Origin of the sequence: Dyella sp. (assembly GCF_036746095.1) — a bacterium.
Lineage (GTDB): Bacteria > Pseudomonadota > Gammaproteobacteria > Xanthomonadales > Rhodanobacteraceae > Dyella_B.
This window is the reverse complement of the sequence record NZ_DAIOEU010000042.1, coordinates 1-41,442: the sequence shown is the minus strand read 5'-3', so window position 1 is coordinate 41,442 and position 41,442 is coordinate 1. Positions and strand designations below refer to the sequence as shown.

Annotated in this window: 46 protein-coding genes; 12 read left to right on the top strand and 34 right to left on the bottom strand. The window is 61.5% G+C overall.

Translation table 11 applies throughout. The features are described from left to right. The coding region (locus V7M64_RS15920; RefSeq protein WP_333680396.1) for a class I tRNA ligase family protein at nucleotides 1–149 on the bottom strand (149 nt) is incomplete at its 3' end. A 233-nt stretch (nucleotides 150–382) separates the two neighbouring features. Here V7M64_RS15920 and tsaB point away from each other — a divergent pair. Beyond that, nucleotides 383–1,069: a tRNA (adenosine(37)-N6)-threonylcarbamoyltransferase complex dimerization subunit type 1 TsaB gene (tsaB, locus tag V7M64_RS15915; protein WP_333680390.1), complete on the top strand. Its 687-nt coding sequence runs from the start codon at nucleotides 383–385 to the stop codon at nucleotides 1,067–1,069. A 99-nt stretch (nucleotides 1,070–1,168) separates the two neighbouring features. Here tsaB and V7M64_RS15910 read toward each other — a convergent pair whose 3' ends face one another. Continuing rightward, nucleotides 1,169–2,203 (bottom strand): YeiH family protein, encoded by a 1,035-nt coding sequence (locus tag V7M64_RS15910; protein ID WP_333680389.1) that lies wholly within the window; start codon nucleotides 2,201–2,203, stop codon nucleotides 1,169–1,171. Between the two features lie 222 nt (nucleotides 2,204–2,425). Here V7M64_RS15910 and V7M64_RS15905 point away from each other — a divergent pair, with 222 nt between their 5' ends. Then, the gene (locus tag V7M64_RS15905) at nucleotides 2,426–3,304 is read left to right on the top strand and encodes a LysR family transcriptional regulator (protein ID WP_333680388.1); all 879 of its coding nucleotides are present in this window, start codon (nucleotides 2,426–2,428) and stop codon (nucleotides 3,302–3,304) included. Nucleotides 3,305–4,036: 732 nt separating this feature from the next. Here the strand turns inward: V7M64_RS15905 and ptsP are convergent. From ptsP to V7M64_RS15845, 12 genes are all read right to left on the bottom strand, one after another. Then, a complete protein-coding gene (ptsP, locus tag V7M64_RS15900) occupies nucleotides 4,037–5,794 on the bottom strand; it encodes a phosphoenolpyruvate--protein phosphotransferase (protein WP_333680387.1) in 1,758 nt (585 codons plus the stop codon). A 122-nt stretch (nucleotides 5,795–5,916) separates the two neighbouring features. After that, nucleotides 5,917–6,186 (bottom strand): HPr family phosphocarrier protein, encoded by a 270-nt coding sequence (locus V7M64_RS15895; RefSeq protein ID WP_333680385.1) that lies wholly within the window; start codon nucleotides 6,184–6,186, stop codon nucleotides 5,917–5,919. Further along, nucleotides 6,179–6,571: a PTS fructose IIA subunit family protein gene (locus V7M64_RS15890; RefSeq protein WP_333680383.1), complete on the bottom strand. Its 393-nt coding sequence runs from the start codon at nucleotides 6,569–6,571 to the stop codon at nucleotides 6,179–6,181. The genes V7M64_RS15895 and V7M64_RS15890 overlap by 8 nt, the downstream gene beginning before the upstream one ends. A 43-nt stretch (nucleotides 6,572–6,614) precedes the next feature. Then, complete coding sequence (gene rapZ, locus V7M64_RS15885; RefSeq protein ID WP_333680382.1) at nucleotides 6,615–7,508, bottom strand: RNase adapter RapZ; 894 nt, start codon at nucleotides 7,506–7,508, stop codon at nucleotides 6,615–6,617. A 4-nt stretch (nucleotides 7,509–7,512) separates the two neighbouring features. Then, nucleotides 7,513–8,463 carry an HPr(Ser) kinase/phosphatase gene (gene hprK / locus V7M64_RS15880; RefSeq protein WP_333680380.1) on the bottom strand — a complete coding sequence of 317 codons (951 nt, stop codon included), beginning with the start codon at nucleotides 8,461–8,463 and terminating at the stop codon, nucleotides 7,513–7,515. A 320-nt stretch (nucleotides 8,464–8,783) separates the two neighbouring features. Further along, entirely contained in the window at nucleotides 8,784–9,107 is a 324-nt protein-coding gene (gene raiA / locus V7M64_RS15875; protein ID WP_333680394.1) for a ribosome-associated translation inhibitor RaiA, read from the bottom strand. A gap of 166 nt (nucleotides 9,108–9,273) precedes the next feature. Continuing rightward, nucleotides 9,274–10,752: an RNA polymerase factor sigma-54 gene (locus tag V7M64_RS15870; RefSeq protein WP_333680379.1), complete on the bottom strand. Its 1,479-nt coding sequence runs from the start codon at nucleotides 10,750–10,752 to the stop codon at nucleotides 9,274–9,276. 238 nt (nucleotides 10,753–10,990) lie between these two features. Continuing rightward, on the bottom strand, nucleotides 10,991–11,710 hold the full coding sequence (gene lptB / locus V7M64_RS15865) for an LPS export ABC transporter ATP-binding protein (protein ID WP_333680378.1): 720 nt from the start codon (nucleotides 11,708–11,710) through the stop codon (nucleotides 10,991–10,993). 7 nt (nucleotides 11,711–11,717) lie between these two features. Then, a complete protein-coding gene (gene lptA / locus V7M64_RS15860) occupies nucleotides 11,718–12,329 on the bottom strand; it encodes a lipopolysaccharide transport periplasmic protein LptA (protein ID WP_333680377.1) in 612 nt (203 codons plus the stop codon). Continuing rightward, nucleotides 12,295–12,957, bottom strand: coding sequence for an LPS export ABC transporter periplasmic protein LptC (lptC, locus tag V7M64_RS15855; RefSeq protein ID WP_333680376.1), 663 nt, complete (start codon nucleotides 12,955–12,957; stop codon nucleotides 12,295–12,297). The genes lptA and lptC overlap by 35 nt, the downstream gene beginning before the upstream one ends. After that, on the bottom strand, nucleotides 12,954–13,496 hold the full coding sequence (locus V7M64_RS15850) for an HAD-IIIA family hydrolase (RefSeq protein WP_333680374.1): 543 nt from the start codon (nucleotides 13,494–13,496) through the stop codon (nucleotides 12,954–12,956). Before V7M64_RS15850 ends, lptC begins: the two co-directional genes overlap by 4 nt. Nucleotides 13,497–13,514: 18 nt before the next feature. Further along, nucleotides 13,515–14,525: a KpsF/GutQ family sugar-phosphate isomerase gene (locus V7M64_RS15845; RefSeq protein ID WP_333680372.1), complete on the bottom strand. Its 1,011-nt coding sequence runs from the start codon at nucleotides 14,523–14,525 to the stop codon at nucleotides 13,515–13,517. Between the two features lie 169 nt (nucleotides 14,526–14,694). Between V7M64_RS15845 and V7M64_RS15840 the strand changes: the two genes are divergently transcribed. Together V7M64_RS15840 and murA are read left to right on the top strand one after the other, a co-directional pair. Continuing rightward, nucleotides 14,695–14,934 (top strand): BolA/IbaG family iron-sulfur metabolism protein, encoded by a 240-nt coding sequence (locus V7M64_RS15840; RefSeq protein WP_333680370.1) that lies wholly within the window; start codon nucleotides 14,695–14,697, stop codon nucleotides 14,932–14,934. A 40-nt stretch (nucleotides 14,935–14,974) separates the two neighbouring features. Continuing rightward, nucleotides 14,975–16,234, top strand: coding sequence for a UDP-N-acetylglucosamine 1-carboxyvinyltransferase (murA, locus tag V7M64_RS15835; RefSeq protein WP_333680368.1), 1,260 nt, complete (start codon nucleotides 14,975–14,977; stop codon nucleotides 16,232–16,234). Between the two features lie 86 nt (nucleotides 16,235–16,320). On the opposite strand, the gene V7M64_RS15830 is transcribed toward murA, so the two are convergent. The 3 genes from V7M64_RS15830 to purM all read right to left on the bottom strand — a co-directional run bounded on the left by V7M64_RS15830 (nucleotide 16,321) and on the right by purM (nucleotide 18,906). After that, entirely contained in the window at nucleotides 16,321–17,025 is a 705-nt protein-coding gene (locus tag V7M64_RS15830; protein ID WP_333680367.1) for a DUF3108 domain-containing protein, read from the bottom strand. A 42-nt stretch (nucleotides 17,026–17,067) separates the two neighbouring features. Next, nucleotides 17,068–17,730, bottom strand: a complete 663-nt coding sequence (gene purN, locus V7M64_RS15825) for a phosphoribosylglycinamide formyltransferase (protein WP_333680365.1) — start codon at nucleotides 17,728–17,730, stop codon at nucleotides 17,068–17,070. 147 nt (nucleotides 17,731–17,877) lie between these two features. Next, the gene (gene purM, locus V7M64_RS15820) at nucleotides 17,878–18,906 is read right to left on the bottom strand and encodes a phosphoribosylformylglycinamidine cyclo-ligase (RefSeq protein ID WP_333680363.1); all 1,029 of its coding nucleotides are present in this window, start codon (nucleotides 18,904–18,906) and stop codon (nucleotides 17,878–17,880) included. Nucleotides 18,907–19,007: 101 nt separating this feature from the next. On the opposite strand from purM, the gene V7M64_RS15815 reads away from it, so the two are divergent. The 7 genes from V7M64_RS15815 to V7M64_RS15785 all read left to right on the top strand — a co-directional run bounded on the left by V7M64_RS15815 (nucleotide 19,008) and on the right by V7M64_RS15785 (nucleotide 23,899). Further along, on the top strand, nucleotides 19,008–20,003 hold the full coding sequence (locus tag V7M64_RS15815; RefSeq protein ID WP_333680361.1) for a DUF2066 domain-containing protein: 996 nt from the start codon (nucleotides 19,008–19,010) through the stop codon (nucleotides 20,001–20,003). Between the two features lie 15 nt (nucleotides 20,004–20,018). Next, nucleotides 20,019–20,615: a CDP-alcohol phosphatidyltransferase family protein gene (locus tag V7M64_RS15810; RefSeq protein WP_333680360.1), complete on the top strand. Its 597-nt coding sequence runs from the start codon at nucleotides 20,019–20,021 to the stop codon at nucleotides 20,613–20,615. An 89-nt stretch (nucleotides 20,616–20,704) separates the two neighbouring features. After that, a complete protein-coding gene (locus V7M64_RS15805) occupies nucleotides 20,705–21,853 on the top strand; it encodes an AI-2E family transporter (protein ID WP_333680359.1) in 1,149 nt (382 codons plus the stop codon). After that, on the top strand, nucleotides 21,850–22,557 hold the full coding sequence (gene hda, locus V7M64_RS15800) for a DnaA regulatory inactivator Hda (protein WP_333680358.1): 708 nt from the start codon (nucleotides 21,850–21,852) through the stop codon (nucleotides 22,555–22,557). Before V7M64_RS15805 ends, hda begins: the two co-directional genes overlap by 4 nt. A gap of 47 nt (nucleotides 22,558–22,604) precedes the next feature. Next, nucleotides 22,605–23,030, top strand: coding sequence for a GFA family protein (locus V7M64_RS15795; RefSeq protein ID WP_333680357.1), 426 nt, complete (start codon nucleotides 22,605–22,607; stop codon nucleotides 23,028–23,030). After that, a complete protein-coding gene (locus V7M64_RS15790; protein WP_333680356.1) occupies nucleotides 23,030–23,428 on the top strand; it encodes a VOC family protein in 399 nt (132 codons plus the stop codon). The genes V7M64_RS15795 and V7M64_RS15790 overlap by 1 nt, the downstream gene beginning before the upstream one ends. An 84-nt stretch (nucleotides 23,429–23,512) precedes the next feature. Beyond that, nucleotides 23,513–23,899 carry a VOC family protein gene (locus tag V7M64_RS15785; protein WP_333680355.1) on the top strand — a complete coding sequence of 129 codons (387 nt, stop codon included), beginning with the start codon at nucleotides 23,513–23,515 and terminating at the stop codon, nucleotides 23,897–23,899. A gap of 133 nt (nucleotides 23,900–24,032) precedes the next feature. On the opposite strand, the gene V7M64_RS15780 is transcribed toward V7M64_RS15785, so the two are convergent. From V7M64_RS15780 to V7M64_RS15700, 17 genes are all read right to left on the bottom strand, one after another. Further along, on the bottom strand, nucleotides 24,033–25,055 hold the full coding sequence (locus V7M64_RS15780; RefSeq protein ID WP_333680353.1) for a peptidoglycan-binding protein: 1,023 nt from the start codon (nucleotides 25,053–25,055) through the stop codon (nucleotides 24,033–24,035). Between the two features lie 382 nt (nucleotides 25,056–25,437). After that, nucleotides 25,438–25,983 (bottom strand): hypothetical protein, encoded by a 546-nt coding sequence (locus V7M64_RS15775; RefSeq protein WP_333680352.1) that lies wholly within the window; start codon nucleotides 25,981–25,983, stop codon nucleotides 25,438–25,440. 41 nt (nucleotides 25,984–26,024) lie between these two features. Beyond that, on the bottom strand, nucleotides 26,025–27,686 hold the full coding sequence (locus V7M64_RS15770) for a DUF6792 domain-containing protein (protein ID WP_333680351.1): 1,662 nt from the start codon (nucleotides 27,684–27,686) through the stop codon (nucleotides 26,025–26,027). After that, complete coding sequence (locus tag V7M64_RS15765) at nucleotides 27,683–28,255, bottom strand: hypothetical protein (protein ID WP_333680350.1); 573 nt, start codon at nucleotides 28,253–28,255, stop codon at nucleotides 27,683–27,685. Before V7M64_RS15765 ends, V7M64_RS15770 begins: the two co-directional genes overlap by 4 nt. A 33-nt stretch (nucleotides 28,256–28,288) precedes the next feature. Continuing rightward, complete coding sequence (locus tag V7M64_RS15760) at nucleotides 28,289–28,798, bottom strand: DUF4189 domain-containing protein (protein ID WP_333680349.1); 510 nt, start codon at nucleotides 28,796–28,798, stop codon at nucleotides 28,289–28,291. 2 nt (nucleotides 28,799–28,800) lie between these two features. Further along, nucleotides 28,801–29,823 carry a type IV secretion system protein gene (locus tag V7M64_RS15755; protein ID WP_333680347.1) on the bottom strand — a complete coding sequence of 341 codons (1,023 nt, stop codon included), beginning with the start codon at nucleotides 29,821–29,823 and terminating at the stop codon, nucleotides 28,801–28,803. Nucleotides 29,824–29,919: 96 nt separating this feature from the next. Then, the gene (locus V7M64_RS15750) at nucleotides 29,920–30,747 is read right to left on the bottom strand and encodes a hypothetical protein (RefSeq protein ID WP_333680345.1); all 828 of its coding nucleotides are present in this window, start codon (nucleotides 30,745–30,747) and stop codon (nucleotides 29,920–29,922) included. A gap of 27 nt (nucleotides 30,748–30,774) precedes the next feature. Beyond that, nucleotides 30,775–33,252 (bottom strand): VirB4 family type IV secretion/conjugal transfer ATPase, encoded by a 2,478-nt coding sequence (locus V7M64_RS15745; RefSeq protein WP_333680344.1) that lies wholly within the window; start codon nucleotides 33,250–33,252, stop codon nucleotides 30,775–30,777. Nucleotides 33,253–33,351: 99 nt separating this feature from the next. Continuing rightward, a complete protein-coding gene (locus V7M64_RS15740) occupies nucleotides 33,352–33,657 on the bottom strand; it encodes a VirB3 family type IV secretion system protein (RefSeq protein WP_333680343.1) in 306 nt (101 codons plus the stop codon). After that, on the bottom strand, nucleotides 33,650–33,985 hold the full coding sequence (locus V7M64_RS15735; RefSeq protein ID WP_333680392.1) for a TrbC/VirB2 family protein: 336 nt from the start codon (nucleotides 33,983–33,985) through the stop codon (nucleotides 33,650–33,652). The genes V7M64_RS15740 and V7M64_RS15735 overlap by 8 nt, the downstream gene beginning before the upstream one ends. Before the next feature lie 216 nt (nucleotides 33,986–34,201). Next, nucleotides 34,202–35,026, bottom strand: a complete 825-nt coding sequence (locus V7M64_RS15730) for a lytic transglycosylase domain-containing protein (protein WP_333680342.1) — start codon at nucleotides 35,024–35,026, stop codon at nucleotides 34,202–34,204. Between the two features lie 10 nt (nucleotides 35,027–35,036). Then, a complete protein-coding gene (gene virB11, locus V7M64_RS15725) occupies nucleotides 35,037–36,077 on the bottom strand; it encodes a P-type DNA transfer ATPase VirB11 (protein WP_333680340.1) in 1,041 nt (346 codons plus the stop codon). An 18-nt stretch (nucleotides 36,078–36,095) separates the two neighbouring features. Beyond that, nucleotides 36,096–37,229 (bottom strand): TrbI/VirB10 family protein, encoded by a 1,134-nt coding sequence (locus V7M64_RS15720; RefSeq protein WP_333680339.1) that lies wholly within the window; start codon nucleotides 37,227–37,229, stop codon nucleotides 36,096–36,098. Beyond that, the gene (locus V7M64_RS15715) at nucleotides 37,226–37,960 is read right to left on the bottom strand and encodes a TrbG/VirB9 family P-type conjugative transfer protein (protein ID WP_333680391.1); all 735 of its coding nucleotides are present in this window, start codon (nucleotides 37,958–37,960) and stop codon (nucleotides 37,226–37,228) included. The genes V7M64_RS15720 and V7M64_RS15715 overlap by 4 nt, the downstream gene beginning before the upstream one ends. A 32-nt stretch (nucleotides 37,961–37,992) precedes the next feature. Next, entirely contained in the window at nucleotides 37,993–38,901 is a 909-nt protein-coding gene (locus V7M64_RS15710) for a type IV secretion system protein (RefSeq protein ID WP_333680338.1), read from the bottom strand. After that, nucleotides 38,898–39,365: a hypothetical protein gene (locus V7M64_RS15705; protein ID WP_333680337.1), complete on the bottom strand. Its 468-nt coding sequence runs from the start codon at nucleotides 39,363–39,365 to the stop codon at nucleotides 38,898–38,900. Before V7M64_RS15705 ends, V7M64_RS15710 begins: the two co-directional genes overlap by 4 nt. Before the next feature lie 262 nt (nucleotides 39,366–39,627). Further along, on the bottom strand, nucleotides 39,628–40,431 hold the full coding sequence (locus tag V7M64_RS15700) for an inositol monophosphatase family protein (RefSeq protein ID WP_333680336.1): 804 nt from the start codon (nucleotides 40,429–40,431) through the stop codon (nucleotides 39,628–39,630). A gap of 157 nt (nucleotides 40,432–40,588) precedes the next feature. Here V7M64_RS15700 and V7M64_RS15695 point away from each other — a divergent pair, with 157 nt between their 5' ends. Next, on the top strand, nucleotides 40,589–41,350 hold the full coding sequence (locus V7M64_RS15695; protein ID WP_333680335.1) for an RNA methyltransferase: 762 nt from the start codon (nucleotides 40,589–40,591) through the stop codon (nucleotides 41,348–41,350). The last annotated feature ends 92 nt before the right edge of the window (nucleotides 41,351–41,442 follow it).

Sequence of the window (41,442 nt, the reverse complement as noted above, 5' to 3'; positions counted from 1 at the left end):
TGGCCCATGTGCAGGGTGCCGGTGACGTTCGGCGGCGGCAGCAGGATGCAGTACGGCTCGCCGTGGCCGGTTGGGTGGAACACACCGCTCTGTTCCCAGCGGGCATACCACTTCGACTCGATCGGACGGGGCTCGAAACTCTTTTCCATCGGGGACTCGCATTGGCGCGCCGGCTCACAAGCACGCGTGGATAGGCATAGAAGCCGGCATTGTAAGGGGCACGTGGGGGTGCGCCAAAGACGTCCCAGCCCGAGAGCCGACCGAGGTTCGCAGGCTGGGAAGGAATCCCAGCCTGCGAAGCTGGCGAGAGATGACATGTAGCGATGCCGCAAGCAGCCTGGGTTTGTCATGCCCATCCACATAGGCGTGCGAGAATGCCGCGATGAACCTGCTCGCCATCGAAACCGCCACTGAATCCTGCTCCGTCGCCCTGGTGCACGGTCAAACCATTGTCGCTCGCAGCGAACTGGCGCCACGCCGCCACGCCGAACGCGTGCTGCCGATGGCCGATGAGCTGCTGGCGGAAGCGGGCATCGGCAAGCATGCATTGGACGCCATTGCGGTGGGGCGCGGGCCTGGCGCATTCACCGGCGTGCGCTTGGCGGTGTCCTTGGCGCAAGGCATGGCGATGGCGCTGGACCGGCCGGTGATTCCGGTTTCTTCGCTGGCAGCGTTGGCGTTGGAAGCGCCGGAGGACGATGCCGCGATCTTGGCCGTCATCGATGCGCGCATGGGCGAGATCTATGCTGCTTGCTATAAGCGTGACGATGAAGGCGGCTTGCTCGCCTTGGACGAAGAGCGGGTCTCGACCGCTCAATCACTCGTACTGCCGCAAGCCCATGCATGGAACGTGGCCGGCTCCGGTTGGGCGACGTATCACGCGGCCTTGCTCGCCCGTCTAGGGGCAGAACCCCGTTCGGCCGATGGCAGCTGCTATCCGCAGGCGCGCCATGTCGCCACGCTGGCGGTGCGTGAATTCGAAGCGGGTCGTGCGGTGGCGCCCGAGCAGGCATTGCCGGTGTATTTGCGCGACAAGGTGGCGCTGACGCTGGCGGAGCAAGGGCGCTGACAGACGCCTCGACAGACGGCCAATCTGCCTTCGCCGACGGCCCTGTGGCTTGCGAACAGACAGGGCTGGTGACGACGGCGATACCTAATCAGTGTTGCCTTAAAGCTGCCCAATCACCAGCTGCACCAGCAAGCTGCTCACCGACACTGCGGCCCACACACCCAGTCCCAGCAGAATCGGCCGCACACCCGTCGACGCCATCTTGCGAAGATCCGCCGACAAACCGATCGCGGTAAGCGCGACGATGATCATGAACTCCGCTGCCAGATGGATCGCCGGCTGGACGTCGCCCGGCACAAAACCCGCAGTGCGCACGGCGGAAGCCACCAGAAACCACAGGATGAACCAAGGAAAGATGCGGCTCAGTTTGAAGTCGCTGACCACGCCGGCATGCTTCGCCGCGCGCTTCTCGCGCATCGCCACCACGATGGCGAGTATCAGGCAGATCGGGATGATCAGCGTGGCGCGCGTCAGCTTCACGATCGTCGCGTAATCGCCGGCGGCGGTGCTGTAGCTATAACCGGCGGCGACGACCGACGAAGTGTCGTTGATCGCCGTACCCGCCCACAGCCCGAAACCCAGGTCGGACAGATGCAGCGCGTGGCCCAGCAGCGGGAACAACAGCACGGCCACGATGTTGAACAGGAAAATGGTGGAGATTGCGAACGCCGTATCGTGATCGTCCGGCTTGATGATCGGCGTGACTGCCGCAATCGCCGAACCGCCGCAGATCGCCGTACCCACGCCGATCAGTATTTTTAGCTTGTCATGCACTTTCAGCACGCGGCCAAGCAGCCATGCCGACGCGAACGCCACGCTCATCGTCACCACGGTCACCGATAGCGATTCCAGCCCGGTCTTGGCGACCTGCGTAAGGCTCAGTCCAAAACCCAGCGCGATAATCGACCACTGCAGAATCTGCTTGCTGGCGAACTGGATGCCGGGATTGAAGCGCTCGCCCGGCGAGAGCAGGTTACGCACCGCAATGCCAATCACGATGCCGAACACCGGGCCGCCAATCAGCGGCAGCTGGTGCCCCAGCCACCACGCGGCCAGGGCGATGGCCATGGCCAGCAACAGGCCGGAGGCGCGAAGCTGCAGGGTAGGGGCGGCGGGGAGGGAAATGGCGTTCATGACGGCCGGTTCGATGGGGACGGCGTTATTGTCCGATTCGTCATGTATTAGGAAAATTTGAAATATCTAATCGAATCTATAAAATCGGCTGATGCCTATTCCATGCAGACTTAATCGTAATTTTTGTTCGTTGTCCCCGCGAATGGCGGCATCCGGCAACTTTCGGGCGACCCAAAGTCGCTGGATCCCAGCTTTCGCTGGGATGACGGCGGAGGAGGGCTGATGCTCAACGTCAGCCTCCGTCAGCTCGATGTATTCGTGCAGATCGCCCTGCACGGCAGCGTGCGCGCCGCCGCCGAGCGGCTGCACCTCACCCAGCCGGCCGCCAGCATGGCGCTGGCGGAAATGGAGCGTCAGCTCGACGCTCCCGTGTTCGACCGGGAGCGCGGGCGGCTGCGCCTCAACGCGCGCGGGCGCGAACTGCTGCCGCTGGCGCAGGAGCTGTTGGAGCGCCACGCCGAATTCGGGCGCCGTGCGACTGGCAAGACCGAATCGCTGGCTGGCGAACTGCGCATTGGCGCCAGCAACACGGTCGGCAATTACCGCGTGGGTGAACTGCTGGGTGACTTTGTACGCGCGCATCATCACGTGGCGATCCGCCTGCGCGTCGCCAATACCGACGACATCGCTGCTGCCGTGCTCGATCACAGCCTGGACGTCGGCTGCGTGGAAGGCCCGGTCACTCACCCGTTGTTGGAAGCGCGCCCCTGGCGCGATGACATGCTGCTGGTGTGCGCGCCGCCCGACCATCCGCTGGCCAGGAAACGTGCATTGAAATCCGAACATTTCGCCGGTGCGCGCTGGGTGCTGCGCGAACCGGGGTCCGCCACGCGCGTCACCACCGAGCGCGCACTGGCGCAACTGCCGCCCGGCGAAACCGTGATGGAACTGGATCAGATCGAAGCGATCAAGCAGGCCGTCGCGGCAGGGCTTGGCATTGCCTGCCTGCCGCAGGTGGCGGTGACCGATGCGCTGGCGACGGGGCGGCTGGTGGCGTTGAAAACGCCGTTCCTCGATTTGCGCAGGAAGCTGTCCATTCTTTTGCATCGGGAAAAATATCGTGGTGCAGCGCTGGAGGCGTTCCTGCATTCGGTGACATAGAAGAAATGCCAAACGCGCCGGACGTGGCGGTCGCGGGCATGATGGCCCGTCTCGAAGCCGAATTTTGGTGCTGAGGTATGCCACGTTTTCGCTCGTCATTCCGGCGAAGGCCGAGGCGCTTTAACAGCGAAGCTGGTCAATCCTGTCTAAGTACGCCGTGCGCCGTGCGCAGCACGCAAATCTTTATGTGGCTTCGCTCGGCCGTGTGGCATCGTCGATGGAACACGGCCCATCACGCGAAGACATGGGAGCCACGCCCCGCTTTCCCTGCATCGCCAGCGCTTCCCCCAGCTCCGCGCCATTGCCGAATTTGGCTCCTGCTATTTCCGGAGCAAACACGGCTACCGTGTCGACGAACACCTCGCCCGCGATCCCGCCCCACTTCTTGCGCTTTCCGCGCGGATGTCGGCATTCGATCTGATCTCCTGCTTGGCATCTTGAAGGTCGTTTTTTCTTGATTCGCGAGTCAGTTCGCCGAACGGATCGTGGGCGATGTCGAATTGGGTTCCGCGAAGCAGCCGATCGTATTAGGTCGGGGTGCCTTGGGGCTTTTCCAAGGTTTGAATCGTTGATTCGCATGGAACGTTCCGAGGTGGCGCATGGCCGTTGTTGGCGCTGCCGCGGAACACGAGTAGGGCTGCAAAGGCAGGAAGGGTTATCGTTTTATGGATAGCGAAGAAAACCGCACCCAAGTGGTGCCGGTTCTTTGCATCACCCCGCGGACAATCCCGTCTACAGCGGGGTGATGGCCTGATGATCGGGGCAGACAATGGATGCGAGCAACGCCTCTGCTTCTTCATGCGTGCGTGCACGAATCAGCCGCGGTGCAAAGCTGCGCAGTGTGGCGTGATCGAGCGTGGCCAGGCGATCGCGTACGACGAGGATGCGGCTGGGGTGCATGCTGAATTCGCACAGGCCAAGCGCGAGCAGCAGGGAAGTAAAGTTTTCGTCGCCGCCAATTTCGCCGCAGAGACTGACGGGTTTGCCGGCACGGCGGCCGGCGGAGATGACGTGCGACAGCAGGCGCAGCAGCGCCGGCTGCAAGGGATTGTAGATGTTGTCCAGCGCATCGTTGCCGCGATCGGCGGCGAGCACGTATTGGGCCAGGTCATTGGTGCCGATGGCGAGGAAATCGGAGTGTTCGAGCAGGGCGCGCACATTGATGGCCGCGGCGGGCACTTCGATCATCGCGCCGAGCGGGAGTTTTTCCGGCAGATCGATGTTTTCGCGCTTGAGTTCCTGCCGTGCGAGCTTGAACAGCGTGCGCACCGCGATAAGTTCATCCGGCTGTGTGACCATCGGTACCAGCACGCGCACCGGCCCGTAGCAGGCGGCGCGAAGGATCGCACGGATTTGCGTGGTGAATACGGCAGGGTGGCGCAATGACAAGCGCACGCCGCGAACACCAAGTGCAGGATTTTCCTCGCCGCGAATCACCAGGCCGGCAGCATCGGCTTTGTCGGCACCGAGGTCGAGCGTGCGGATGGTTACCGGCGCGCCGCCCATGCCCAGCACCACATCGCGGTAGGCATTGAACTGCTCGTCCTCCGAAGGCAAGCCTTTGTGGCGCAGGAACAGGAATTCCGTGCGATACAGGCCCACGCCATCGGCGCCGCGTGCGCGGGCGAGGGCGACGTCGCTGGCGGATTCGGCATTAGCCAGCAGACGTACGCTGATGCCGTCGCGTGTTTGGGTTGGCGCGTTAGCCAAGCTCGCAAGGCGGCGCCCTTCCGCGGCGGCTTCGCGCTGCCAGGAACGGTAGTGCGCCAGATCCTGCGCGGTGGGATGCAGCACGGCTTCGCCGCGCTCGGTGTCGAGCAGGATCAGGTCGTCGTCGTGGATGGTGGCAAGCGCATCGCGCGTGCCCACCAGCATCGGCAGATTGAGGCTGCGCGCAAGAATCGCACTGTGCGAGTACGGGCTGCCGGAGCTGGTGATCACGCCCAGCAGGCCGTTGCCGGCGAGGTGCGCCATATCGGCCGGCGCTATGGTGTCGGCCACGAGAATTTCGCCGACACGCGCGGCGAGCTTGCGTTCTTCGACGCTGGTCTGGCGTTGCAGCGCGGAGATCACGCGGCCGATCACCTGGTCCACGTCTTCCATGCGGCTGCGCAGATAGGGATCGTCCATGGCGGCGAACACGCCGGCCAGGCGGTCGCGCTGTTTCTTCAGTGCGGCACCGGCGCGGTAGCGGCCGATGGTGATCATTTCATCCAGGCCGCGCAGCAGCTCGGCGTCGTCCAGCAACAGGCTGTGCGCGTCGATGAATTCGTTCACCTCGCGCGCCAGCGCGCCGTGCAACTTGCCGCGCAGCTCGTGCAGTTCCTGCCGCGCGGTATCCAGTGCGGCGTGCAGGCGTTCCAGCTCGGAGGGGATTTCTTCTTCCGTGAGCGGGCGCGTGTCGACCAGATACCGGCTGGGCTGCACGAGACGTGCGCGGCCGAGGGTCATGCCACGCGAAGCCATGGTGCCGGCGAGGATTTGCCTCATGGGCGCCTCCCGGTGGCGGCCAGAGCAGGAAGCACGGAAGGAGGAACGTCAGCGCCACGCAAGCGTGCAGCACGCTGCGCCCGCGATGTGGTTCGTTCCTTGTTTCCCGTGCCTTGCCTCATTCACGCCCCTTCGTCGAATTTGCGCTCGAACAGTTCGATCACCGCACTGAGTGCCGCGGATTCATCCGGGCCATCGGCACGGACGGTAAGCGCTGTGCCGATGCCCGCAGCCAGCATCATCACGCCCATGATGCTTTGCGCATTCACTTCGCGTCCCTTGCTGACCAGCCACACAGTGGATTTGAAACTTTGCACCAGTTGCACCAGCTTGGCCGATGCGCGGGCGTGCAAGCCCAGTTTGTTGGAGACGACGATTTCTTTTTCAAGCATGGTCGATGAAGATCCCTCCGCGACCGCCGCTGGCCGCGATTTCCGCAAGTTCATCCAGCGGCTTGTCGGCGTAGTTGAGTACGCGCAGCAGCATGGGCAGGTTCAATCCCGAAACACAGCGCAGCCTTACGCCTACCGCACTCAGCGACAACCCGATGTTGCAGGGTGTCGCGCCATACAGATCGGCCAGCACCAGCACACCTTCGCCTTGGTCCAGTTCGCGCGCATGCTTGGCGGTAAGCGTGCGCATGACATCCGGATCGGCTCGTGCAGGCACTTCCACGGTGGCCACCCGCAGCGGCAGTTTCGGCAATACGTGACGTGCTGCCTTGACCAGCGCCTGGCCGACCGACTCGTGGGTCATCAGAAGCACGCCGACAGTCATGATGCCGTGGCTTCGTTAGGGTTTGTGAAAGACAGCATAAACATCACTCAAGTTCGCGATGGAAAGTGAGAACCCCTTCGCGCATGGTGCGATAGTGCGCGGCGAGTTTCTCGACCAGGTAAACCGAACGGTGGCGGCCGCCGGTGCAGCCGATGGAAATGGTGACGTAGCTGCGGTCGTCCGCTTCGAAGCGGGGCAGCCACGCATCCAGCCAGCGCGTGGTGTCGTGGACGTATTCGCCGACGACCGGCTGGTGTTCAAGGAATTCGCGCACCGCGGCGTCCTTGCCCGACAGCGGGCGCAACGTGGGTTCCCAGTGCGGATTGGGCAGGCAGCGCGCGTCGAATACGAAATCCGAATCCAGCGGCAGGCCACGGCGGAATGCAAAGGATTGGAACATCAATGTAAGACCGGCCGTCGTCTGCGCGTAGCCGGTGGCAATCAACCGACGCAGCTGGTGCACGTTCAAATTGCTGGAGTCGATCACGCGCTCGGCGATCGCCATCAAGGGACGTAGCAGCCGGCGTTCTTCGGCAATGGCGTCGGCGAGCGACACGCCACGCAGCGCCAGCGGATGCCGGCGGCGTGTTTCCGAATAACGCTTGATCAGTACTTCGTCGTTGCAATCGATAAAGATCAGGTGCACCTGCACGGTGGCGGCCAACCGGGACAGCACCTGCGGCATATGTTGGAAATCTTCGTCTCGATTGCGCACGTCCACGCCGACGGCAATGCGGCGGCGATGGCTGTCGCCGCGCGTGGCCGCTTCCACCAGCTGCGGCAGCAACGCGCTGGGCAGGTTGTCGACGCAGTAGAACTCCAGGTCTTCCAACGCGCGCAAGGCGACCGTCTTGCCGCCGCCGGACATGCCGGTGAGCACCACCAGGTGGATGGCGGTCGGATCGTCGTTGGAAATCAATCCTTCGTATTGAGTCATGGATTCACCAAGGCGGAAGCCGTCGCATCTGGTGGGCCTGGCGGTCCATGAAACTTTGCGCCGGATCGATGCCCTTGCTCTTCAACATATGGCTGCGCACCGCCGCTTCCACCAGTACCGCCAGGTTGCGGCCGGGAGCGACGGGCAGGGTGATCATCGGCACCTGCACGTCGAAGATTTCACGATGGCCCACGTCGCCGGTAAGGCGGGTGAGCGCATCGACGTTCTCACCGTCGCGCAGGGGCTTGAGATGGATGACCAGGCGCAGGTATTTGGATGGCTTCACCGATGTGTGGCCGAACATCTCGCGCACGTTGAGCACGCCCAGTCCGCGCACTTCGAGCAGATCCTGCAGGAGTTCGGGACAGGCGCCATCGATCACGTCGGGTGCGATCAGCGTGAATTCGGGCGCATCGTCGGCCACCAGGCGATGGCCGCGGCTGATCAGTTCCAGCGCCAGCTCGCTCTTGCCGGAACCGGCGTCACCGGTGATCAGCACGCCGATGGAGAACACTTCCAGCAGCACGCCGTGCAGGGTCAGGCGCGGCGCCATGGTGCGTGCCAGGTGGTACTGCATCCAGGTCAGCAGTTCGTGGCCGCGCTTGGCGCTGAGCCACAAGGGCGTGTCCGTTTCCTCCGCCACTTCGCGCAGGTCGGCCGGAATGCCCTGGTCCTTGGTGACGATGAAGGCCACCGGTTGCGTGCCCGCGGCTTTGTGCACCACCTCCCAGCGCTGGCGCGAATCCAGGCTGTCCAGATAGCTCAGCTCTTCGGTGCCCACGATCTGGATCTTGTTGGGATAGATCACATTGAGATAACCCACCAGCGACGGGCGGCGGGCGGGCGTGGAGCCGTATTCGAGCACGCGCGTTTCGCCGCGCATGCCCGCCACCCAGCGCAGCGCCATGCGCTCGTGGATGTCATCGAAGAGTTGTCGTGCGGTAAGCCGTTCCAAGGAGGTTCCCTTTGTGCCGCGGAGCTGCCTAGATGGGGGCGGCGGCGGGGAACATTGTGCCAGTTCGGGGGTGGGAAGGGCTGCTTTTGCTTCGTTTCTGTGAGTAGGGGAGGGGTGACATGACGGTCACCTTACACCCCTGTGGGTGTCATTCCTGCGAAAGCGGGCATCCATCTTGCCCTGGCGCATCGCGTTGAAAACTGATTCCCGCTTTCGCGGAATGACGGCCGTGGGGATGACGTTCTTAGGTGGTTCGTGGAAGGTTGCCCTCACCCACGCCCCTCTCCCAAGGGGAAAGGGGCGTGGATGGCCGGCTCTATCTATCCGTATTGCCGCGCCTCGCGCACTTCATGGGGGTGCTTGTCGTGCAGTTTTTCCCGATAGCGGCGAAGCTGGTCAACGAGTTTGTCAAACAGCAGGTCAATGGAGGCGTACATGTCGTTTTCGGTGGCCGCGGCGTGCAGTGATTTGCCTGGAACCTTGAGCGTGCCTTCTGCGCAGTGCTGCAGCTTGTCAACCGAGAGCACCACATTCAGGCCAACGATGCGTTCGTCGAGTCGGTTCAATCGATCGAGCTTGGCTTCAGCGTGATTGCGCAAGGCCGGGGTGACTTCGATCTTTTGACCGCTGAGTTGGAATTGCATGGCTACGCCTCCTTCTTGGAACTGGCCGCCAGTGGCGGCGTTGATCGGCACGCGGATCGTGAAGCTGATCGTTGCACCGTGAAGCTAGACCTTAACTCCGCTTATGGATATGGGATTGTTCGGCCGTGCTGCAAGTTCCCTTGAATCTGATCGCAGCGAAGGAATGTCAGCTGTTGCGCTGTCGTTCGCTGGAGCTGGGAATGCGCAGGATTTCCCGGTATTTCGCGACCGTTCGTCGCGCTACCTGGATGCCTTTGTTGTGCAGCTCCTCGGCGAGCGCCTGATCGGAGAGCGGTTTGCGCGGATCTTCGTTGTCGACCAGCTTGCGCAGCATCGCCTGGATGGCGGTGGCGGACGCGCTGCCGCCGTCTTCGGTCGACACGCCGCTGGAGAAGAAATATTTCAGTTCGTACGTGCCGCGCGGCGTATGGATGTATTTGCGCGTGGTGACGCGAGAAATGGTCGATTCATGCATACCCACCTCCTCGGCCACTTCGCGTAGCACCAGCGGCTGCATCGCTTCCGGACCGTAGTCCAGGAAGGCGCTCTGCCTTCGCACGATCGCTTCGGCGACCTTCAGGAGTGTGTCGGCACGTGATTCCAGGCTTTTAATCAGCCAGCGCGCTTCCTGCAATTGCCCGCGCATCCAGCTGGCGTCTTCGCCGCGTGCCCGCGCAATCAGGCCGCAGTAGTGCTGGTTGAGGCTGAGCTTGGGCTGGCTGTCCGGATTCATCAGCACGCGCCAGCGTGTGCCTTCCTTGCGCGCGTAGACGTCGGGCGCCACATATTCCACCGGCGTGGTATCCATCGCCGCGCCGGGACGCGGGTCCAGGCTGCGGATAAGGATGGCGGCGCCGGTGGTGTCGTCTTCGGTGGCGTGCAGGCGGCGGGCCAGCTTGGCCATGTCGTTTCGGGCCAGCAATTCCAGCTCGTGTTCGACGATGCGCAGGGCGAGATCGCGGAACGGTGTGCTGGGATCGAACTGTTCCAGCTGCGCGCGCAGGCAGTCGGGAAGATCAATGCTGGCCACGCCGGCCGGATCGAAGTGCTGCAGCTGGCGGCGTACCGTCTCCACTTCCTCGGCGGTTGCTTTCAGGTGCGGAGGCAGCGCGGCGAGCACCGCATCGACGCCTTCGCCGAGGTAGCCGTCGGTATTGAGCGCGTCGATCAGCACGGTGGCGATCGCCTTCGCGCGCGGATCCATCGGCGTGAGATTTAGCTGCCACAGCAAGTGTTCCTGCAGCGATTCGGCCGCCGCATTCTGCGGCTCCATGCCTTCCTCGTCGCGGTTGCCGGAGCCATTGCCGCTACCGTTGCTGGAGGAGAAATCGATCGGCTCGTCCGAGCGGATTTCCGGTTCGGTCCACTCAGGCGCTTCGTCGTTGGCATCGCTGCCGCCGGATGCGGCATCACCGTTCATCGTGACCAGTGATTCGAACTCGTTGTCGTATTCGCCGTCGGCTTCGGTTTCGCCCTGTTCTTCGGTCGCGTCTTCGGCAAACTCAAGCAGAGGATTGCTTTCGGCGAGCTGGCGCAGTTCGGCCGCCAGCTCCAGTTGCGACAACTGCAACAGGCGGATGGCCTGTTGCAGTTGTGGCGTGAGAGCCAGCTGTTGATTGAGACGGAACTGAAGCCCTGGTTTCATGCCTGCCAAAAGGGTTTAGCTGGCTTCATCCTAACCCCTCGGCGGAACGCCGGCCATAGTTGACAGCCACCCTGGCATGCCGCCTTATACATGGATGTGAAGCGGCGCAAATTAAGCTTGTGCCTGTAAAAAAGTTGGAGTATCTACGGGGGATTGGATCAGGCGCAGCCTCAGCGTTGTTGAACATCAGGCGTGTGTTCAACGCGCGCTACTCCCTCCCCTTTGGGAGAGGGTTGAATTACAGGCGGAATTCGCGTCCCAGGTAGACTTCGCGCACGCGCTCGTCGGCCAGGATATGCGCCGGCGTGCCCCGAGAAAGTACCTCGCCCTCGTTCATGATGTAGGCGCGGTCGCAGATGCCCAATGTTTCGCGCACGTTATGGTCGGTAATTAGCACGCCGATGCCGCGTTCCTTCAGGTGCCGCACGATGCGCTGGATTTCACCGACCGAGATCGGGTCCACGCCGGCGAACGGTTCGTCCAGCAGCATGTAACGCGGTTGCGCGGCCAGGGCGCGCGCAATTTCCACGCGGCGGCGTTCGCCACCGGACAGGCTGATGCCTTTCTGGCCGGCGATATGGGCAATTTTCAATTCATCCAGCAGGCTTTCCAGCTCGGCATCACGCTTGCGCTGATCCAGGCCTGCACGCAACTCCAATACGGCCATGATGTTGTCGGCCACGCTGAGGCGACGGAAGACCGAAGCTTCCTGCGGCAAATAGCCGATGCCGAGCTTGGCGCGCGAATGCATGGGCAGGCCGGTGATGTCCTGCTTGTCGAGCTTGATGGTCCCGGCGTCGGCTTCGATCAGGCCGACGATCATGTAGAAGCAGGTGGTCTTGCCGGCGCCGTTGGGGCCGAGCAGGCCGACGACTTCACCCTGGCGGATCGAGAATGCGAAGTCACGCACCACCTGGCGCGCGCGGAAACTTTTTTGCAGACCTTCTGCGGACAGCATGTAACGGTTATTCCTTGGGGGCGTCGCTGGCGGACGCCGGCGCGCTGGTGCTGGATGACGAAGCCGGCTTGACGGTGTTCGATTTAGCCGCCGGCTTGGCGGGGGCGGGCGGCATTGCCGGTGCGGCGCCGTGCTTCGGCGGCGGCAGCGGCTTTTGCTTGGGCAGGAAGGTCATGGTGACCTGTCCTCCGCCGCCACTCTCGCCGACCATGTAGCTGGTCTGCGTGTTGTAGGTAAGCTTGGCGCCGCGCGCATCACCCTTGTTCTGCTGATGCACGTACGCATTGCCGGTCAGGACGGCGATGCCGTTGACGTTGTCGTAATCCAGCCGGTCGGCGTCGCCGGTCATCAGGTTGCCGTTGTCGTCGATCTGCTGGATATGCGGACGCTTTTGCGGCGTACCGGTCACGATGATGTGATCGACGGAGGTGTCTTCCTTGGCGGTGTAGATCTTGGCGACTTCGCCGGTGAGCTTCATCGTGCCCTGCGTGATCAGCACGTTGCCGGTGAAGGTGCTGACGGTATTGGGCTGGTTGTAGCCGTCGAAGCTTTCGGCGTGCACGACGTGGATCGGCTGGTTGCGATCATCCTGCCTTGCCAGTGCCGGCTGCAGCGACAAGAGTCCTGCAATCAACAGGCTTAGCCGTAGCGTTGTTCTGGCTTGAGTACAGCAGGCCGTGCACGTCATGGAGCAACTCCAGATGGTTATCGTTGAGGTTGGCACGCATGCCGACACCGTTCATTACGCTTGCGCCCTGCGTCATGGTGGCCGGATCCGCGGTTTGCATGCGGTTCTCCTTCGGCCAGCCGGTGACATTGGAGGTACATAATGTTGCCATGGGACCTTGGGCGTAGGCAGGGCGTTGCATGTAAACCGTGCCGTCCAGCCGCATTTCCGTGCCGCCCTTGTTGACCCAGCCGAACGGCGCATTGCCGTGCCAGTTCGGCACGCCTGGGTGCTTGGAGGCGATCTCGAACACCGGCGCGTTGATGTACAGCGATTCGTCGCCGCCACGGCGATCCATGCGCGGTGCGGTCATGGTGAAACTCGGCAGCCCGTCGACGCCGTAGCTCCAGACGGTGGAGTTGTAGAGCACGTAATCGGAGATCGGCGGCCCGACGAATTCGTTGACCGGCGGCGCACCCACCACCCAGCTGCGCAGCATCCAGCTGGCCGGTGCGGCGATGGCGAGCAGCACGATCGCGACGTTGGTGCGGTTGTCGCGCAGGTATTGCCGAAAGCTCACCGCCAATGCTCCCGCTCTGCCGCGCTCTTGCCCCGTGCATGCAGGATCAGATCGCACACTTCACGCACCGCGCCCAAGCCGCCGCCGAGGTTCGTGCGGTAATGCGCACGCTGCGCCACCCACGGGTGCGCGTTGGCGACGGCGACGGCCAAACCGGCAAGTTCCATCGCGGGCAGGTCGGGCAGGTCATCGCCGATGAAGGCGGCTTCCTCAGGCGCGAGTCCCAAGGCTTCCACGATCTGGCGCAGGCATTCGCGCTTGTCGGACTGGCCCTGGTACACGTGCGCGATGTTGAGTTCTTCGGCGCGCAGGGCCACCGGGTGGCTGATGCGCGCGCTGATGATCGCAACCTGCACGCCGTGTGCCTGAAGGCGCTTCAGGCCGAGGCCGTCGTGCACGTGGAATACCTTGGTTTCATGGCCGCTTTCGCTGTACCACAGGCGGCCGTCGGTGAGCGTGCCATCCACGTCGAACGCGGCCAGGCGGATCCTGGCGGCGCGGGCGAGCACGTCGGCAGGCAGGTTGGACAAGTAATCCATTGGGTAACCCGAACCTCGTTAAACCACGCGCGCGCGCAGCAGGTCGTGAATGTTGAGGGCGCCGACCACGCGTTGCGTGTGATCGACCACCAGCAGGGCGTGAATCTGGTATTTCTCCATCAACTGGGCCGCTTCGATGGCCAGCTTGTCGGCACCGATCACCTTCGGGCCGCGCGTCATCAGATCGCTGACGTGCGCATTGCGCAGATCGACGCCATCGTCGTCCAGCGCACGACGCAAGTCGCCGTCGGTGAACACGCCGAGCAGGCGTTGTTCGCTATCGACGACGGCGGTCATGCCGAGGTGCTTGCGGGTCATTTCCATCAGGGCTTCGGTGATCGTGGCATCGGGAGCAATCATCGGGATGCCCGGGCCGGTGTGCATCACGTCGCTGATGTGCAGCAGCAGACGGCGGCCCAGGCTGCCCGCCGGATGGGAACGCGCGAAATCCTCGGAGGTAAACCCGCGCGCTTCCAGCAGCGCGATGGCGAGGGCGTCGCCCATCACCAATGCCGCCGTGGTGCTCGCCGTGGGAGCCAGGCCCAATGGGCAGGCTTCGGCGGAGATGCCGGCGTCCAGGTGCACGTCGGCCTGGCCGGCCAGGGAGGAGTCCGGATTGCCGGTGATGGCGATCAACGGAATGCCCTGGCGCTTGATCACCGGCAGGATGAACAGGATTTCGTCGGTTTCGCCGGAGTTGGACAGGGCCAGCACCACGTCCTGCGGCAGGATCATCCCCAGGTCACCGTGGCTGGCTTCGCCCGGATGCACGAAGAACGCCGGCGTGCCGGTGGAGGCCAGGGTGGCGGCGATCTTGCGCCCGACGTGCCCTGACTTGCCCATGCCGGTGACCACCACGCGCCCCTTGCAGCCCAGGATCAGCCGGCAGGCGTCGACGAAAGTCTGGTCGATGCGCGGCTCCAGCGCGCGGATGGCGGCGGCTTCGGTGGCGATGACCGTACGCGCGCTGCGCACGACGGCGGCGGCGTCCACCCGGGTGGATGTGGGCTTGGCGATGGGGGCGTTCATGCGTCCTCGAAGGGCAGTCGAACAGGAGGTCGACACCATGTGTCGTTTCTGCGACAGCGGATTTCCATTAACATGGCATATTCGCATTCTATCTTGATGCCTGTCGCCGATGGTTCCATCTGTACGGGTTGGCAACCGGTGTTCAGCATCGCAAGTATTTGGAAAATCAATGGACGCAGCCAGCATCCAGGCAATGATCGAAACGGGCCTGCCCGGCGCCACGGCAAGCGTGCAGGGGGACGATGGGGTGCATTTCGAGGCGGAAGTCGTGGCCGAGCAGTTCAAGGGCAAGCTGCCCTTGGCCCGGCACCGCCTGGTGTATGCCACCCTGGGCGACCTCATGGGAGGCGCCATCCACGCGCTCGCACTCAAGACTCTGACACCCGATGAAGCCGCTGCGCGCCGTTGACGCCGTCGCCCCTGGCGTCACTTATTTCAAGGATTCACCCATGGCAAAAATCCTGATCAGCGGCGGCGAGCCGCTACGCGGTGAAGTGGGCATTTCCGGCGCCAAGAACGCCGTGCTGCCGATCCTCGCTTCCTGCCTGCTGGCCGACGAGCCGGTCACGATCAGCAACGTGCCGCACCTGCACGACGTCACCACCACCATGGAGCTGCTCGGCCAGATGGGCGTGCGGCTGGTGCTGGACGACCGCATGAAGATCCAGGTGGATCCGCGTTCCGCCGACCGCTACTTCGCACCGTACGAGCTGGTGAAAACCATGCGCGCGTCGATCCTGGTGCTGGGGCCGCTGGTGGCGCGCTTCGGCCAGGCGGAGGTATCGCTGCCCGGCGGTTGCCAGATCGGCTCGCGCCCGGTGGATCAGCACATCCGCGGCCTGCAGGCATTGGGCGCGGAGATCGACGTGGAGAACGGCTACATCAAGGCGCGGGCCAAGCGGTTGAAGGGCGCACGCATCATGATGGACATGGTGACCGTCACCGGCACCGAGAACGTGATGATGGCGGCGGTACTGGCCGATGGCACCAGCGTTATCGAAAACGCGGCGCAGGAGCCGGAAGTGGTGGACCTGGCCCATTGCCTCAATGCGCTCGGCGCGCAGATCGAAGGCGCGGGCACGTCCACGCTGGTCATCCACGGCGTGGAACGCCTGCACGGCGGCCATTACGAAGTGCTGCCTGATCGCATCGAAACCGGCACCTTCCTGGTCGGCGCCGCCATGACCGGCGGCAAGGTCCGCGCCCGCAACGCGCGCGCCAATACACTGGATGCCGTGCTGGCGAAGCTGGAAGAGGCCGGCGCGCACATTTCCACCGGGCCGGACTGGATCGAGCTGGACATGCAGGGCCGCCGCCCGAAAGCGGTGAACATCACCACCGCGCCGTATCCCGCGTTCCCCACCGACATGCAGGCGCAGTTCACGGCGCTCAATTGCGTGGCGGAAGGCGTCGGCGTGATTACTGAAACGGTGTTCGAGAACCGCTTCATGCATGCGCATGAATTGCAGCGCCTGGGTGCGGATATCCGCCTGGAAGGCAATACCGCGATCATCCGCGGCGTGGACAAGATGAGCGGTGCGCCGATCATGGCGACCGACCTGCGCGCCTCGGCGTGCCTGGTGCTGGCCGGCCTGGTTGCGCAAGGCGATACCACGGTGGACCGCGTGTATCACATCGATCGTGGTTACGAGAACATCGAAGAGAAACTCAGCACGCTTGGGGCGCGGATTCGTCGGTTGCCGACGTAATTCATTCGTTGACCTGAACCTCAATGGCCGTCATTGCCGCGAAAGCCGGAATGACGGCCATGTGATGTGTGCAGTAAGAGAGTGATTTACGGCGAGCTGTAGCGCACCAGCTCCAACGTCAAATCCCCGCCATCGCTTTGCGCCAATTTCACCGGCAGCGGATACTTCGTCGGCACATACCACGCCTCGAAGTGCTTGTCCGTATCGGTGCGCGACACACGCTCGGCCTGGAAGCTCCCCGCCGGCACTTTCACGTTCTCGCTGCCTTGCACCTTGAACTGCTGCTGTTCCACGTGCTGCTTCACGCCCACCGGCAAGGTCACGTTCTGTCCACCGTTGCGCAATGCCATGCCGAGTGCGTACGAGATGGTGTTGCGATCGACCATGCCTGGTACGGCGGCATAGTTCGTAACGCCCTTGCCCTCGTCCACGCTCACCTGCTTGGTGCTCCAGTTGACCTGCATGCTGCGCTGCTTGGTCTTGAACGCAACAACCTTGGACGTATAGCTTTCGGTCTCCGGCGCATTGCCGTTCCAGCGAAAGCGAGTGACGTCATTGGAATTGGCACCCAAAGCCGCTGCCAGGCCGGACGTGCCCTGCATCTGATTGCTGTATTCGTATTGACCGTTGCCGAGCGCTTTCAGGGTAATGGTTGCTTCACCCATCGGCTGGCCCTGGCTTGTCACGGCGTACGTCGCCGTGAACGGTGTCGGCTGTGCAGCCAATGCAGCGGTGGAAACAGCCAGCGCGAGGCTAGCGAGGAGAGAGCGGATGAGGTTGTGTGTGCGCATGGATCGGCAGTGTACGCACAGATGCTGAACGCCTGATGGCAATCAGGGAGCGAGTACGCCGTTCTGCCACCGCAAAGGTTTGCGAAGCGGTTCGTCGTCCAGAAGGATGCCTTCGTCACCGAGCGCCAAGCGGCCGGCGGCGATCCATGCAACGACTGCCGGCAACAATTGGTGCTCCAATGGCAGCAGTCGCGCGGCGAGGCTGTTTTCGTCGTCGCCGGCTTCGATCGCCAGCGTGGCCTGTGCAATCACCGGGCCGCCGTCGAGTTCGGCCGTTACGTAATGCACGCTTGCGCCATGCTCGAGATCGCCGGCCTTCAGCGCGCGGCGGTGCGTGTGCAAGCCGCGATACTTGGGCAACAGGGAAGGGTGGATGTTGATCATCCGTCCCGCCCACGGTTTCAGCGCATCGCCGTCGATGATGCGCATGAAGCCGGCCAGCACGAGCAAGTCCGGCTTGCTGGCGCCGATGCGATCGAACAGGGCGAAATCGTAGGCGCGACGGTCGGCATATTCGCGCGGGTCCAGCACCGTGGTGGGGATGCCTGCACTTTGCGCGAGCTGGAGGACGGGAGCATCGGCTTTGTCGCTCGCAACCAGCACGAATTCCACCGACAGTTCTCCGCGCTCGCGTGCGGCGAGCAGCGCGGCGAAGTTGCTGCCGCGGCCGGAGGCGAGGACTGCGATGCGGAGAGGTGCGGGCATGTTGGATGGTCGGTTGCGAAATCTATGCTCTTTCCGGCCGTCATTCCCGCGAAAGCGGGAATCCATGTTGCTCTGATGTAAAAGCGAAGATGGACTCCCGCTTTCGCGGGAATGACGGCCACAAAATTCACGGCCAGTTTGAGCCCCTCATGCAATATGCACGCGCTCGCCGCCTTGCGCCTGCGCCACCTCGCCGATCACCCAGCTCTTCAAATCATGCCTGGCGAGCAGCGCCGACGCCGCACTCACCGCATCGCGCGGCAACAGCACCGTAAAGCCCACGCCGCAATTGAAGGTGCGCCACATTTCTTCGCGTGTCACCTTGCCTTCGCGCATCAGCCAATCGAACACCGGCGGCAGCACGATGGCGGCAGCATCGATATGCAAGCCAAGGCCGTCCGGCACCACGCGGATGATGTTTTCCTTCAGGCCGCCGCCGGTGATGTGCGCCATGCCGTGCACAGGGGTGGCTTTGAGCAGCTCGAGCATCGGCTTTACGTAGATCGTCGTCGGCGCCATCAGCGCATCGGCCAGCTTCACGCCGCCAAGATCCAGCTCAAGCGGGTTGCCCGCACGTTCCACGATCTTGCGGATCAGCGAGTAACCATTGGAGTGCGGACCGGACGAAGCCACGGCCAGGATCACGTCACCGGCGACCACGCTGTCGCCGCTGAGCAGCGCTTCTTTTTCCACCGCACCGACGGTGAAACCGGCCAGGTCGTATTCGCCCGGCGGGTACATATCCGGCATTTCGGCCGTTTCGCCGCCGATCAGCGCGCAGCCAGCCAACTCGCAGCCCTTGGCGATACCGCCGACCACGGCCACGGTCGTGTCGACGTCCAGCTTGCCGGTGGCGAAGTAATCGAGGAAGAACAAGGGCTCGGCGCCCTGCACCAGTACGTCGTTCACGCACATGCCCACCAGGTCGATGCCGATGGTGTCGTGACGGTTCAATTGCTGCGCGAGCTTGAGCTTGGTGCCCACGCCATCGGTGCCTGAGACCAGCACCGGCTCCTTGTAGCGCGTACCCAGGTTGAACAGGCCGCCGAAGCCACCCAGGCCACCCATCACCTCGGGACGAAAGGTGCGCTTCACAAGCGGCTTGATACGTTCGACCACGGCATTGCCGGCATCGATATCCACGCCTGCAGCGCGGTAGGTAAGGGCGTCGGACATGGCCAGCCTGAGCTTGGAGAAACGTCCAATGATAGACGTTAAGAGCTGGATTGGGCAGACTTTTGCCGGATTCCCTGTCCCCAACTATGGTCCCTGACCCCATGCGTCTGCCACGTTTGCCGATCGCCCTCCTGTTGTTTGGCCTCGTCCTGGGGCTTGCCCCGATGGCGCATGGGCAGACCACCAACTCCCCCTATACCGTGGTGGTGCCGGTCACCGATACCAGCGCAGCGCAGCGCAGCCAGGCGTTTGAGTCCGCGCTCGGACAGGTGCTGGTGCGTGTTTCCGGTGGCCAGGATCTGAGCAGCAAGCCCGGCTATCCCGAGGCCGTGCAGAACGCGGCAGGCATCGTCAAACAGTTTCGGTACCAGGCCGATGGTGGCAACCCGCCTACGTTCACGCTGACGGTGAGTTTCGATCAAGGCGCCGTGCAACGCCTGGTGACCCAACTGGGCGCCACGGCCGCAGGAGTCAAGCCGCCGCTGTTGCTGGTGGTGAAGGCGGCCGATGGCCATGTGCTCACGCAGGAAGAACTCGGCCGGCTGACCAGTGCGGTGAACAAGGGCGGCTATCAGGCGAGCTATGCCGATCCATCCCAGCTGCCCGACCTGGGCAAGCTGGCCGATGCCGATCCGGCCGCGTTGTCGGCGATCAGCCGGCTTTATCACACCGGCCTGGTACTGCTCGGCAACGTGCATGGCAATAGCGCCGATTGGACGCTGATCAGCGGCGGCCAATCCCAGCATTGGAACACCCAAGGCACCGACCCGAATACTTTGTTCGCCGAGGCCGGCCAAAGCGCCACCAGCCGCCTGGGTCAGGCACTCAACGTAATCGCCACGGGTGACGTCACCGGCAATGTGTGGGTATCGGGCCTGCATTCGGCCATGGATTACGCCAACCTGCTCGCCACGCTGCGGGCCGATCCGTCCGTGCGCAACGTCGCCACCACCGGCGCCCAGGACGATGGCGTGATGCTGTCGGTCAAGGCGGGCATGCCGCTGGACAATCTCGTCGCCAATCTCGCGGCCGGCGGGCGCGTGATGGAAGGCCAGGCGCATGATGGCGCGGATGCCACGCTGCGCTGGCTTCATTGAGCCATGGGCGTCGCGATGCCGCTAGCGTCGCAATCGCCCTGGCGTCATCTGCCCAACGCCATTTCGATGGTGCGCGTGTTGCTTGTCGCGCCCATCTGCTGGCTGCTTTGGCAGCAGCGCTGGTCGTTCGCCTTGCTGCTGGTCGCGGTGGCTGGCGCTTCGGATGGGCTGGATGGCTTTCTGGCGCGCCACTACGGCTGGCAGAGCCGCCTTGGCGGCATCCTTGATGCGGTGGCCGACAAACTGTTGCTGATCGCATGTTTCGTGATCCTGGCATGGCGCCAGCAAGCGCCCGCCTGGCTGGCGTCGACCGTGTGTGGGCGCGACCTGGTGATTGCGCTGGGTGCGCTGGGCTGGCGTGTATGGATCGGTCCGATCGAACCGCGGCCCAGCCTGTTGTCGAAGGCCTGCACGCTGGCGCAAATCATCTATTTGCTCGCGGTATTGCTGGCGCTGGCGCATGGGTCGGCGTTGCGCTCAACGGTGCTGGCCTGGCTGGTCGCGGCACTGTGTGTGGCGAGCGGCGTGCATTACGTGCTGTATTGGTCGCGCCGGGCCTGGCAGTTACGCCATGCAAACGCCATTACCCCGCCGCGCGGAGGTCTGGAGTAGGGAAAGCCTCGCACGGGTCTGCAAGGCTTTGAACAGCCCCGCACATCAGCCACACTTGCTTCCGTTCGCGCCATCCTGACGAGCCTTTCGTGTCCATAAGCCAAGAGACATCCCGCCGCTGGCAGATGCTGGCAATCATCATCACCATCGGGCTGCTGGTGTGGCTGCTCGCGCCGGTGCTGATGCCATTCGCGGTCGCCGCCATGCTGGCCTACCTCAGCGATCCGCTCGCTGACCGGCTGGAGCGGCTCGGCTTGGGACGCACCCTGGCGGTCAGCATCGTGTTCGTGGTGCTGATCCTGGCGATTGCCGCAGCGCTGCTGTTGTTGGTGCCGCTGATCGCGCGGCAGGTCGAAAACCTGGTGCAGAACTTTCCCCGCTACCTGGAATGGGGCAGGGACACCGCCTTGCCATGGTTGCAGGCCAAGCTGCATCTGGACCCCAAGGCGTTCGACGCCGAACGGCTGGTCGATCAGATCAAGGAACATCTCGGTTCCATCGGCACCGTGCTGGGCACCATCTCGCGCTCCAGCGTGAGCGTGGTTGCATGGCTCACCAACCTGGTGCTGATCCCGGTGGTATGGTTCTACCTGCTGCGCGATTGGGACCGCCTGGTGGCGTGGATCGATCGCATGCTGCCGCGCTCGGTTCAACCGACGGTCGAACACTTGGCGCGCGAATCCGACGCCGTGCTCGGCGCCTTCGTGCGCGGGCAATTGCTGGTGATGTTGGCGCTGGCCATCTATTACGGCGTGGCGCTTACCTTGGTGGGGATTTCGGTCGGACCTTTGATCGGCATGGTCGCCGGCTTGCTCAGCTTCGTGCCGTATCTGGGTTTTATTACCGGATTTGCCGCGGCGATCATCGCTTCGCTGGTACAACACGGCGATTGGGCAAACCTGCTGATGGTGGTGGGCGTGTTCGTGGTCGGGCAATTGCTGGAAGGCTATGTGCTGGTGCCGCGATTGGTGGGCGAGAAGATTGGCCTGCATCCGGTTGCCGTGATCTTTGCCGTGCTGGCCGGTGGTTATCTGTTCGGCTTTCTGGGCGTGCTGCTCGCCTTGCCGGCCGCGTCCGTCATCCTGGTGCTGCTGCGCTATCTCGCCCAACGCTATCGGCTCAGTGACCTCTACACCGAGAAAGGCGCGCCCGATAGCGTGATCGCCGAAGTGGATGTGACCGTTCACGGCGATGGCGCTGCGCCCGTGACTGTCACCGGCCACAGCGACAAGCCATGACCGCGCAACTGCCACTGGGATTGCGCTGGCCTCGCCGCCAGCGCTTCGAGCATTTCCACGCGGTGGCCAATGCTGCCGCGCTGGCGGCGGTACAGATGCTTGCTACGCAGGCTGGCGCGCCGTGGGTGTATCTGAGCGGTGCAACGGGCAGTGGCAAGAGTCATCTGCTTATGGCTGCATGCCAGGCAGCGCACGAAGCCGGTCGCACCGTGCAATATCTTCCGTTGAAGCATTTGCGCGAACATTTCATGGCGATCCGCGGCATCGCCGGCAGCCAATTCATCGCGCTTGACGATCTGGATGTGCTGGCTGGCGAGCGCGAAGCGGAACACGCGCTGTTCGATCTCTACAATCGCGCACGTGCTGAAGGCACGGCGCTGATCTTCACGGCGCAGGCTACGCCGGCCCAGCTTCCGCTTATCCTGCCGGATTTGCGCTCCCGCCTCGGCGCCTGCGCTCAGTTCGCCTTGAAGCCGCTGGATGATAATGAGCGCCGCGACGTGCTCAAGCAACAGGCGGCGTTGCGCGGCATAGAGCTGGACGACTCCGTGCTCGATTGGTTGTTTGCACGTTACGCGCGCGACCTGGGCGCGCTGCTGGATTTGCTCGACCGGCTGGACCAGGCGTCGCTGGCGGCCCAGCGGCGGGTTACCGTACCGTTCCTGCGGGCGTTCCTGCGCGAAACCGGCCAGCCGCCACACTGAATTTCTTTTGCATAAGCGTTCCACCTGATCATCAGAGGAAAGCGGGCATGAGTACGAGTGTTCCTGAAGCAAGCCGCGGCCGAATGCTTTCGGGCGAATGCCTATGTGGCGACGTGCATTATCACGTTGAAGATCGCTTCCTCTACGCGCTCAATTGCCACTGCTCGCAATGCCGCAAGGCGACCGGCTCTGCCTTCAAGCCGTTTGCCGGCATCGAACGAGGCAAGCTCAGCGTCATCATGGGTGAGGACGCTTTGTCGATATTTGGCGACGAGCAGGGGCATGACGCGCGCTGCAAGCGGTGCGGATCGCTGCTGTATTCCGTCGTTCGCGAGGGGCAATACGTGCATGTCACCTATGGCACGCTGATCGACGAGCCCTCCATACGGCCGACCGCGCATATCCATGTCGGCTCGAAAGCGCCGTGGTACACGATTACCGACGCGTTGCCGCAACACGAGGAGCTCGACTGATGGCACACATCATTACCCCTTTTTTGATGTTCGAAGGAACTGCGGAGAAAGCGATGCAGTTCTACGTGTCCTTGTTCGACGATGCCGGCATTGTTTCCGTGGAGCATTGGGGGGCACACGACGTGGGTGCGCAAGGGAAGGTGAAAAAAGCGCAATTCACCTTGTGCGGGCGATCGTTCTATTGCTCCGACAGTCCCATTGAGCATGCCTTTACGTTTACCCCGTCGCTTTCGCTATTCGTTGACCTGGATAGTGAAGCAAGCCTGGAGCGGACTTTCTCGCAGCTCATGGATGGCGGAAAAGTGCTTATGCCGCTCGATGATTATGGCTTCAGCAAAAAGTTCGGCTGGGTCAACGACCGCTTCGGCGTATCGTGGCAACTCAATCTGCCGCAATAGTTGCGCAGGCGGGGATGACAATCCCAACACCCCATCGCGAAAAGCTGGGAGCCGTATTCCGGCCACTTGTCCAAGGACCAAAGCATGATCGACCACACCGGCGTTTCCGTACGTGATTACGAAAAGAGCAAAGCGTTCTATACCAAGGCGCTCTCCGCCATTGGCTATGCGTTATTGATGGAATTCCCCGCCTCTGTCACCGGCTACACCGACGTGGCAGGTTTCGGCGAACCGCCCAAGCCGGATTTCTGGATCGGCGGCGGCGTGCCCAATCAGCCGGCCATCCACGTGGCGTTTCGTGTGAACACCCGCGCGATGGTCGATGCCTTCTACCAGGCGGCCATGGCGGCAGGTGGCCGGGACAATGGCAAGCCCGGTCTTCGCCCTCATTATCACGAGCATTATTACGCCGCGTTTGTGCTGGATCCGGATGGGCACAATATTGAGGCGGTGTGTCATGAGGCGGTATAACGCAAGCTTGATATATCTGAAGCTTCCCGCCTTTAACCAAGAGCGCCAGCCGGGCATATCGCGCATGCGCAACAGTCAAAGCTAAATAAAACGCCTGGCAGCTTTCCATGCCGGGCGTTTTATCCGGGAAAGCTCAGCGAGCTTGCAATGCGCTGATCGTTGCAGCGTCCAGCTGGCCAGTAACGGGCAGGCCGTTGGCATGCTGAAACGTGGTGATCGCGCGGCTTGTTCCCGGGCCAGGCTGACCGTCTACTCTGCTGTTGTATAAGCCCAGCTCCGCCAGCTTGCGCTGTGCATCGGTGAGCGAATAGCTGCCGTCGGCCCCTGGTCTGCTTGTGCCATCGACCGCCAATGATCCACCTGTGCCCAAGCCTCCGGCAACACGCTGCGGCGCATAGTTGCGGACTGACTGCACCATCTGATTGTAGGCGTCCAGAAAAGCTGCTGCGATAACTTTGCCTTCGGGCGTTTGACTATAAGCCCCCATGTTTGCACCGCCTGTACCAAATTGTTTCAGCAGGGCGCTTCCAGCAAAATCGATGTTCTTGGCACTGCCCTGTGCCGCTGCAACCTGCACGCCCGAGCGCGTATCCGTCAACATCATGGTGGTGGACGCCTCACTGCTTTTCATGGAGCCCGCGACAGCACCAAGGATCGCCCCATAGCTGCCGCCTATAGCAGACAAAGCACTCTGTGCACCACCGGTATGCTCCGAAAACTGGATGGAAGGCGTGACAATGTAATCCGCCGCGACCATCTGGCCGTGCCCCATATTGCTCGAACCGCGCAACTCTCCCGAGGCAGCCAGACCACGTTCGCCCATCATCGAGCCCATCGCCCGGCCACGGTCGACGACGGCAAAGCAGTTGCTCTGTTGCACCATCAGGCAAATCAGCGGAACCGTAGATGGCAGTTTGTATTGCTGGGTAAGTACCGCATACCAGGGATCGTTGACGTTTTCTTCCACGGCCAGCGTTCCGAGAGGACGCGGGCAGTGTTCCAGTGTGCTGGCCGCTCCGGTGCTAGCGGAGCCCGCAGCCGAACCACCAACGGGATTCTTGCCTCCTCCTACTTGCATTTGAGCGCACCCTGCCAATAGCGTTGTGGCTAAAATGCAAAATGTTTTAAAACATCTGATTATTTGATGGTTTTGCATGACAGCTCCATTGTTTTGCTTGGGCAAAAAGGGTGCCTGCGCGGTTCTTCTCGTAAACCGTGTATCGCTCGAAATCGGCCCCTGGCTTTAACTATCCGATCTGATGCGATTTGGGTACAGCTGGTATATGCCGATAAAATGTGTAGTGAAAGCCTGTAATAGTCGGGGTAATAGTCGTTTGAATCACTTGATCGGTTATTGCGAGTGCCAGCGCTTGGCCGCGCCGTGCTTTGGAGTTCATTCGCTCGCACCATGGGAGCGATAGCCTGATCTTGGTTACTACCTTGTAAGCGCGTCCATCAGGGGCCCGTGGGATTAGCTCGTGAGAAGGCGGTAGCTGATGGCCATGATTCGGATGTTCATCAGCAAGAGGCTGGCATGGCTATTTGCCACGCAGACGCACCCATTTGTTGTTCACGTGCACGCACAGACCGGCATCCGGGCAAGGAGCCAATTGTCCGGCGTCGACAGCGGCGTTGATCTGTTGAATCCATTCCGAGCGCTTGATATCCGCGTGGGCCTGGAAGCTCACGTAGGCAGCCACCGCAATTACCGCGAGCGAGCCGACAGCGCTGGCAACAAAGGTTTTCCAGGCATGTGAGGTGTTCGCACGCCTCACATGTTGCAGATGTAATTCAAGTTGTGCGATGGCCTGATCCATGCGTTGGGTACCTTCACGCATCGTGTGGTCGAGTTCCTGCACGGCATCGCGACCGCCTTCCGTGATGGCCTGTTTGGTACCTTGACGAATCTGCGCCAAGGCTTCCAGGGTCAAGTTGTTGCTGGTTTCCAGGGAGTGTTTAGCTTGTTGATCGAGTGCCTGCGTAACCTGCAGCGACTGGCGTACGGCGTGGTCGATGCGTTTTTCCAGTCCATCGATGGCAGTACTGAGTTGCAGGGAGAAGGCTTTGACTTCCAGTGTGGACATGGGCATTCCTTTGGAGGCGGTGATGAGCAGCGCGATTGCGATCAGCGACTCATCGAGGGGCCTTTGCGAACCATTTGCTGCTCAAGAGCTTGTTGCCGCTCCAATTGCTCGTTGTAGTCCCGGCCCATTTGAAGCCACGCCTGGCCGTGATCCGATTGCAGATACGCTTGCGAGACGGCGCTCATGGCCGCGTGATCTTTCACGACGCTGGCCTGGTACAGGGCTTCGAACATGTCGTCGATGGAGCTGTGCGGGGTAATGGCGGAAACGTCGACTCTGCTTGTGGTGGCGTCTTCGCGTTCCTTGGCCGGCGGCTCAGGTTCGCGTTGCTGCGGTACGGCGTGTTCGGGCATGTACTGGGATTGCAGCCGGTGCAGTTGTTCTTGCAGGCGTTGCAATGCTTGCAGCATGTGTTGTTGCGGCGATGGTTCCGTTTGCGCCGCGATGGCAGCCACTTGTGACTCTGGCGGCACAGGTACGCCGCGTGCGGCATTGGAATAATGAGCCACGCCTTCAACGAAAGGCTGCACAGCTTGTTGTGCGCTTTGTCCAAGCTGCTGGACGTCGTGCTTGACGTGATCGACGACATACGTGCCAGCCTGGTGAATGGCGCGAGTCATGGGCTCTACTGCCTGATCCAGCGCGTGCAAGTCCTGCTTGATGTGGTTGGCGACGTAAGCACCGGTTTGGTCAATGGCCGTGATGCCAAGCATGGTCGTGTTCGTGGCGACGTGAGCGGCATGTTCCACGTTATCCACGGCGCGGTGGGCGGCCACACTGGCGAGCTTCTGGGCGGTGTCGCGGTCGCCATGAAGTAAGGCCGCCGTGGTTGCAGCGCCAAGCGTGAGCGCGGTCTCCTTCTTCTGCGCCAACCGCCAGGCCAGGGAGAAGACATTTGCACGGAGGTCGCGCATGTCTTCGCGATACAGCGAGATGGCTGGTTGATGGGCGCGAGCGCGGGCTTCGTTTTCCGCAGAAATGTCGGAAGGGCGACCGGGCTGATCGATAAAGTTGGTGATGCTGTGCGCGTCGACGTTGACGGCGCCCAAGGGATTACGCGTGGTCGCGTGCTCGTGGTAGCCGTTGTGCTCCAACCGATGGATATCGTCGGCAGTGGCGAGGACAATGACCTTGCCGAAATGGTGGCTGACGGCGCTGACCACATCGGTGGTGCGCACGTAGTTGGTGACTAAGTCGCCGCCTTGGGGAATGTGATAGCCGAGATCGGCAGCGCCGTAGGCGTTGAAGGTGATGCCGTGGAGATGGAATTTATAAGCCATGAGTTGGGCAAGGGCGCCGCCGAGGGAGTGACCGGTGACGGTGACTTCAAGAGGCACATGCGCGTCCTTGGCGGCTGCTCTGGCTTTTGCCATGACGCGTTCGGTAAAGGCTTGCGCGACAGCTGCTTGGGCGTTGAGGCCGGCGAGGACCATGCCGCCATCGGCTATGAAGCCATCCTTGAGTAATTCACGATCGAATTCGCTGCCGCGATGGGCGATGATCACTTCGCCGGTGGGGTGGCCGTTGGCATCGAGCTTTTGGTACGCGGTGCCCTGATAACCCGTGAGGTCGTTGTTTTCGGTGTCGATGATTTTGTATTTGCATTCGCCGATAGATATCGGCTTATTGCTGACTTTCTCGTTTGCACGGTCTATATAAGCGTCCTGAGATAGAAGTGCACAGTCGTCCGATTTGATGGTCACTCAAAATGCTCCTTGGCGGACAGTGTGATAGAGAAGAATTCCTCACGATAGCGGGCAACAACGTCCGACATGGTGGAACCTGCATAACCCATGTTCTTAATCGAGTTGTCGCCGTACGCTTTTTTGGGGAAGTACTGAGGGATGGATTGCTGCTGGATGATTTGTGATTGGGACATATCTGGTGCGAAAGTCACTTCACCAACTTTCAGGTTGGCAAGAACGAACGGCATATTCCAATGACATACGCCTTTGCCGTAATAGTCAGCATCCTGAAGAAGATCCAAGTAGATCACGCCCTTGTATTCCTGATTGTTCACACGAGTGAGCGTGAAGGGTAGGTCCTGATCTGGCGGAGGACGGTAAATGCCAGCGAACTCCTCGAACGGTGAGCATTGCTCGTTAACTACTTTGTAGAGCATGTAGCCCTTGACTGATTCGAAGGGGCCTGGCGCGTCTTTGATCATCAACGTAATCTCATAGCGCATCTTTGGGTGCGGGCTGTGCTTGATGTCTGGAGTATTCATGGAGGAACCGCAGGCAGAAACGACGATAAGGGAGGCCAGCGACAAGATGAAAAGTCTTAAGCGTCTCATCGTGTGACGTCACTGGATTCGCTGCGGAAGACTGCAGGCAGAGTAGTAAACGTGGCAGTCCGTGGCGCCTGCCTCTTTGCATACCTTCATTCCTTCGCGGGCGGCGTCGTCGATGGTGGCTGCGTTTCCTGCATTGAAGCCCGGATTTCCCACCACGACCACTCCACAGCCATTGGCGTAAGAAACCTGTACCCTGCAAAGGGATCCTCCCTTATTCGCACAATCTGCCATCGCACCCTGTTCTGCGGCGGCTTTGCTCGACATTCCAGTGTTGGCGCCTAGAACACCGCGAACTCCATCCGTGCCCATGGCAATCGCACCCCAGCGTGACTCCCATCGCGGAGATGGTGCAGCGGGTGCTTGTGGTTGTTGTTGGTCATAGCCAGGAAGGGGGGCGCATCCTTGCACCCCCTGACCGCCGATGGAGTAATACCCAGGAGGGCAATTGCCATCGGCACGTGCAGGAATATGAAACACCAGCAGGCCAAATAGTAGAGAGATCAATACGAGTTGTTTCATATTTATTCTCCGTCGCGAGGTTTGTATTTCACTGCGTCTTTATTGGTTGTATCGGTGGTCTGGGTGGGGCGGACAGGATTGGTAGTTGGGTTGAAACGGGGGTCAGTGTTTTGTTCGGTGCTTGCTGATCTGGTGCCTGCTGGCGGTGGTACATATCCCCCACCATACGACCCCGGTGGTTGCCCTTGCGGTCCCAGCCTCGACGGGCCACCCGCAAATTGTGAGAAGGCGAAGAACGTTCCCATCGTCCCATTGAAAAACACCGCCGCCATCGGCGGTACCGAAACAATCAGCACCGTCATCAGCAGACCAATACCCCCTTGCTGCATCGCCTGGCTGGTGACGCCCTCGGTGTCGTTGCCCAGAAACGCGTTGAAGAACTTGCCTGCCCAAAAGGCTTCGCTGACTTTCAAGGTCAAATCCAGCGCCATGGTGCAGACCACGCTGAGCATGGCCATGGAGAACACGGTGCCGAGGCCGTACAGCAACCAGCGGCGGAAGAGGTCTTTGGTCTGTTCGAACAGCAGACACAGCATGAAGAGCGGACCTAAGCCAACGAACAGGGCTATGGCGAATTGGTAGAGCAACAGCATGGCGCCGGCGGCCATGGGCGGGGAGGCGGTGCCGAAGGTGGCGATGAGCATGGAGCGGTCTTTGGCCTGCTGCATCTCCTGATCGCCGGGGACAATGCGCACGGCATCGATGGTGCTCAGTGCGATCTGCGTATAGGCCAGGTTCTTGTCGATCGCTTGAGCGGTCGTCTTGCTGTCGCTGCCGGTGAACAAGGTATGGATTTCCTTGTCCAGGCCGATGGTCAGCCAGTCGTGCAGGTTGGTGCCCATGACAGACATGGTGGTGGCGGCGGAAACGATGACGGCGATGCGGGCCATGTTGATGACCGCATGCATCAGGGGTTCGCGGGATTTGCCGGTGAGCAGGCGGTAACCCTCGATCATGATCCACAGCGTGACCAGCGTAAGCGCGATGGCGCTGGCCCAGGTGGTCATGCGAGTCATCAGATCCATGCCGAAATCATCGATCTGCTTGTTCAGGTAGTCGTGGACCAGCGAGTAATAGATGTAATCGCCTATGTTTGGCATGAGCCTGCTCCGGTGATGCCACTATTGGCTAAGGGCCGCCTTGAGGGCGGCCGCGTTGATGAGTGTGCCCAGCACGCTTGGGCTGCCGTGAATGGCGCGGCGAGAAAGAGTGGCCTGGACCTGTGCAAGCAGGTCGATTTGCACATCGTATTGCTTCATGTTGGTGTCCCACTGGTCGCGGGCGTTTTGCAAATCGGCCTGATAGCGGGCGACATCGTTGCTGACGGATTCCAGAGCACCTGATGATTCCCCGACCTTCGGGCGCTCTTTCTCAATCTCCATGAACTTCGTACTGGCATCGGCCACGGCTTGCAGATAATCGACCGTTACGTTGTATTTCTTGTTCTTGGTCATCACGACCAGCTTGCACAGGTCGCGCTGCTGTTTCACGACATCGCCGCCCATGTCGGGCGTGATGCTTTTCAAGGCGCTGCTGATCTCACCCGACAATGACCGGTCGGCACCCGGGCAGGCATCGTCCACCCCGTAGTCGTCTTCGATGTAAGTGAATTGATGCCGCAGGGTGAAGGCCTCGAAATTGAGGCCTTTGAGCTTGATCAGTTGTTGGTTCCAGAACTCTACTTGCGCGGCGTAGTGCTGCATGACCTCCCGATAGTGTTCGGCGGTCTGAAGCCACTCGCTGTTTTCCTTTATGCGTTGTGCTTCTTGTTTTGCCCACTCTTCGGACTCTTTGGCCCAATGCAGCATGGAATCGGCCAGGCTTATCGGGTCATGCACGATTTCCGCGCCCTGCGCGTGGCTGGTGTTCGTGCCCATGCCAAGAGCCAGCCATACGGTGGCCATCAAGCTTGTTTTGAGGCTTGCCCGGCCAAGATTGTGATTTTTCATAAAGGCGTCTCCATGTGCCTGACTCATTTATGCGCGTGCTTGTTGCGGGTTACGCGGGTTTGGAAGCTGTGGCGACGGCGAGGGGCGTGATTTGCCACTACCTTTGCGTCGCTCATAAAACGTGGGCAACCATTGTTCTGGCCGCAGGTGGTCAACCGCCATCCCTTCGCCTTGTGCGCATTCGCGTATGACGTCATGCATGACGTCGATGTTGTCGGTGGAGGCGGAGATCACCGCGAGGGCATCGTCCATGCCGCGCAGGTTCAACTGGCACACGGCGGAACCGTGCCCTTGCTTGACCAGGAATGCCCGTGAGCGCTCGTCCAGGCTTACCAGTACCTGATATTCGGCTTCGGTAAGTTTCAGGCCGTCGATGTAATCCTCGCGGCTGGCATTCGGATTGGGCAACAGCAGCATGGTGGCGGTTTGCTCGATGAGAGCGGCGGCGATGTCGCTGGCGAGGGCATCTTCAGGGCTTTGCGTTGCGAATATCCCCAGGCCGTTCTGCTTGCGGATGGTTTTCTGCTTGTTCTTGGCGAATTCCTTCAGCCCGCCCTGGCCGTCGAGAATTTTCCAGAACTCATCCATCACGTAGATCAGCGGGCGGCCGTCGATCAGTGTCTCCAGGCGATGCAGCAGATAGTGGATGACCGGGGCGCGTACTTCCGGGTTGTCGATGATGTCGGTGTAGTCGAAGCCGATGATGTCGGCGCGGGAGAGATCGACGGTGTCCTTGGGGTTGTCGAAGACCCATCCGAGGGAGTGGCCGGCCGTCCATTTGCGCATGCGCACGAACAAGCCGTCGTCGCCCATGTTGGGCAGGCTCTTCTGGAAGTTGGTCATGCTGCGCAGGTGCATGGGCGTATCGAGCATGCTGTCGACGGCGCGGAAGACGTCTTCTTCCTCGCGCGAGCTGTAGATGCTCTTGCCAGCCAGCATCTTGATCAGTTCGGCCAGGAATTGCACGTTGGCTTCGTTGCGCTCGCATTGGAACGGGTTGAAGCCGGTGGGCTTGCCGTTTTCCAGTGCCAGATAGTTGCCGCCGCAGGCACGCACGAAAATCTCCGCACCATGGTCCTTGTCGAAAAAGAAGATGGTGGGTGTGGGCGAGAGCTTCTGCGCCTGGCTGAGCAGGAAGTTGATCAGCGCGGTTTTACCGGTGCCGGATTTGCCGATCACCAAGGTATTGGCCACGGCCTTTTCGCCTTCCGATTTCTCGTTGGGATGGGTGGCGTGGAAATTGAAGTAATACGGCTGGCCGTTGTTGGTTTGCAGGGTGGTGATGCAATCGCCCCACGGGTTGTGGGCCTTCTTGCCCATGGCGAAATTATGCAGGGGCGAGAGGCCCAGAAAGTTGAGCGAGCTGACGTTCGCCAGGCGAGTGCGGTATTTCCAGTTGCCGGGAAACTGTGAATAGAACGAGGCGGTAACGGCCAGGTCTTCCTTCACCGAGACGAAGCCGGCATTGGAAAGCTCCGCGCGCGTGGCGGCGATGTGTTGGGAGAGCGCATCTTGGCTTGCGGCATAGACCGCCATGGTGAAGTGGTATTCGCCGAGCACGAAGTTGCCGGAGGCAAGCTGGTCCATCGCCTGATCCAGCTCGATGATCTGGCTTACCGCCTTGTCGCCGGACGAAATCATCATGCCCTTGGTGCGCTCCAGTGCCTTGAGTGCGGCATGCCGGCCCATCGGGCTGAAGGAATGGGTGATGACGTATTCGAAATCCAGGTACTTCAAGCCGTTGAGGATGCCGGGATAAGTGCCTTCGGTGTATTCCTTGATGTTGAGGATGGCGCCGAAATGGTTTTCGCCACTGGGCGTGGTGAGTACGAAATCGCCGGTCTTGCTGGAGAAGCGTTGCTTGCTCACCGGCAGATACCGGTATACCGGTGCGGGCAGCACCGGCACCGGCTCGTCGATGCGGTTGAGCAAGTAGCCGAAGAATTCCAATGTTTCGGAGAACACCACCCCGTTGCCGGACTCGTACATGCCAAGGCGCTGGGGCGCGTAATCCTTCAGTACCGCTTCGACGTTGCCGGCCAGCTCATGGACGGTGCTTACGGCGTGATCCTGCTCCGCCCTGAGCCGGTCGATGTCGCGGACTTTCTCGGCAAAGCGCTTGCCGCTCACGACAGGGCGGTAGATCAGCGTGAGGTAAAGCTCGTTCTGCATGAGCTTCTGTTCGGAGAGTGCGCTGAAATAGGCATCCGACAGGCTCTGGTTGAAGGCTTGATCGAAGCGGCTCTTGTCTTTCAGGCGCCGTCGCCGGCGCACGTCGTGCACCCAGAAGGCGACATTGGCGAAATCGGGCGCGCGTAGCGTTTGCAGCATGCGGTTGAAGCTGTTGTGGCGATGCTGGATATCTGACGCATCCTTGCCGACGAAGGGCAGGCCATCCAGTCGCCACACGATGAGGAAATCGCCACCGGTGGTCTTGATGACGGTGGGGGATGCATGGGTCGACAGCGGAATGCATTCGCTGATGGGAGCGTCGGGTATCAACATGCTTCGTGCCGTTGTGAGAGTTAAAACCTAGCGAGAAGGAATCAAAAAGTCTGTAGGTGCACCCGCTCCGGCTGTTCAGCGGAGCGGGTCGTCTGCCTGCTAGTCATGCCCTGGTTGGCCACGGTAGCTGTTGGGCGTAAACACCCACATGCCATCGTGCTCCTTGAGGTTTCGCACGCGTGTGCGGAACTGAAGTCGCAGGCCGAGCAGGCGGAAGATCATCTCGTCGCGTTTGGCCATCTGTCGCATCACGAAGATGACGAACGGGATAAGCACGAGGAAGATGAGGTTGGTGTACATCGCCAACAGCAGGCACGAGCCGGCGCCGATGAAGAAGGGCACGTAGGGCACGCCCATGAACATCGGCGGGCGGGTGCAGCCGCGGAACAGTGGGTTTCTATGCATAGTGGCTCAAGACCTGCATGACCATGGCGGTGCATTGCTGTGCGCCGGTGTCGCCCACCACCATCTTGGCGATTTGTGCGGCTGCGCCCACCAGCACGCCGCCGATCAGGATGGGCGCCACGTCGGTGATGCGCTTGTGCGCGAAGGCGATCTGGTAACCGGAGAAGACGATGGCGATGGTGACCACGGCGATCGAAGCCATATTGAGCAGCCCGGTCACGTTGTCGAAGAAGCCGCAGACTTTCGTATCCGAGCCGGCAAAACCGGTACCTTGTGCGGATGCCAATTCCGGCAGTGCGACGGTGGCGAGCACGGTCAGGCCAAGCATCAATACGGGAAGCACGTTTTGGAAGTTGTACTTGATGGGGGCGAGCTGTTTCATCTCAGACTCCTTGTTGAGGGTGTTGCACGGTGGAAAAGGGATGGCTGACGGCGAACGGGTCGCCAGGGTGATGGCGAACATCTCGAAACGCTTCGAGGCCAGGTGGCCATCGCGACGAACGCGGCTGGCGTTTGTTGGACGAATTTGGACCGCGTTGCGGCTTCAGAAGACGAAGGCTTCATCACGCGTTCCCTGGCGTAAGTCGGTTGGATCGACGGGTGCAGAAGTGGCTACCTGAGGGGGTGCAGTGCTTGTTACTGGGTCGTTCGGCCCGCTTACTTGCGGCACAAAGACATCGCGCGCAGCGGCGCTGTCGTTGGATGAGACTTCCGTGCTGTTCGCGGCGTGGTCGGTTTGTGGCGCATCACCAGGTAAGCCGGCCACGGGTGCTGCGATGGATGCAACAACCGCATTTGCAGCCGTGTCCGGGGCCGTGCTGCGCATGGCGATGCGATAAGCGCTGCCATCTACCAGCAATTTGACGGCTGGCTTGGTGTTGCCGGGCGTTGCCGTAACAGGAATGGACGCAACCTGGTGACCTTCGAGCGTCAGGCTCCGGTTGATGGATTCGTAGATTTTCTGCACGTATCCATCGCGATAGCCGGTAATGAAGTTGCCGGAGTAGTAGCAGCTGAAGGCTTTGCCCCAATCGTTGCCGGAGCTTGCGTAGCACTCGGCAAGAATGCGCGAGCCGGCGGCGAGATTGGCGCAGGTGTCGAAAGCTTTCTCGTAGGTGTCCAGGCCGTATCTGACGAGGTTGTTGCGGTTGACTTGCGCTATGCCCACGGAGAAGTTGTAACCCTGCTGTTCCAGCATGTGCACGGTGGCGATGGCTTCGTCGAGGTTTTGCGGCTGGCGCACCAATTGGCCGCCGACCACGCCGATGGCGAACGGGCTATGGCTGGATTCAACGTTCACGACGTGCTGCATCACCTCCGCGGACACGGCGAGGTTCGGGCAGCTCATCATTTCCAATCCTGGCAGCATGGCGGGCTCCTCAGATCGGCTGCGGTTGAAGGGTGCGGCCGGGGTTGAAGTCGATGCCGGTGATATAGCGGCTGCCAGCGTGGGCCTTGATGTGCACGACGATGTCGATGGTCATCATCAGCAGGCGCTTGATGGTGGCGAACTCCAGGCCCGCACCTTCGGACGATGCCTTGACCATCAGCGCGAGCTGGTCCCAGGTTTGCCCGATGCTGCCGGCGTGGCAGCTGGTGATGGAGCCTGGGTGCCCAGAGGCGCAATTGCGGATGAAGTAGAACGCTTCGTCGCCGCGCAGCTCGGCCAGGATGATGCGGTCGGGTTTCATGCGCAGGCAGGCTTCCATGCAGCTTTTGGCGGTGACGTTGCTGGCGCTTTGCCCCCCCTTGGAATAAAGCAGATGCACCACGTTCGGCTGTTCGATGAACAGTTCGCGTGCGTCTTCGATGGTGACAAGGCGTTCCGTATGCGGGATGTGATGCACCAGCGACTTCATGAAGGTGGTCTTGCCGCTGCCGGTGGCGCCGGCCACGACGATGTTCTTTTTGTCGAGTACGGCCTGGCGGAAAAAATCGCCGTAGCGGCGTTCTGCGCGCAGCCGCAGCAGATCGCGGTCCTGATCGCTCAGGGCGTGGGTATCTTCGATGATCTGGGCGAAGAAGCCATCTGCCTGGTATTGCGCCAACGTTCGGGTCTGCCGGGATGGCAGGCGGATGGTGATGGATACCTTGCCGGCATCGCAGGCCGGTGGCATGACGAATTGCGCACGCTGGCCCGTGGGAAAAGTCAGCGACACCACCGGATCGTTATCGGTGATGCGCTGGCCGGTGTTGCTTTCGTTGACGACGGTGGTGCAGAACTGCCTGGCGCGCTCGAACGTGAGCGTGGGCACTTCCATGCGATGCCAGCCGGTACGGTTTTCGAGATACAGCTCGCCGGGCCGGTTGATGCAGATTTCCGTGACGTCGGGTGATGCCATGAAATCCTTGATGCCCAGGATTTCATACTGGTAGTCGAGGAAGTCATTGCTGACCTGGGCCATGCTTGAGCCATCCATGATCTCGCTCCGCGATATCTAGAAACGAGCAACCACGCCGCTGAAATCCACGTCTTTGGCGACGTAGATACTGACGACCGTGCCTTGGTTGATGGTGACGGTGGCAGCACGGGTTGCAGAGCGCTGCACGGCCTGGTTGGCAAGGTTCTGCATGGTCTGCGCGGTGTTGCTTTCGAACGGCGTTTGGGTAACTACGCCGTTGCTGATGGTGGTCTGGCGCGGGCCGTGCTGGGCTGCTTCGTATTTGAAGGCGTCGCTGAGCAAGCTGATCAGCAGCGCGGCACCGATACGGTTGCCCCAGTGGGCGTCGTAATGGCCTGGATGTCCGGAGCCGCCGAGGTTGTCCACGCCAGGGCTCGCCATGTTCACGTCGATGCCGGTGGGCGTGACGATGCGGTCCCACACTACGTAAACACGGTCAGTGCTCGGCTCCGTGTCGTATTTGCCCAGCACTTTGGAGCCTTTGGGCAACAACAGGCGCTTTCCGTTGAAGGAGTACACAGGTTCGGTAACCGTGCAGGAAGTGAACCCCGGGTAGTCGGTCACTACGCGCGTCTGCAACACGCAGCGGATGAAGGTACCGCGCAGCATCAAGGTGTCAGGATTATTCAGAGGCTGTGCGTTGGATACGTCGGCGAGCGAGCCAACGCCGCCAGGCAGGCTTGTACCCGGCGCTGCACTTTGCATGCCGGCCATGGCTGGATCGGATGAAGGTGCCGTGGTTTCGCCAGCCATGCGGCGCTCCCGCAACGTTGGGCCGCGCGGCGTGAGCGGCTCGGTAGGCGTTGCGGGCAGCGGAGGCGCGGGGATCTTCGGAGCGAGGGCGATGGGCTGTGCTGACTGCCCCTGCCGCATGGCAGGGCCGGCGGGCACGGGGGAAGGTGCCGGCGGCACGTTGACTGTTTCCTCGCGCGGCTTCGGCGGCGCCTCACTTCGGTTCGACACGCCATTCATGAGCAGCAACACCGCCACAATAATCACAGCGACGCCGCTGGCCACTACGAAGATGGCGTTGCGATTGGTTCGCTTGCCTTCGCTCGTTCGCAGCTGCGGTGCGCCCGCATCAAGATCCGGTGCTTGCGGGGAATAACTGTTGCCAGACGTAACGTCGGCGCCCTGGTGCGCAGGCTGATAAGGGTTGTTCGTGCTCACTTTTGCGCACTCCTTCGCAGACCGATGACGTTGTCACCGTGGCGGATGACCAGATAGGGATACGTGCCATGGACGATGAGGGTGTTGCCCTCGACGGTAGTGTTCACCGCGGCATCTTCCGCGTGCTCCTTCTCACGCATGAACACCGCCGGGAAGTCACCGCTCGGAAATTGCTTGAGGTCGCTGAGCTTGATGTAGGTGAACTGACCGTCGTCATAGACATTGACCGGAATCAGCCACGGCGCAGTGCGAGTACGCGCCGCGTAGTCATAATCGAAGTTGTAGGCGCGCCCTTTGACCAAGCCGGTGTCCAGCTCCGTGGCCGGCTTGTTGGCTTCGGTGTCAGCGTTGAAGCTGGCGTCGGCGGGATAGGTGAAGCTGATTTTGTATTGCACGCCTGCGCGTTTAGCCTGGTCCAGCTGGGTCCAGTCGGTGGCCACCACTTTCAGCTCAAAAATGTACGTATGCGTCGCCGTTCTGATGATCATGTTCGTGTCGACGTCGACGTTCTTTGGCTTGAGATAGAACACGTTTTCGCGGCGCGTGATATCCCAGCCATGGCTGAAGCCGGTGCTGTAATCCAGGATTTTTTCGTGCGGGCTCAGCTCGATCTGTGTGGTGATGCCCAGGCCGGTACGCACCTGATAGATGCGATCAGCCTGGTACTGGTATTGCGGGAAGACCTGTGCGCGTGCGTGCGGCGTAACACCCGCAAGCGCCAGGCATGCCATGCCCACCAGGGTGGATCCTTTGATTCCCTTCATTAGCGGCCTGCTCCGTCGATAGCATGTCTGGGGAGCAGTGCTGGTGTTTTCACTGGCGCCGCAGTCCCGGTTTGTTCAAGTGCTGGGGTGGTTGGCAACGGTACTTCTGCTGCACTTGCCGCAGCCGCAGGCATGGAGGCCTCTGGCGAATCGGCTTGCGCGGGCAGATTCACTTCATCGGATGGGGACGTGGCGTAGTCGTTGTCCACGCGATAGCTGGTGACCTGGAAGCCGAGGGGGTTTTCGATCCTCGCTTGCTCGTCCATTTGCAGGTTCGGCTTATAGATGAATTGAAGATTCGCGATCTTGCTGTCCAGCAGCTGGCTGGCCCCGGTCTGCTTGTTATAGAGGCTGCGCTGAAAGCGCACCGTGGCGCCTTGCACGGTTTGTTGCGCGCCGCTACCGATCGGCGTGATGCTCAGGATCTTGATGCGGATCGCTCGATCCTTGCCATAGACGGCGTAGGGGCTGCTTGGATTGTTCGGCGCATGCAGTGCCCGGTAAGGCGCCGCAACCTCGGGCGATGACATGGTCAGCGTGGTGGTCCAGTCGCGCAGGTTCATCATGGCCACGTCGTAGGATTCCCGCGCCAGGATGAAGTGCGCCACGTTGCTGCGGTTGATCGCTTCGCTGGTGGAGAGGCGTTGGCTGGCGACGTCGTCGGTCAATCGCGTGATGGTGCTGGTGCCGGTATAGGCGTCGGCCATCACGATGTACGGCACCTTTTCCTTCAACGGCAGCATGTAGAAATAACCGCCTGCAAGGATCAGTGCCATCGCGAGCGCGCTGGAAGCTACCCACCACGCGCGACGTTCGCTGCGTTTGGCGAGATCGGCCACGGTGACTTCATAGTTGATCGACCTGGCGACGGCGTCGTCGATGCGGCTGGACGTACGTTTGAACATCATGGCTGACTGGCTGGCGCGGCGGGGGTGGTTGCGTTTGCGGCAGCTTCAGCGCGCGCGGCGCTGGCCGAGCGCACCTGGATCTGACGGCCGTCGGCGGAAATGAGTACATCCTGCTGGGCGTAAAGCACGTTGAGCTTGCCGATCGCTTCCTGCACGTCCGTGGTTTGCAGTTGCGATACAGGCCTATACAACGCGAAGTCCGATGGCAGCAGATAGGAAAGTTGCAAGCCCGAATCCTTCGCCCAGCGCGTAAGCATGGTTTTGAGCGTGCCATCCATGGGCGCTGCGTAGAATGTATATGCCTTGGCCAGCGGAATTTCCGTTGGCGCATTCGGGAAATGATTGACCGGCTTCCACCTGCCACCGAAATCCTTGGCCGCAGGCGTAGCACAAGCAGTAAGCGCGAGGATGATCCAAAGCGTTGCCGCCCGCAGGCATACATGCCGGAAAAATTCGAGATCCATCGTCGTCGGTGTTCCCCATGAGCGAGGAAAAATCATACCGGCGCAGGTACGGGTGGCAGATATCAGCTAACCAGCAGGCGGTTTGTGCGTGCTTGGCTATTCCTTACTCGCATGAATGCCAGCTGTGACGTGTGGGCTTTTTCGTTTGAAACGTGCCTGCAAGCTTCCCAGGCACGGAATTTGGCGCGCGCGAAGCTTGGGGAGTGAACCCCAAATGGATGTCTATACGTATGGAATGCCGGGGCTTGCGCCCCAGGCTGCATCAGGCGCGCAACAGCGCCGGTGTCGCGTTGGCGCCCACCGCTTCCACCATCGCTTTCACCACATGGTGGTTACCCGCGATGACATTGCCGCTTTCGGGTATGCCGTCGCGTCCGGCGAAGTCGCAGTACTGGCCGCCGGCTTCGCGGACCAGCAGCACGCCGGCGGCCATGTCCCAGGGCTTCAGGCCGATTTCGAAGAAGCCGTCGTAGCGGCCGGCGGCGGTGTAGGCGAGGTCGAGTGCGGCGGAGCCGGAGCGGCGGATGTCTTCGGCCTGGGCGAGCAGGGCGCGTGTCATCGCCAGTTGCGATTCGAGGTGCGCGCGCTGGCGGTACGGGAAGCCGGTGCCGATCATCGCGCCGTTGAGGTTTTCGCGTTTGCTGACGCGGATGCGGCGGTCGTTGAGGTAGGCGCCATCGCCCTTGCTGGCGGTGAAGAGTTCATCGCGCAGGGGATCGAACACGACGGCATACACCGGTTCGCCCTTGTCGAGCATGGCGATGGAAACGCTGAAATGGGGAATGCCGCGCAGATAGTTGTGCGTGCCATCGAGCGGATCGATCACCCACACTAGCGGGCTCTTGCCGATCGCGCCGCCTTCCTCGGCGAGGATGGCGTGGTTGGGGTAGGCGCGGCGCAGTTCCTTGACGATTTCGGCTTCGGCCAGACGATCGACTTCGGAAGCGAAGTCCATGCGTTGCTTTTCAACGACGTTGAGACCGTCGATGCGGTTCATGTAACGCAGGATCACGTTACCGGCGGAGCGCGCGGCGCGTACCGCGACGTTGACGGCGGGTCTGGTCATGGCTTTGGCTTGGTAAAAGAACGGGTTAGCGGTCGGCCATGGTAGCAGAGCGGCCGGGGGCGGGCGAGCGACCGCACGGGCGCCAAGCGGCATCGTCCCTTCTTGCCGAAGCCTCGACTATCCTTGCCACCCTCCTGAATGCCTGATGTTTCGCCACATGAGCGATATTGCCGACCTTCCCAGCAGCTTCCGCTTCGTCCTCGTCCGCACCTCTCATCCGGGCAATATCGGCAGTGCCGCGCGGGCCATGCGGACCATGGGCTTTGCCCGCATGGAGCTGGTCTCGCCGCACCGGTTTCCCGATCGGGAGGCCTCGGCCATGGCGGCCGGCGCGGACGACGTGCTGGAAGGGGCTGGCGTGCATGCCGGCCTGGTGCATGCGCTGGCTGGCGCCAGTTTCTCCCTGGGTTTGTCCGCGCGCCGCCGTGGGGTGAACTTGCCGGAACTCACGCCGCGCGAAGCGGCAGGGCAGGCGCTGGCCGCGGCGGAGCGTGGCGGGCAGGTGGCCTTGGTGTTCGGCAACGAGCGCACGGGCTTGGAAAACGAGGAATTGGCGCGCTGCCATGCGATGGTGCGCATTCCCAGCGTGGACGATTTTAGCTCGCTCAATCTTGCGCAGGCGGTGCAGGTGATGGCCTATGAATGCCGCCTGGCTTTGCTCGGTGAAAAAGTGCCGACGCCACCGCCGCTGCACGACGAGCCGCCGGCGGATGCGGCGCAGATGGAGCGCTTCTTCGAGCATCTGTTGCAGACGCTGGACGATATCGATTTCCACAAGGGGCGTGCGCCGACCATGATCATGTTGCGGCTACGCAAGCTGTTTTTGCGCGCGCAGATGGATGAGCGCGAGTTGCGCATGTTGCATGGGATTTTGGCGGACGCGCAGCGGATGGCGCGCTTGGCCAATGAGAAGAAGTAACGGCGCGGGTTGCCTGGAAATGATGCGGTCCCTTGTCGCCGTCATTCCCGCGAAAGCGCACTGCTGTCCGGGGAAATTCGATCATGCGAAGA

What these genes read in the sequence shown, in the direction of transcription:
- tsaB (WP_333680390.1), top strand. Translation starts at nt 383, where the DNA reads ATGAACCTGCTCGCCATCGAAACCGCCACTGAATCCTGCTCCGTCGCC.
- V7M64_RS15910 (WP_333680389.1), bottom strand. Translation starts at nt 2,203, where the DNA reads ATGAACGCCATTTCCCTCCCCGCCGCCCCTACCCTGCAGCTTCGCGCC.
- V7M64_RS15905 (WP_333680388.1), top strand. Translation starts at nt 2,426, where the DNA reads ATGCTCAACGTCAGCCTCCGTCAGCTCGATGTATTCGTGCAGATCGCC.
- ptsP (WP_333680387.1), bottom strand. Translation starts at nt 5,794, where the DNA reads ATGAGGCAAATCCTCGCCGGCACCATGGCTTCGCGTGGCATGACCCTC.
- V7M64_RS15895 (WP_333680385.1), bottom strand. Translation starts at nt 6,186, where the DNA reads ATGCTTGAAAAAGAAATCGTCGTCTCCAACAAACTGGGCTTGCACGCC.
- V7M64_RS15890 (WP_333680383.1), bottom strand. Translation starts at nt 6,571, where the DNA reads ATGACTGTCGGCGTGCTTCTGATGACCCACGAGTCGGTCGGCCAGGCG.
- rapZ (WP_333680382.1), bottom strand. Translation starts at nt 7,508, where the DNA reads ATGACTCAATACGAAGGATTGATTTCCAACGACGATCCGACCGCCATC.
- raiA (WP_333680394.1), bottom strand. Translation starts at nt 9,107, where the DNA reads ATGCAATTCCAACTCAGCGGTCAAAAGATCGAAGTCACCCCGGCCTTG.
- V7M64_RS15870 (WP_333680379.1), bottom strand. Translation starts at nt 10,752, where the DNA reads ATGAAACCAGGGCTTCAGTTCCGTCTCAATCAACAGCTGGCTCTCACG.
- lptB (WP_333680378.1), bottom strand. Translation starts at nt 11,710, where the DNA reads ATGCTGTCCGCAGAAGGTCTGCAAAAAAGTTTCCGCGCGCGCCAGGTG.
- V7M64_RS15850 (WP_333680374.1), bottom strand. Translation starts at nt 13,496, where the DNA reads ATGGATTACTTGTCCAACCTGCCTGCCGACGTGCTCGCCCGCGCCGCC.
- V7M64_RS15845 (WP_333680372.1), bottom strand. Translation starts at nt 14,525, where the DNA reads ATGAACGCCCCCATCGCCAAGCCCACATCCACCCGGGTGGACGCCGCC.
- V7M64_RS15840 (WP_333680370.1), top strand. Translation starts at nt 14,695, where the DNA reads ATGGACGCAGCCAGCATCCAGGCAATGATCGAAACGGGCCTGCCCGGC.
- murA (WP_333680368.1), top strand. Translation starts at nt 14,975, where the DNA reads ATGGCAAAAATCCTGATCAGCGGCGGCGAGCCGCTACGCGGTGAAGTG.
- V7M64_RS15830 (WP_333680367.1), bottom strand. Translation starts at nt 17,025, where the DNA reads ATGCGCACACACAACCTCATCCGCTCTCTCCTCGCTAGCCTCGCGCTG.
- purN (WP_333680365.1), bottom strand. Translation starts at nt 17,730, where the DNA reads ATGCCCGCACCTCTCCGCATCGCAGTCCTCGCCTCCGGCCGCGGCAGC.
- purM (WP_333680363.1), bottom strand. Translation starts at nt 18,906, where the DNA reads ATGTCCGACGCCCTTACCTACCGCGCTGCAGGCGTGGATATCGATGCC.
- V7M64_RS15815 (WP_333680361.1), top strand. Translation starts at nt 19,008, where the DNA reads ATGCGTCTGCCACGTTTGCCGATCGCCCTCCTGTTGTTTGGCCTCGTC.
- V7M64_RS15810 (WP_333680360.1), top strand. Translation starts at nt 20,019, where the DNA reads ATGCCGCTAGCGTCGCAATCGCCCTGGCGTCATCTGCCCAACGCCATT.
- hda (WP_333680358.1), top strand. Translation starts at nt 21,850, where the DNA reads ATGACCGCGCAACTGCCACTGGGATTGCGCTGGCCTCGCCGCCAGCGC.
- V7M64_RS15795 (WP_333680357.1), top strand. Translation starts at nt 22,605, where the DNA reads ATGAGTACGAGTGTTCCTGAAGCAAGCCGCGGCCGAATGCTTTCGGGC.
- V7M64_RS15790 (WP_333680356.1), top strand. Translation starts at nt 23,030, where the DNA reads ATGGCACACATCATTACCCCTTTTTTGATGTTCGAAGGAACTGCGGAG.
- V7M64_RS15785 (WP_333680355.1), top strand. Translation starts at nt 23,513, where the DNA reads ATGATCGACCACACCGGCGTTTCCGTACGTGATTACGAAAAGAGCAAA.
- V7M64_RS15780 (WP_333680353.1), bottom strand. Translation starts at nt 25,055, where the DNA reads ATGCAAAACCATCAAATAATCAGATGTTTTAAAACATTTTGCATTTTA.
- V7M64_RS15775 (WP_333680352.1), bottom strand. Translation starts at nt 25,983, where the DNA reads ATGTCCACACTGGAAGTCAAAGCCTTCTCCCTGCAACTCAGTACTGCC.
- V7M64_RS15760 (WP_333680349.1), bottom strand. Translation starts at nt 28,798, where the DNA reads ATGAAACAACTCGTATTGATCTCTCTACTATTTGGCCTGCTGGTGTTT.
- V7M64_RS15755 (WP_333680347.1), bottom strand. Translation starts at nt 29,823, where the DNA reads ATGGATCTGATGACTCGCATGACCACCTGGGCCAGCGCCATCGCGCTT.
- V7M64_RS15750 (WP_333680345.1), bottom strand. Translation starts at nt 30,747, where the DNA reads ATGAAAAATCACAATCTTGGCCGGGCAAGCCTCAAAACAAGCTTGATG.
- V7M64_RS15745 (WP_333680344.1), bottom strand. Translation starts at nt 33,252, where the DNA reads ATGTTGATACCCGACGCTCCCATCAGCGAATGCATTCCGCTGTCGACC.
- V7M64_RS15740 (WP_333680343.1), bottom strand. Translation starts at nt 33,657, where the DNA reads ATGCATAGAAACCCACTGTTCCGCGGCTGCACCCGCCCGCCGATGTTC.
- V7M64_RS15735 (WP_333680392.1), bottom strand. Translation starts at nt 33,985, where the DNA reads ATGCTTGGCCTGACCGTGCTCGCCACCGTCGCACTGCCGGAATTGGCA.
- V7M64_RS15730 (WP_333680342.1), bottom strand. Translation starts at nt 35,026, where the DNA reads ATGCTGCCAGGATTGGAAATGATGAGCTGCCCGAACCTCGCCGTGTCC.
- virB11 (WP_333680340.1), bottom strand. Translation starts at nt 36,077, where the DNA reads ATGGATGGCTCAAGCATGGCCCAGGTCAGCAATGACTTCCTCGACTAC.
- V7M64_RS15715 (WP_333680391.1), bottom strand. Translation starts at nt 37,960, where the DNA reads ATGGCATGCCTGGCGCTTGCGGGTGTTACGCCGCACGCACGCGCACAG.
- V7M64_RS15710 (WP_333680338.1), bottom strand. Translation starts at nt 38,901, where the DNA reads ATGATGTTCAAACGTACGTCCAGCCGCATCGACGACGCCGTCGCCAGG.
- V7M64_RS15705 (WP_333680337.1), bottom strand. Translation starts at nt 39,365, where the DNA reads ATGGATCTCGAATTTTTCCGGCATGTATGCCTGCGGGCGGCAACGCTT.
- V7M64_RS15700 (WP_333680336.1), bottom strand. Translation starts at nt 40,431, where the DNA reads ATGACCAGACCCGCCGTCAACGTCGCGGTACGCGCCGCGCGCTCCGCC.
- V7M64_RS15695 (WP_333680335.1), top strand. Translation starts at nt 40,589, where the DNA reads ATGAGCGATATTGCCGACCTTCCCAGCAGCTTCCGCTTCGTCCTCGTC.